Genomic DNA, 57,671 nt, shown 5'->3' with positions numbered 1-57,671 from the left:
CCTTCGGGGAAGGCCATGGGCAGCAACAGATTGCAATCATCGAAATTGCTGAACGGGGTTGAGCCACCGGCACAGTCGGTCAAGCGCATGTCGTTCATCGCCGTCTCATTCTGCGCTTCATTATGCGCGATGAGCGCGGTTTTAAGCGCATCGGGCATTTCACCATGCATGCGCTCAAAGGCCGCCTGGGCGGAACCCAGCTTGTCGGCATCGCCGCATTCGACCAGCGCCATGCGGCCGCCCATCAGTTCGGGACGGGCCCGGCGGTGATAGTTGAACTTCTCGCGCCGGACGGCCTTGAGGCAGCGGGTTGCCACCTCGGTGACCAGGGACAGGACGTGCGGTCCGCCAAAGGTCGCAAAGGCGGTGCGTCGCGGTGATCCGGCGGTGCTGTCGCGGAAGCCGGGTTCCGGGAAGCCTTTCGAAGCGGGCACACCCATGGCGTCGATGATCAGCACGGCGTTGAGATAGGCCTCATACAGCGCATCGAAATGCACATAGGTTGCCAGATCGCGCGGCGTGGTGATGAACCGGCGTTTTTCCTCGAACAGGTTAGCGCCCCGGAAATCCGCACCGTTCTGAACATCGCGCCAGCTTGGCCAGTCGGTCATGTGATCGAGGCAGGATTTATGAACCGTGGTGCGCTGGTCGATCGACAGGCTGCCATAACGGATGAAACCATCCTGCAAGTCATAGCCGGCGTCTTTGCCGGGGAAGCTGGCCGCGCCGCCGCCAGGACCGGCCAGACCGGTATTGCCGATCAGCATGAACTGCGACAGATAAGGGCCAGCCAACGCACCTTTGGTCGAACCGCGAAACACGGTTTCGGTGGTCAGCGGCGCGGCAAATGCATTGCCGTCATCCTGTGTTCGCGCAAAGCGGCGATTGCGCTCAAAACTATTGAGCCCGCTGGCATCGACATAAGGCGGTGTGGACGAGGTAATACCGGTGCCGCTGAAAAATGGCATGCTGTTCAGCGCATCGACCACTTGGGTGGATGTCAGCTGCGCGTCGCTATCGCCGTCGCAAAGCTGCTTGGCGCTATCGCCTGCACAGATGCTGGTGAACGGGACATCGCGGAGGATCGCCAGGCCATAGACCTCGGCCATTTCCGCGGCTTTTTCTGAAGATCCAACGCGCGGGGCAGGGGCCATACCGACGCTGTCCGCATCGGGTCCCTGCAATTCATAGACATGACCGGCACGCGGGCTTTCCCAACCGCGCCATTGCGGGATCTGGGCATTGACCGTGCATTGAAAGGTTGGTTCGGTGGTTTGAGCGGCGCGATCTGTGGCATCCAGAACGTGGTTTTCAAACAGGTTTGTGTCGTTGCTGTTTATTGCTTCGACAAATGTGCGATAATCGTCGCCAAAAGAGAGTATACCAAATTCGTCATGATGCAGTCCCTTGGTAAAGTTGGTGGGGAATTTGGCGTCTGCATAATCCAGCTCTTCGGCATTGTTACGCGACGCCGCATGGGGCCGGGTGCGGGAAATTTCTGCCGCCTTGTCGCGTAGCTCTCTCGCTTTGCGGGCTCTTTCGGTGCCATTGGGGCAAGGTACACTATGGGGTAGTTTCATTTTTACATCTCCTTGAAAATAAGAAAATGCGACCTGAAGCTGCGTCCAGTTTCTCTGGAGGAGGATCGCTGCTTCTGGGACAGGAGATACAGCTAAGTCATTGCCGCCAATTGGAAAAAATGGACATGCAAGTGTCTGCAAAATAGGCGTTTTTATCCTATTTGAAGGTTAAGTTGATGAGAATATTATGAATATTTTACCAGCACTGTTGCGAGCAATAAAATGCTATCGCCTTGATATTGCAATGAGAATTTATTTACAAGTAAGTGCAATTCGACTGAGAAATATCAGACGAGCCCGAGTTTTGACAGCTCGCCCAGCATTTCAGCAGGCATTTCTTCTGCCCCTTCAGCGCCTTCCCCCAAATCAGGCGGTGCATCTTTTTCTTCGAGATAGCGCCAGCCCTGGTGCGCGCGGCGCGGGATGGTTTGGACAGCGATTAATCTTGGCTCCAGCCGGATCCACTGGCGGCCTTCACCATTGTCCATGAAGCCGATAATCGGACTGCGGCCGACAATTTTTTTCTGGTGAATCCAATAGAGGGAGCCGCCGACCATTTCGGCATGACGTTTGGGCAGGTAGCGCGTGGTAAGCCGGGCTTCGCCCATCTCTCTATGCGATTCCAGCCATGCTCGTAAGGTGGCGGGACTTTCGCTGCGAAACGCGATTTTCGTCATGTTGAGCGGCATAGAACTTATGTGTGGGGCGCGGCCGGATTAGTCAAGCGGCCTTGGCGTATGATCTGTTTGTTGTGGGTCGCAGGAAACAATTGGCCGCATATATTATTTTATAGTTGCAAATGATTATCAATATCATATTATCACGTTTCGAGTCAGAAAGAGGAGACGTTGATATGGGTATATGGTCGGGCAACCTTAAAAAGCTGATGACGCCGTTACCCGATTTAATGTCCCTTCCAAGCGCAGAGGCGCGGATTATCATGGCTTTGCGTGTCGCGGTCATGAGCCAGAAATGCTATCAGGATGCCCGGCCCTATTTACGCGACAGGTTGGGTAGCCATTTGGCCATGAGCCGCTTTTTGATCCTGGTTGAAGCCGTTGGCTTCGCGTGGCCGGAAAGCTTGACAATTAGCCGCCCCTGTTGTCCGCACACGTTGCCCGATGAGATTTTGCTGCTGCGTATGTTTCGCCATGCGGCTGCGGGTAATCGGCCGGGTTTTGACGCTCTAATCTGCGAGATGATCGACCCCGATAGTCGCAACAGGGTTTATCTTGATATGGCCAATTTCGCCTCGGTTTATGGAGCCCATGCTCTCAAGAGCAAACAGTAATAGAATTTTCAAAGGACAGGCGATATGCTGGTTTGCGCGCTATAGAGAGGTGCGTTCGAACATGAGTACGTCGCTATCTTTAAAGCGGCCAAGGCCCGTCTCTTGATATCCCAGCTTGCTGGCCAGTTTGATTGACGGCTTGTTGTCGGGTCTGATGATGCACACGGTTTTCTTGGGTTTGAACTGCGTTTCTAACCAAATATGCGCTGCTGTCATCGCTTCAAAGGCATATCCCTTATTTTGACCCGCTGTGGACAATACCCAGGCCGCCTCGTGAAAAGGATCAAAATTCGCGCCCAAGCCCCGATGAAAATTACTGAAACCGGCATCGCCGATAAATTGACCGGTTTCTTTTTCAATGACCGCAAATATGCCATAACCTTGAATCTGCCATCGCCCAAAATGGGCCAGGAACCGCAGCCATGCCTCGTCGGCCGTGGATGGTCCACGGCCAATATGCCGCATGACCTCTGCGTCTTGTGACATGGCTTTGAAGGCGTCGAAATCATCAACGATGTGGGGGCGGAGTAATAGTCTTTCGGTTTCAATCATATCAGCGGCCTAAAAACCAACCAACCCGCTTGCGACCGCCAAGCCGAGGAAAGCCAAAAACCCCATCGTATCCGTAATCATTGTAACGAATACAGAAGAAGCCAGTGCCGGATCCTGTTTCAGGCGCTCAAGCATGACGGGGACAAATATCCCGGCAAACCCAGCCACTACAATGTTGATCAGCATGGCCAATGCGATCACGCCGCCCAGTATCGGATTGGCAAAGACAAGGGCGGTACCAATTCCGATCAATATGGCGATGGTCCCACCGTTGAGGATCGCGATGCGGAATTCGCGCACAATGATCCGGCGGGTGTTGGATCGCGTCAGTTCGTTCATTGCGAGTGCGCGCACGGAAACGGCCATGGTCTGCGTACCGGCATTACCGCCGATGGACGCCACAATCGGCATGAGGACGGCGAGCGCGACCATCTGTTCAATAGCCGCGCCGAATATCGAGATCACGAAGCTCGCGACCATTGCGGTTGCCAGATTGGCGATCAGCCATCTGACTCGTGCTTTGTAACTATCCCGGATTGGCTCGTTAATATCACCTTCGCCAGCACCAGAGAGTAGCAGCACATCCTCACTGGCCTCGTCTTCCACAATGTGGAGAATGTCATCTACCGTGATCATGCCGATCAGGCGACCGTCTTCATTGACGACGGCAGCGGAAATCAGGTTATATTTCTGGAAACGCAGCGCCACTTCTTCCTGATCCATGTCAACAGGGATCAAGGTCTGTTCCCGCTTCATGATATCGGCAACCGCAATGTCGCGCGGGACCCGTAAGATCCAGCTCAGCTGGCAGGTGCCAACAGGCTTATGCGAGGGATCAACGACATAAACTTCCCAGAATTCAGTAGTGAGATCGCCATGTTCGCGCAAATAATCGATTAACTGCCCGACATTCATATGCTCTGGTACGGCAACCAGATCGCGTTGCATGATCCGGCCTGCGGATTCTTCCGCGTAGGTCAGAGCACTTTCAATCGCCGCCCGATCTTCCGGTTCCAGTTCGGCCAGCACCGCCTGCTGTTCACCTTCGTCAAGATCCTCGATAATGGCAACCGCGTCATCGGTCTCAAGCTGTTCGGTCAGGTCAGCAATCTGACCCGGTTCAAGGACTTCGATCAGGTCTTCGCGAACATGCTCGTTCATCTCGGCGAGCACATCCGCGCTGACCAGATCACCGAGCACACCGGCTAGCGGCGCCCGTTCATCTTCGTCGATCAGCTCGAACAGATCGGCGATATCCGCATTATGCAGCGGGTTAACCAGTTCCTGCGCGAGGTTGTTATCGCCGTCGTCAACGGCTTCCGAAACCAAGCGGACAAATTCATCGGTCAGGCGGTTATCATCATCCAGGCTAGGCGGCGCGAGGTCTTCTGCATCAGGGGCGTCTGTCATCTCGGTCATGGCGATGCTCCCTTATCTCAATATTGGCTTGTCTCAATATTGGGGTGTCTGGTTCGGATGGTTTGTAGTAGCTGTTTTGCCTTAATTGCAATCTTTTGTGACATTTATCGAAAGCAGCGGGTGATTTTTTTGAATCGTCCCCCTATATGCAAAGCCAGATTAATCACGACCCAAAACAGCAAATATAAGGAATAGCCCATGGCGCACGAAAAAATGACCCTCCACCTCGATACTGGCGATGTTGAAATCAAATTGCGTCCTGACCTGGCCCCTGGTCATGTCGAGCGAATTACTGAGCTGGCATCAGAAGGTTTTTACGATGGTGTGGTTTTTCACCGCGTGATTGATGGCTTTATGGCGCAGGGCGGTGATCCAACCGGTACCGGCATGTCCGGCTCCGACAAGCCAGATATTCCGGCAGAATTTAGCCAGGAACCTCACGCACGTGGTGTTTGTTCGATGGCCCGGACAATGGACCCGAACAGCGCGAACAGCCAGTTTTTCATCTGCTTGGACGACGCTGGATTTCTGGATGGCCAATATACCGTTTGGGGTGAAGTGACGAGCGGGATGGATGCTGTCGATGCGCTGCCCAAGGGTGAACCACCAGCAGAGCCTGGTTCGATCAAAAATGTGACACTCGGTTGAACACGGCACGGTCTGCCATGAAGCCTATATTGCTCTCCGGCCTTGCGCTAACCAGCTTATTGCTGGTGTCTTGCGCGGCCGGAGATCAGGCATCCGTTGACGATGCTAAAGACGAGGCGGTAGCCATCGATCCGGCTGCTGCAGACACTGGCCCGCTTGCGGAGATGCAAGGGAGTTGGGCGTCCGATGAAGACCCAAACCGGACCATCACGATAGAAGGTAGCAACTTTCAGGAAGGCTATGCCGGCGACCCGCAATATGCCGTCCCGATTGTCTTTGTCGACAGCTGCAAGACCCAGAACAGGGATAGGCAGGGCAAAGCTTTCATTTTGCACGGCAAAGAAAAACAGGCCTGCTATCTGCTTTATTCCGTGTCAGAAAAAGAACTTAGCTACATTGATGGCACCCGCGGGAGAACATCGCGTTTCACGCGGAAGGAATAGATATTAGAAATACGCCGTGATCAACTTTGCAGTGATAAGTCTATTAAGGGAGTAGGCGGTGATGTTCGACACATGGGATAATACTGTCACCGGCAAAATTGTAACAGTAATGCCTGCTATTGCTTTGATTGGGGTTGGGGTTTTCTTATGGAACACTGATAACGAGCCAATTCCGACGATTGATTTGGGTATATTGGCTGGTTGCTACACATCGCCTGGTGCGCCTAATTGGTCTATTGACGGGTCTGATCTCAAGATCGATCAAGCCAATTTGCCGTTGATGAAAGTAGCTATGAGACATGGCAAGCGCGCGCGAATGGTTCTGTTAGATCATTGGTTAGAGCCAGAGGCGCAAGCTGATGGCACATTTGTTTTAAAGAAGAATCGTGGTCAGAATTGGAAAACGGACTGGAAGATGAATTTGGAAACGTACCCACGTTATCCCGCTCGTGGAGATGTCAAAGGACCAGTCAGGAAAATTTATCTTTTCGGCCTGAAAGAACCTTATTCTAGAACTTTACCCGAGAATTGTAGTAGTCCGTCTTAATGACATCTGACAATCCAAGAATGGAAGCCTGACCATGACCGACAATCTTCCCGAATATACCCCGCCTAAAGTCTGGACCTGGGACTCGGAAAGCGGCGGGCGATTTGCCAATATCAACCGCCCGATTGCAGGGCCTACCCACGACAAGGAACTGCCGGTCGGAAAGCATCCTTTTCAGCTCTATTCGCTCGGCACGCCCAATGGGGTGAAGGTCACGATCATGTTCGAAGAGCTTTTGGAAGCGGGCGTAAGCGCTGCGGAATATGATGCATGGCTGATCAATATTGGCGAAGGCGCGCAATTTGGCAGCGGCTTTGTCGACATTAATCCTAATAGCAAGATCCCGGCGCTTCTGGATCACAGCACAACCCCGCCAACTCGGTTGTTTGAATCGGGTTCCATGCTGATCTACCTGGCTGAGAAGTTCGATATGTTCCTTGCTAAGGACGGTGCGACGCGCGCGGAAACGATCAACTGGTTGATGTGGCAAATGGGCAGCGCGCCTTTCCTTGGCGGCGGTTTTGGGCATTTCTATGCTTATGCGCCTGAAAAATTTGAATATCCGATCAACCGCTATGCGATGGAAGTGAAGCGACAGATGGATGTGCTCGACCGCCATTTGGCCGACAATGAATATTTTGCAGGCGATGACTATAGTATCGCGGATATGGCGATCTTCCCATGGTATGGCGGGTTAGCGCGTGGTGTTCTTTATGAAGCCGGCGAGTTTCTGTCTGTGCAGGATTATAAAAACGTCCAGCGCTGGACCGCGCAAGTGGGTGAACGGGCAGCCGTCAAACGCGGCATGATGGTCAACCGTCCCTATGGCGAGCCCGAAACGCAGCTGCACGAACGCCATGATGCCAGCGATTTCGAAACCAACACTCAGGATAAACGGATCGCGCGCGGCGAAGTCGAAGCGCCGGAATAATGCGGCTGAACAAGCCTCGCATCACACCGCTATCCGATGCGGAAATGGACGATGAACAAAAGGCGATGCTGGGCGAGCGTTTCCAGCAAGGCCCTGTGCTCAACATCTTCCGCACGTTGGCCCACGCACCAAAAGCGTTCAAAGCATTTATGTGGTGGGGCGGCTACATGCTGTCACGCCACAACAGCCTGCCGGAGCGCGAGCGGGAAATCATCATATTGCGGACCGGGTTTAACTGGAAATCCGGCTATGAATGGGCGCAGCATGTCCGCATCGGCAAGGATGCCGGGATAACCGATGAAGAGATTGAACGGATCAAGAAGGGGCCGGATGCGCCGGGTTGGTCGCCTTTGGAAGCGGCGATGTTGCGAGCGACCGATGAGCTGACCAGTGATAGTTTCGTGTCTGATGCCACCTGGTCAGACCTTTCGGAACTGACCGAGAAGCAGCGTATGGATCTGGTCATGACCGTTGGTCAATATACCCAGGTTTCAATGATGTTGAACAGCTATGGCGTTCAGCTCGATGAGGGCTTGGAGCTGGATCCAGATTTAAAAGCTTAGCTCCGACCTCAAGCGGCTATGACTCCGAAGGGTACGACTTTGTTATCTACATCATGGCCGATATCGGCGCTGCCCAAATAGGGAATGTCGTATCGGTCACAAAGACGTAGGACGATTTCTTCCGCTTCTTCGCCAAATGGACGGTTATTTTCTGGCACGTCGCTGACCCGACCCAAACGTAGCCCCGCCAGGCCTTTGTCCGCCAGATACGTGGTGACGTTGAAAAGGGCGCGGTCGAAAGCATAGAGATATTCGGCGATTTCCTCGATCATCAAGACATGACCTTCCATGTCGGGCAGCAACGGCGTTCCGACCATCATCGCCAAAGTCATCAGGTTGAATGCAGCATATTTCTGGCCTGTCTCAATATGCGGTTCCAGCGCTGCTTTATCCTGCCGCACCAGCCAATCTAATCCCCGGTTTACGGCTGCCATGCCGCCATCGCGCCGCATGTCGACCGGCATCGGACCATGAGCTTGTGTACCAATGCCGGCTTTATACAAAGCTCCGAGCAAATTACCGCCATCGCTATAGCCCATATAGTTTTTACCATGCGCCGCTGGAGCCAATTGCGCCAGAATATCATCGGCAATACGCGCTGCGCCATAGCCACCACGCGCAAACCAGACGGCATCAAGGGACGGATCATTGGCTAAAGATACGAAAGCGGATGATCGCAGGTCATCTTTCCCCGCAAAATGCCCTTCTATGGCAAAGCATTGATCATGAAAGACCAGCTCGGCTTCGGGATGGCTTTGGCCGATGAGAGAAATGAGCTGTTCGGCTTCTTCCGGATATAAGGGCGTTGATGGTGCACAAATGCCGATCCTAACCTGTCCCACTATCTTTTCACTCCCCCGATCATATTTTTACGTCAATGCAATTGCCAAAAAGCTGTCGAGGCCATAGCGGGGGATGATGAGTAAAGACAAATCCTATTATTTCTGTGGCATCGGCGGATCAGGCATGTTGCCGCTGGCAATGATTGTCCGGGAAAGCGGCGCAGACGTATCAGGTTCTGACCGGGCATTGGATCAGGGGCGGCTCGCAGCCAAGTTTGAATGGTTGAAAGCCAAAGGCGTCGGCCTGTTTGCGCAAGATGGCAGCGGGCTGACTTCGCGTGATCAGATATTAATCGCATCGGCAGCTATCGAAGATACGGTACCGGATGTTGCCAAGGCCAACAGCCTCGGCTGTGCCCGCATGACCCGCGCGGAATTGCTCGCGGAACAGTTTAATGGCTCGCCGCGCAGTATCGCTATCGGTGGAACCAGCGGTAAATCAACCGTAACTGGCATGATCGGCTGGATACTGACCGAGGCTGGCTTAGATCCGACCATCATGAACGGCGCGGTGATGAAAAATTTTGTCGCGGATGATGCGCCTTTCGCCAGTTCGCGGGTCGGTGATGGTAATATCATGGTCAGTGAGGTGGATGAGAGCGATGGTTCTATCGCTTTGTTTGACCCTGAAATAGCCGTGCTCAACAATGTCAGTCTGGATCACAAAAGCCTTGAGGAATTGCGCCAGCTATTTGGGGATTTCGCCAGCAAGGCGAAGCGCTGTGTCTGGAACAGGGATGATGCCGAGACCATTGCCTTGATCGAAGGCCTTGATCTGAATGATACGATCAGCTTTGGCTTTTCCGAAGGGGCAGACTTTCGAGCCACAGAAATAGAAGAAGCACCGATCAGTAGCCGCTTTACCTTGTCTGCTGAGGGGAATGATTTTCCAGTCACCATGCAAGTGCCAGGTCGTCACAATATTGCCAACGCGCTAGCCGCCATTGCGGCAGCATCAGCAGCAGGTGTGCCAGTTACAACCAGTGTCGCGGCTATCGCCACTTTTGGCGGCCTGGCCCGGCGGTTTGATGTTGTCGGAACGGAGAATGACATTAGCGTCATCGATGATTTCGGACACAACCCGGATAAGATCGCTGCAACCCTGAAAACGATGAAAGCGTTTCCAGGTCGTATCATCGCTTTTTTTCAGCCCCACGGTTTTGGACCGATCCATAAAATGGGCGCGGAACTGGCGGAGGTTTTTGCCGCACTATTGGACGAGAATGACCGCGTGATCCTGTGTGATCCGGTTTATTTCGGCGGTACTGTTGATCGCAGTATTGGCAGCCAGTCTATCACCGATGCCGTGAAGGCAGCCGGGGGAAATGCTCAACATATAGCGGATCGTGAGGATTGCGGCCGGCATATTGTCGATATAGCGCAGTCGGGCGATCGCATTGTGATAATGGGTGCGCGCGATGATACGCTGAGTTTATTTGCGTCAGATATATTAGCGAGACTGTCCACCAAGCGATAAGATGAACGCTAAACGCAAATCAGGCCCTGAAATAGGGCCTGATCTTGAGTGGTTCTCGCGGGTGTTAAAGCGAAATCAGCTTTCACTTCTGTCAGGGGCTTGTTGGATTATCGTCGTCGTCATCATCATTTATTACCGTCAGCGTAATAAAACCTACAGCAATGGCGCCTGCCAGAACGCCTATAATAGTGTCGCTACCACCGCCCAGATTATTTGTTTGTTCCTGAGTAGCAGAAACGCGTTCTGCGCTTGCACTTGTTACGGGAGCGACCGCTTGTGACTGTGCCATAGCCGGTGCTACTGAAAGGGATAGAGCTGATAAAGCAGCCAAAGTCTTGAAACGCATGCATTTTCTCCAATATTTTTATCATGGGTACTTATAGTACGAAAAAATCATATTATAGTTCCCTAATATTTATTTTTACGGCGATAATTGCCGAATATACACGTGACGACATTCCTATTCTATCACAAAATCCGAACAATGTCATGGAAGTCCGACAGCTCAGCCGGCACGCTTTGTCGTTTAAAGCCCTGCTTTTACGACCCAGTCATGAAAAATCCGAACAGCACGGTTTTTCTTGTCGCGTTTACGGCAGACGAACCAATAGGAATAAGGGCTGTCAATATCATAATCGAACAGTCTGGCGAGGCGCGGATCATTTGCGTCTGAGAAATGGCCGCCATGCATGATAGCTACGCCCAGTCCTTGCGCGGCTGCTTCGAGCATCAATGGACCGCTATTCATTTGGTCTACGCTGGCTGGATCCAAGTCCGGCAGGCCCACTGCTTCTTTCCAGCGATCAAAGGCCTTGGCCATATCACTATGGATCAGGATATTGTGACCTTGCAAATCATCCGGTGTCTTGATCGCATTGGGTCCATTGACAAGGTCTGTTGCGGCAATGGCATAAACCTTGTTGCTATCAAGCTTTACCGAATAGAGATTGGGGTCAACATGATCGGCAATGATGATCGCGGCATCAATGACATCACCCAACATATTTTCAGCATGGGTAGACGTATCTACATCAATATGCAGTTTGGGATAAAGTTTTCTCAGTTCCGGCAAGCGTGGTACGAGACGCGTTGCTCCAAATAGTGGCAGAACACCAAGGCGCAGTCGCAAATCGCTACCGCTTACGGTCATTTGGTCAACCGCTTCACCGATAGTTTCCATGGCTGGACCCACTGCGTCCAAAAGCGTCTGACCGTCATCGTTCAATATCATCGATTGATTGCGCCGCTCGAACAGCGGTTTGCCGATATGATCTTCAAGCGATTTGATTCGGCGGCTAAGAGCCGGGGCAGATAGCGCCAATTCGGCGGCGGCAGCTTTAGAAGAGCCGAGTCGGGCGACACGGATGAAGGCTTCCAAGGCGCGTAGGGGAGGGAGACGTCGCATGGTGGGCGCAATATCGGAGGTAATTGAGAATTGTGCAACGCAAAACTGCACTAAATCTGAATAGATCGGCTAAATAACCGCGTTAGTTGAACAAATGGATTGCGCATAATGCAACCGGGAATGTTCTTTTCGCACTTGCAACATAATCGATTCTCGCCCAAATAGAACTCGCCTTTCAGGCATCCTCTCCTAAAAACTTTTATAGGCCAGTCCTTCGGGATTGGCCTTTTTTTTGCCCGAAATCCGGCTCTCCTTATCTTCCTTGGAAAATTCGGGGTCGCATAATGGCGGACGCCTCCCTATCTTGTTGGAAACAATAAAGCGGCAGGAGTTTATCCCCCCAATGTCTGATCCCAAATCCGATGATAAAAAACCCAAATCCAATTCCAAAATGATAAAATTGCAAGTCGCGAATGCCCGGCCAGAAGATAGTGGCCGTGGACTTGCTCGCTTGTCACGGGACAATCTCGGCAAATTGGGTTTGATGGAGGGCGATGTTGTAGAGATATGTGGGAAGCAGGCAACACCTGCGCGTGCCGTATTGCCTTATCCAGAAGACGAAGGGCTTGATTTTGTCCGACTTGACGGTTTGCAGCGCGCCAATGCCGGTGTCGGTTCCGGCGATTTTGTCGAAATTCGCAAGGTTGAATCCAAAGCGGCGAAGAAAGTCGTCTTTGCACCAGCTCAGAAAGACTTGCGCTTGCATGGCAGCGGCGCGGGTCTGAAACGCAGCTTCATGGGGCGTCCCTTAAATGCGGGCGATTTTGTTGCGACCCACGGGCAACAGCAGGTGGACCGCAATGACATGCCGCCACAGCTGCAGCAGATGCTAGCAGCACCGGCTTTTTCATTAACCCAAATCCGTTTGATGGTGGTCTCGACGGCGCCGAAAGGCTTTGTCCATATCGACGAGAATACTGAAGTTGAACTTCGCCCCGAATATGAAGAGTCAACTGAGCATCGCCGGGCAGATGTGACTTATGATGACATTGGTGGTCTGCATGAAACCATTGATCAGTTGCGTGAAATGGTTGAGCTGCCTTTGCGTTACCCACAATTATTTACCCGCTTGGGCGTTGATCCGCCGCGCGGGGTGTTACTCCATGGTCCTCCAGGTACCGGCAAGACGCGGTTGGCGCGGGCGGTGGCCAATGAAAGTGATGCGGAATTCTTTCTGATCAATGGGCCCGAAATTATGGGATCCGCTTACGGAGAGTCCGAGAAAAAGCTGCGGGAAGTGTTTGAAGCGGCAACCAAGGCCGCACCGTCCATCCTTTTTATCGATGAGATCGATTCCATCGCACCCAAGCGTGGTGAGGTTCAGGGGGAGACTGAGAAGCGGCTCGTAGCGCAATTGCTGACCTTGATGGACGGGCTGGAATCGCGCCTCAATCTGGTCGTGATCGCGGCCACCAACCGCCCCGAGGCGATTGATGAGGCGCTGCGCCGTCCGGGCCGCTTTGACCGCGAAATCATTGTCGGTGTGCCCGACTTGCGTGGCCGCAAGGAAATATTGGGAATCCATACCCGCGGCATGCCTTTGGAACCAGCGGTCGATTTAACCGAGTTGGCGCGAACAACCTATGGCTTTGTCGGCGCTGATCTGGCGGCCTTGACGCGCGAGGCCGCGATTGAAGCGGTTCGCCGGATCATGCCAAAGCTTGATCTGGAATCGGAAACCGTACCGCCCGAAGTACTGGAAGAATTGGTGGTGCGCCGCGATGATTTTGTCGAGGCGCTCAAACGCGTGCAACCGTCCGCGATGCGTGAGGTGATGGTGCAGGCGCCCGATGTGCGCTGGGAAGATATTGGCGGGCTGGATGACGCGCAAATGCGTTTGAAAGAGGGCATTGAGCTACCAATGAAAAGCCCTGAGGCGTTCGCCAAATTGGGTATCCGTCCAGCGAAGGGCTTTCTGCTCTATGGACCGCCAGGTACGGGCAAGACTTTGCTCGCCAAAGCCGTTGCGCGGGAAGCGGAAGCCAATTTCATTGCTACCAAATCCAGCGATTTACTGTCCAAATGGTATGGCGAGAGCGAGCAACAAATTGCACGGCTCTTTGCGCGGGCGCGGCAGGTCGCGCCTACGGTCTTGTTCATCGACGAGATTGACAGTCTGGTCCCGGCGCGTGGTCGCGGTGTGGGCGAACCGCAAGTGACTGAGCGCGTGGTGAATACGATCCTTGCCGAGATGGATGGGCTGGAAGAAATGCAGTCGGTCATATTGATCGGGGCCACCAACCGCCCCGGTCTGGTCGATCCGGCCTTGTTGCGACCTGGCCGTTTTGATGAGCTTGTCTATGTGCCGGTTCCGGAAAAAGACGGTCGCCGCCGCATACTCGCTATTCACACGTCCAAAATGCCGATCGCCAAGGATGTCGACCTTGACGATATCGCGGAACGGGCGGAACGCTATTCCGGCGCTGATCTGGAAGATCTGGTGCGCCGCGCCGGGCTCTATGCCTTGCGCGAACATGGCGGACTGGTCGAGACGGTGTCGATGAAGCATTTCGAGAAAGCGTTGAAAGAAAGCCGTGCCTCGGTGACGCCAGAGATGGAGGAAGAATATTCCAAAATGGAGGCTAAGCTGAAACAAAATGCAATGCGGGCCGAACCAATTGGTTTCGTTTCTCCCGGAATGTTGACGCCGGTGAACGACAGCAAGCATGAATTCTAACGGTCTAAACTGGCTGCCTCATCTAACTTCAAGGTTTTGAGGCCCCAGCCGAAGATGAACAGACACATAGTCACGGCGATCCAGAACGGTAGCGCGCTGACATAGGTGTAGAGCAATACGCCCAATGCCGGTGAGGCGATGAACGCCATGCCGTTGACCGACGCGACTATACCCGCGACCCCGTTTTGTTCGGACCGGTCCACGGCTAGCGAGGCTCCTGCGGTAAAGCCGGGGCGGAACAAACCAAAGCCGAGGGAACTGACCGCAAAGCCAATGATGATGCCATAAAGATCACCCGATACGCCGATGATGAGACAGCCGATAGCGGCAAGCAACATGCCCCATAATACGGAAGACCGCGGCCCCATTTGTAGCAAAGGTATTAAGCCCCATTGCGCGAGCAAGGTCGCCGCAGCACCAGACATCAGAACAATTCCCGTCATCTCGATGGCCGTCTCTGGATCATTTCTCAAACCCAGCCGGTCGAGCACCAGAAAGCCGATCACGCCCAATATCACGGCATGGGCGTTACCGCCCATGATCCCGGTAATCAGCCATGGTTTTATCCGTTTGTCGCCCCAACGCAGCCGCGGCGGCAGGCTGTCTTCGGATGGCTTTCCAACTGGCCGGTCTTCATGGCCGTCATCTTTCAGGCTGCCGGCGGACGGCGCGGCACTATAGGGTTCTGAAGTCACAACACCGCGCGCTTCAAATCCCGGATCGTCATTAGGCAGTTTGAGCGCTAGCGCGATCATCACCGCGATCCCGATAATCGCAAACGCGAACATCGGGCTGGACAGCCCAAGCACTGGCAAGATCAACAATGGTGCAATTGCCGGACCGACAATTGTTCCCAGCCCAAAGGATGACGAGATAAGTGACAGTGCTTTGGTCCGATCCGCACGCGGCGTACGAGCAGCAACATAGGCCTGAACCGCTGGCGGTGCAGCAGAGCCCAAACCGCCATAAAGGCTTCTGAATATGGCAAATAATATGAAGGTCCACAGCGCGCTATACCAGCCGAGCAGCCCCAGAAAGAGCGCCAGACCGGCTAAGGCCATGGATGCCGTAAAGCCAATCATCCCTAGTCGCATCAACGCTTTGCGTCCGCGATGGTCTGACATACGGGCCCATTTGGGCGCGGTGTAAACCCATAGCAATGCTGACCAGCTAAACGCTGCGCTGACCCAGAAATCAGGTATTTTAAGCTGCGTGCCAATGGTCGGTAAAATAGATTGCATCGCCGTGTTGCCAGAGGCTGTTACAAGCATGACCGCAAACAATACGGTCATGCGGGTGCTGTCGATAGGCTTTTGCTTCTTGGCGGCAATATGCGGTGCGGGAGAATCAGCCATGCGAAACCCTATGGCACGCTATTTTTTCCAATCCCAGATTTTTCACTATCCTTGGTTTTTTGCCAAGAATAACTACGTTCTATTTTTGCCACGTGGAGTGTGTAGCTTTCATACCATTTGCCGCGGCCTTGCTCGCGGATGGCAGAGTGAACCGGATGATCCCGCCAGGCCTTTGCGGCTTCGTCATCTTTCCAATAGCTGACCGTAATCCCCAGCCCGTCTTCTGAGCGGCTGCTATCCTGTCCAAGATATCCAGATTGCTGCGCGGCCAGATTGCTCATGATTTCTGCTGCGGCCGTATAAGCTTCATCATCGGTCCGCGTGCGCTGAGCGCAAAAGATAACGGCAATATTGCCTGAGGGATGCAAGTCCATATCGCTCTTTTAAACCTCTCATCGCCCCGGACAAGCGCGAAGATGTTTGAATATGACACTGCTATGGCTTAATAAGACAGTAGAATAAGACTAGGAGATTTTGATTGACCAACAGCATTGCAAAAGCGCCATTATGGGGCCGAATCAAGCTACGCGCGGCTCGGGCATTTGGTGCGTGGGGTGTGTTCTTCAAAGGCTTTTTGAAGCATCCAGTGATGGTCGGCTCGATTATTCCTTCGTCGGCCACAACTGTCAAAAAGATGCTGGAGCCGGTAAAATGGGATGAATGCAATCTGTTCGTTGAATATGGTCCGGGCATCGGCACATTTTGTCGGCCGGTGCTTGAACGCATGAAGCCTGATGCGACCTTGATCGTCATCGATCTCAACCCCGACTTTATCGACTATCTCAGCAAAAGCATCCGTGACAGCCGCTTTTATCCCATTCATGGCTCGGCCGCCGATGTGCAGCAGATTATCAGCGATCTGGGCCATGAAAAAGCTGATTATATCCTGTCTGGTCTGCCATTTTCCACCTTACCCAATCAGCTAGGACCAAAAATAGCAAAGGAAACCCACGAAGCGCTGCGTCCCGGCGGTGCTTTTCTGGTTTATCAATTTGTCAAACGCGCGCGCGATTTCATGACGCCGCATTTTGATCGCATCGATAATGGCTATTCTGTTTGGAACATATTGCCTTGTCACCTGTTCTGGGGCTGGAAAAAGAAATAAGCTTGGTTTCCTATCGCGTTGTTGTTGGTCGACACTAGTCGGTCGTTTGTCGAAGATCAGACAGGGCTTGCGCGACAAGTCCGCATGCTCATAGTAGTTTCCATATATACAATATATTGAAGAGGATTTCCGGATGTCACGTTTTTCCCGTACGATCGCCATTGCGCTTACCTCCACCGCCCTCAGCTTTGCGGCCCCGGCTCTTGCCGATGACCATAAAATGGCCAAACCCGCACCAGTCAGCGAACTGGTCGATGCCGTCGATATTCCCTATGAGCGCTTCACTCTTGATAATGGTTTGAAAGTGTTGGTGCATACGGACCGCAAGGCGCCGATTGTTGCCGTGTCGATCTGGTATGGTGTTGGATCTGCGAACGAACCCAAAGGTAAGACCGGCTATGCCCATTTGTTCGAACATATCATGTTCAACGGGTCGGAAAACGCACCGGGCGATTATTTTGAGCCGCTGCGTCAGATCGGTGCGACCGATTTAAACGGTACCACTTGGCTCGACCGGACCAATTATTTCCAGACCGTGCCGAAATCCGCCTTGGAAGTCGCGCTGTTCCTGGAAAGTGATCGCATGGGCTATTTGCTCGGCGCGGTCACACAGGAAAAGCTGGATAATCAGATTGGCGTTGTGTCCAATGAAAAGCGTCAGGGTGATAACCAGCCTTATGGTCTGGTGAGTTATCGCCAGACGGAATTGCTGTTTCCGGGAGAAGGCCATCCTTATGGCCATAGCACCATCGGGTCGCTCGAAGATTTGGAAGCCGCTTCGCTGGATGATATGAAGCAGTGGTTTATTGATCATTATGGCCCGAACAATGCCATTTTGGTGTTGGCCGGTGATATTGATGCCGCGGCCGCCAAGCCGCTCGTTGAGAAATGGTTTGGCGCCATTCCCAAAGGCAAACCCATCCCAGAGCTAAATCCGGAGTTGCCGACTTTGGATGCGCCGGTATTCGACGTGATGAAAGATAAGGTCGCGACGACCCGTATCTATCGCAACTGGGTGGTGCCGGGGCTCAACGATCCGGATTACACACCGCTGGACGTAGGCATGGCGGTGCTCGGCGGTCTGGCAAGTTCGCGGCTCGATAATATCATGGTGCGTGAAGAGAAAAATGCGGTCGCGGTTTCCGCCTTTGTGCTGCCTTTCGTTCATGGCAGCCTGGTGCAAATTCAGGCGGATGTGAAGCCGGGTGAAGATGCGGATGTGGTGGCCAAACGGCTAGACGATATTATCGCTGACTATATTCAAAACGGCCCTACCGAAGACGAGGTACAGCGGGTGGCTACCCGTGATGCTGCGTCCCGGATCGCTGGACTTGAACAGGTCGGCGGGTTTAGCGGGAAAGCCACTGCGCTGGCCAAGGGTGAGCTTTATTCTGATGATCCTGAATATTATAAAAAGGAACTGGCACGGCTGGCTTCTGCAACGCCGGAATCAGTGACAGCGGCGATGAAGAAATGGCTGACGCGGCCGGTTGTCGGTATTCGCGTTGTGCCCGGTGAGCGCGAAGCCTATGAGGAAGTGAAATCCGGCAAAGGCGCGCGCACTGGCTCGCTTACCAGCCCGGCTTTTTATATGCAAGATGGCGACGAAGCAACGCAGGCGCAGCCGGTTGATCGGTCCTCTCTTCCTCCCGTCGGCGAAGTCCCCAATGTTGATTTTCCGGACGTTGAGACATCAACTTTGTCCAACGGGATTAAAGTCTATTTCGCGCGCCGGGATGCTGTACCAATGACACGTGTCACTTTGTCATTCGATGCAGGCGCTGCGGCCGACCCGGCTGACAAAATTGGCCTCCATAATTTTGTCACATCGATGATGGAGGAAGGAACAACCAGCCTGACCTCGGTACAAATAGCCGAGCAGCAAGAGCGTCTCGGTGCGAATGTCAGCGTTGGTGGCGGACGGGACCGTACAAGTGTCGACTTGAGCGCGGTCAATCCCAATCTTGATGCATCGCTCGACCTCATGGCAGACATCGTCAAAAATCCGGCTTTCAAGACAGATGACATTGAACGTATTCGGGTCCAACAGCTCACTGCGATCGACCGCGAAGAGAGCAACCCGCGCAGCGTGGCGACCAATGCGCTGCCGCCGCTCCTGTTCGGAGATGCCCATCCTTATGGCCGCGGCCTTTCGGGCAATGGTACCAAGCAATCCGTTGGCGCTATTACCCGCAATGATCTGGTCAACTTCCATCAAAGCTGGATGCGTCCGGAGAATGCGACCATTTTTGCCGTCGGCCAGATTGATCAGCAGGCGCTGCTGGAAAAGCTGGAAATGCGATTTGGTAAATGGGGCGGGAAGGGTACGGCAGCACCAGCCAAAAATTTCGATGCCGCTATTCCGGAAGCGCAGGGTAAAATCGTTGTTATTCACCGTGCCAACTCACCGCAGTCCATGATCCTGGCGGGACAGGTGCTTCCGTTCAAAGGAACGGACGATCTGTTGACGCTTAACGCTGCCAACGAGGTTTTGGGCGGCAATTTCCTGTCACGGATCAATATGGACCTGCGCGAAACCAAAGGCTGGAGCTACGGTACCCGCAACAGCATTTTGCGCGGTGAGCATGATGTCCCCTATATCATGCGCGCGCCCGTCCAAACCAACCAGACCGGCCCTGCGGTTGCTGCGATTATGAGCCAGGTAAAAGGCTTTCTCGGCGACAATGGCGTGACTCAGGCCGAACTGGAACGCACGGTCAACGGCAATGTCCGCCAATTGCCAGGGCAGTTTGAGCAATCGAGCCGGGTATTGGGTCAAATGCAGGGAGATGTCATGTTCAAGCGACCCTCCAACTATGCTGAGATGGTGGCCGATCGCTATAAGGCGCTGACTGCGGATGATCTCAACAAGGCGATGGCCGGCGCGATTGATCCCGATAAGTTTACATGGGTTATTGTTGGCGATGCCGACAAGATCAAGACGCAGCTGGAGGCGCTTGATATGCCAATCGAATATCGCGGCTATGAAGCTGGTAACACCGATGTTAGTAAAGCAGGCAGTTCAGATGATTCGGCAGTCGGCCAAGATTGATCGCTGTTTCAGAGCTTTGATTTAAAAGGAGAAGAATATGTCTATCGATGGTTCATATGATTGCGTAACCAAATCCCCCATGGGCGACCAGCAGTCGGTCGTGACTATTGTCACTGATGGCGACACATTCACTGGCACAAATGAAGGTGCCATGGGTTCCATGGAATTGGAAAATGGCAAGATTGACGGCAATGAGCTGACCTGGGTTATGAACATGACCGTACCCATGCCGATGAAACTGGAAGGCAAGGCAACCGTAGTTGACGGCGTTCTGACCGGTTCGGTTAATGCTGGTGCTTTTGGTGAAATGGCGATGAGCGGCACCAAGAAATAAGGCTGATAGCCAGACACAAAAAAGGCCGCTACCCATTTCGGGTTAGCGGCCTTTTCTATGCGATTTGGTTCTATGCGATCTGGCGTTTATTGAACGACGATGCTCACAGCACGGCGGTTTTGCGCCCAAGCCGCTTCATTGGAGCCCAGAGCATCGGGGCGTTCCTTGCCATAGCTTACCGTGGTCATCCGGGTCGGGCTAACACCTAGTGAAGCAAGGTAATTTTTGGCTGCATTGGCACGGCGCTCGCCAAGAGCAAGGTTATAATCGCGCGTGCCGCGTTCATCGGCATGGCCTTCAACCGTGATCCGTGCATTGGGATGCTGAGCCAGCCATTGGGCTTGGCTTTGAAGGACCACCTGGTCTTGCGCATCCACATTGTAACGATCAGTATCAAATAATATGCGGTCTGACATCGTGTTGGCCAGGAAATCGCCTTGTGAGCCGGGTGCATAACCCGGGCCAGTTGCTGGTGGCGGTGCGACCGGATCGCTCGTCCCAGCCGGTGCTGGCGGTAGTTCTTCTGGTGCTTTTTTTGCGCAGCCTGCGAGGATCAAGCTGGAGGTAATCAGGAGGGGGGTCGCATATTTTAACATATTTTTGCTCCTAGTCTAATTTGCCCTTGAAGGCAGTTATAACCTTTTTTCAGTTACTTGTCTCACATTACTTGGACTTTTTGTACGATTTTTATGGTAGCAAAGGTCCCCATGCAGGGTCAGATCCATTTACGGGTGTGGGCAATTGGCGCTCATTCCGGCCGGTTAAATCAACCTGCCAAATGCCGGTCTTGCCGCTGCCGCGTGTGGTCCGGAAAAACTGGATGATCCGGCCATTGGGTGCCCATGTCGGGGCCTCGTCCTGCCAGCTATTGGTCAGCAGACGTTGCCCGCCGCCGCTGGGTGTCATCACGCCAACCCGGAAATTACCGGCGATTTTGGTGAACGCGATGAGATCACCACGCGGGCTCCATTCCGGCGTTGCAAAGCGTCCGCCGCCAAAACTGATGCGCCGTTCATTGCCGCCGTCGGCGCTCATCACATAGAGCTGCTGGCTGCCGGAACGATCACTTTCAAATACGATCCGGCTGCCATCGGGCGAAAAGCTGCCGCCAATGTCGATACCGGGAGAGAATGTCAGCCGCTTGGGTTCACCGCCCTGTGCTGAAACTTTGTAGATATCAGTGTTGCCAGCAATCGCCATGGAATAGAGAATCGTCTTGCCATCAGGGGACCAGCGCGGTGCAAAAGTAGGATTCGTGCTCTGGGTAATCAGCGTTTGACGACCGGTCCCGATTTCATAGACATAGATGCGCGGATTTCCGTCGAGAAAACTGAGATAGACGATCCGTTTATAATCGGGCGAAAAGCGCGGGGTGAGGGCGGTGGCCTGGCCGTTGGTGATGAACCGGTGATTGGCGCCATCGCTATCCATGATCGCCAGCCTTTTGCGGCGGTTATCCTTCGGGCCGGTCTCGGCAATATAGGCAATCCGGCTGTCAAAAAACGGGGATTCCCCGGTCAGGCGCGAATAGATGCTGTCGGCACATTTATGCGCCGCGCGGCGCCAGTCGCCGGGATCAACCACGAAACCTTGCCGCGTCAGCTCGGTTTCCAGTGCCACATCATAGAGATAACATCCGACCGTAAGCTTGCCATCGCCATTGGAGCGGACGAAGCCCTGGATCAGGGCGGACGCGCTGGTACCGGTCCAGTACGGAAATTGCGGCGCGGTGACCTCACTAAAACTGATGCCGCGAACTTGATTGCGGCTGAGCGGCTTGAACAGGCCGCTGGAGCGTAAATTGCTGACGATCACATCGCTGATTTTATTGCCAAGTTCAGCAGTCGTGCCGGCAGGCGTTTCCGTGCTTTGCGGGGTCGGTAGGCCGGGAACGGCGATGGTCAATTCATCCGCGCCAACATTGTCCACATCGACCGTTAACTGGGCGTGGGCCGGCATTGTCAGGCCGGCCAATACAGCAAAGGTAACAAGCCATGATTTCATACGCTTAGGGGCTGCTATAGCCATAATATTCTCCTATGTGCCGAGCCTATATGCCCTGATAGAGGACGGGTTCGATGACCTGCCACTCACTATAATATTTCTCGGGAAATGTGGTGTAAGGCGCGGCCAGCCTGACGGCGGCAATGGCGCGTTCCTTGTGAATGTCGGCTTGGGACCGGTTGCTGGCAGTGATACCGGTGGTGGTTGCGCTGGGCGTACCAACAATATTGCCGTTGCGGTCCAGTCGGGCGGTAACCTTTGTGCGCAGCTTTTCCGCATCAGCGCCAGTGGGCGGTTTCCATTGGCGTTTAAGCTGCCGATATAATTCCTGCTGCAAAGATGCAACCGCGCTGGCCGATGCCTTTTCGCCAGTGACATTCTGGTTCCGGCTGACCGACGATTGGTCGGTCACACCTTTCAGGAAATCCTTACCAAGACGCGATCCTTTGGGTTTTGGCTTGGGCTTATCTTTGGGCTTGGGTTTGGGCTTCGTAGCGGGCTTTTGGCGTTGCGGGGTAGGCTTTACATCGGGTGCTGATGTCAGTTCCATCGGCTCTGGTTTGCTTAAATCCGTAGGATCTGGATCGCCCAGTTCTGGAGCAACGCTGGTGGCGGGCGGGACCAAGGCGGGATTGGGCGAGGCGCTCTCCAGACCTACCTCGTCGGCAATCATAACCTCTATGGATTTGGGCTTATACGCCTCATCCGGCTGAGACAGCAGGCTGAGCGAAAGTACGCCGAACAGGACAATATGTCCGCCAGCCGCGACGCCTAAGCCAATTTTTTCAGCTCTCTCCATAACAGCCTGTGATTTCTAATTTCACTCAGATGAACCTGTTGTGACTAATGATACCCGGTTCAGGCCGGCCCGGTTGAGCTCTCCCATAACCCCCATGATAAGCCCGTAGTCCAGCGTTTTATCGCCGCGCAGCATGATCTGGCGGGGGTCGTCTACGGTCTGACTGGCGGCGATTTCGTTTAATCGCGTGGCCAAGGCATTTCGGCTCATTTCTTCGTCATCGAGGTAAATGCGGCCCTCCTGATCTATAGAAATCTGCACCGGCTCCTGATCCTGATCCAGCGCATTGGCGCGGCTTTCCGGCAGGTCAACGGGTACGCCAGTGACCAATAGAGGCGCGGTAATCATGAAGATGATGAGCAGCACCAGCATGACATCGACAAAGGGAGTGACGTTAATCTCTGACATCGGCGCACGGCCGCGATTGCGGCGGCCGTTACCGGGAGCAAGGTTCATGGCCATCGCTTATTTCCCCAATTCCAGCTCGCGGCTCAATGTCGCATGGAAACCGTCGGCAAAGCGGCCCATGCGGGCTTCGAGCTTGTTTAGGCGATGAGAGAAGCGGTTATAGGCGATAACGGCGGGAATGGCCGCGAACAGGCCAATGGCTGTGGCAAAAAGCGCTTCGGCAATACCAGGGGCAACCACGGCCAGGGAACTATTCTGTTCTGCAGCAATGGCGGAAAAACTGCGCATAATGCCCCAGACCGTACCGAACAGACCGACAAAGGGCGCCACGCTGCCAACGGTGGCGAGAAAATTCAGCCGATCGGCCAGCTTGTCCACTTCATGGGCAATCGTGGCATTCATCGCGGTCGCAAGGCGTTGCCGCGTGCCATCCCGGTCAATCGGCCCGCGTGCGGTGGACCGCCGCCATTCGCGCATACCAGAGGCGAGCACCTTGGCCATGGGCAGACCGGATTTGCCGTGATTGTCATAAAATTTGTCCACGTCATCAGTTTTAGAGAATGACTGTTCAAATCTTTCTGATTTTTTTCCGATACGGCCTATATTCATCGCAAAACTGACAATGATGGTCCATGTCCAGACACTGGCGAGCAGCAAGCCGATCATCACCGACTTGACGATGATATCCGCTTGCAGAAACAAGGCAAAAGGCGAAAATTCACCAGATACGGCTTGGATGGAAAGACTGTCTAGCAAAGATATATCCTTTTATTTCGGTTTGTTATCATCCGCGATGACAGCCGCGAAGGCTTCCGTCCACGCTTCTGGTTGCCGTCGTGGCCGCCCGGCGGGCGTAAGGAAGGCTGCCTGAACGCTGGCTGACGCGATTTTCTCGTCTCCGCGCATGATGATTTGTTCGATTTCTACGCTCGCTTTACGCAATTTGGTGACGCTACTGATGACCAATAGATTATCCTGAAATTTGGCGGGCGCAATATATTTAATGTGCAAATCGACCACCGCGTAAGCCCCGTCATTAGCCTCGAACGCGGCGCGTTGATCCATGCCAAGCTGATGGAGCATATCCGACCGCGCCCGCTCCATGAATTTCAGGTAGCTGGCATGATAGACAATGCCGGAAAAATCGGTGTCTTCATAATAGACCCGACACGCGAAATAGTGATGGTGATCCCGAAACTCGCCCTCATGGGGCATGATATCGGTGGGTAGATTGCTGATGGCGTCCATCTTCGGGACATTAGTCAGCTGATTCCAGCGGGGAAAGCGCTAATGATTCCGTTCAGCGTAAAATTGAGTCTTTTTGGCGGTTAACTGCCGGAAATCATTTCCAATCCTCTTCCGACATGGTTTTTCCGGTTTCCACCATGCTCTTGAGATTGCTGAGCACGGCTGGCCAGCCGTCGCGGACGCCTTTATCCATGTCGGAGCCCGGTTCCAGCTCGCTATGGGTGACGGTCATTTTGGTATCGGTCCCCAGTCCGGACAAGCTCATACTGACCCGCAAAAGACAAAAATGCGGTACTCTGCTTTCCTACATGCTTTGAAAACGCTATGCTTATGGCGGCTCTTTCTTAAATTTAAATATCCGCAAACCGGCGACTTTCCGCCCTTTTTGGGGGAAAAGGAAATCCTGCATTAGGGGGTGTGACCCTGTGTGACCCTATTTTGAGATTATACGTGCGAATACTATCTGCTGCGCTCACCCTGAGCTTGTCGAAGGGTGTTTGGTGCTGCGGTCGTGATGTCCTTCAGGATGCTTTGACAAGCTCAGCATGAGCGCAAGATGAAGCGTTCCCGTGGCCCACACGGGAAGTTTTTAGCGCGCGCAGGCCACACATAGCGCTGCGGCGGGATCAATTTCCAAACGCTTGTAAGCAATGGGTTCTCCGCATTCGGCGCACCAGCCATATTCATCTTCGTCCATGCGTTTGAGTGCGATATCGATTCGCGCCAGATCATTGGCCCGCCGTCGCGCCTCAGCCTGGGCCATTTCCTGTTGCTGCATCGCGTCCATCCGCGACAGGCGACCAACGCTTTGCTGGTCTAGCTCTACAGTATCGCTCCAACCCGCAGCGTCTTCCTCCAGCGCTTTGAGCTCCGCCTGTCGGTCGAGCATAATGGTCTTCAAGGCCGCGATCTGACTTTTGGAAAGATCGTCAGCCATCGCAGCCTATTCGGTCTGCGGGGCAAGCAAATCCAGCGCTGCGGCTGTCATCGCTTCGGTACCCAATGTCACGGACTCTCTCGGTGCGACCTTAAAAAAGGGTGAGTGATGCGATGGGACCGGCTTCCCGCCAGCTTCCTCTGCATCAAAATCAGCCTGCGGTGTCCCACCGACGTTGAAATAGACGCCAGGCACACCGGTATTGGGGGAGACGAAATAGGCAAAATCTTCACCGCCCATGCCTTGGCGCGGTTTATTGTCAAACACATCCGCCCCGAAACGGTCCGTAAAGACAGATTGAATACGCTTTGTCAGGGCTGCGTCATTGTAAACGGCCGGAGTAGATTCATGCGACACCTTCACTTCCGGTAGCTTATCTTCCGGCATGTCATTCATTCTGCCGACATTGGTGGCCACCCGTTTGATACCGGAGAGTAGTTTCTGGCGCGTTTCATCATCGTCGGAGCGGACGGTCAATTGCAGGACAGCGCGATCGGAAATGATGTTATGCTTGAAGCCGCTATGAAAGGATCCGACCGTTATAACCGCCGGTTTCAGCGGCGCTATTTCGCGGCTGACGATGGTCTGGAGGCCCATGATTATTTGCGCGCCCATGACAATCGGGTCTTTGCCGCGATGGGGTGAGGCACCGTGCGCGCCGACACCATGAACGATGATGTCGACCGTATCGACCGACGAATAGCTAATCCCTTCGCTCAGCGCCAGCTTACCGGTGGGCGTGTCCGCGCTGACATGAAAGGCCATGGCAAAATCGGGCTTTGGAAAGCGGCTGTAAAGGCCGTCATCCATCATCATTTTGGCTCCGCCAATCCGTTCTTCAGCCGGTTGGGCAACCAGCACTATCGTACCGCTCCACTGGTCTTTCATCGCCGACAGGCGGCGCGCGGTTCCGATGAGCGAGGTGATATGCACGTCATGGCCGCAAGCATGCATCACCGGCTTTTCCTCGCCATCAATGCTGACCTGCGTGACGGTGGACATGTAATCCAGCCCGCTATCCTCAACGAGAGGCAGGCCATCCATATCGGCGCGCAGCATCAGGGTCGGGCCGTCGCCATTTTTCATGACGGCGACGACGCCGGTGCCGCCCACTTTTTCCGTGACGTCCCATCCGACTGCTCGCCATTCCTTGGCAATGATGCCAGCAGTACGGGTTTCCTTATAGGACAGTTCGGGGTTTTTGTGAAAATCGATAAACAGCGCTTCCAGCTTGGCGTCATAGTCCGCCGCGACGGCCTGTGCGAGATCGTTCGATTGGGCTGCTGCCGGCGCACCAGAGATGAGCGCGCCGCCTGCTGCCAAAGCCAGAATCAGATGTTTCAAGATTATTCTCCCCGTGGAATTTTCCTCCTTATGCAGGCCCGACACGAAAAGCGCAAAGCTTGTTGCCTTCCGGATCCCGAAAATAGGCTGCATAAAAAGCTTGTGGTCCTTCGTCACCGCGAACGCCGGGCGCGCCTTCGTCGCTCCCGCCCAGTTCGATGGCTTTATTATAAAAGCTGTCAATCTGCGATCGTTGCTCGAAGGGAATGGCGATCATATTGCCATTGCCTGGCACAGCGGCCTCGCCATTATAAGGCTGGGTGATGGCAAGAGAGGGCGCGCCCATCTCGGCGCCATAGAGCGTGAAGCCACCCTCTTCGAGTTCCATCAATCGTTTTCCTCCGATTTCGCCGAGCAGCGCGTCATAATATGCCTGCGCTTTCTCAATATCGTTGACGCCTAGTGTGACATAACCAATCATGATCAACCTCCCATGTTCATTTTGCAGACGCAAAGCTTGTTGCCATCAAGATCGCGGAAATAGGCTCCGTAAAAGACATCCGGCGCGCGCCATCCCGGCTCGCCTTCATCGGCTGCACCGAGTTCCAGCGCCTTGGCATGGAGCGCGTCAATCTGGTCGGTATCGTCAAAGGACAGAGCCACCATCGTGCCGTTACCGAAGCAGGCGTCATTGCCATCATAAGGATTGGTAATGCAGATCATCGGTTGTCCCGGCTTCTTGCCGTAAAATTGCCCGCCTAAAGGTGTTTGAAATAGCTTTTTGACATCCGTGCCTTCAAAAAGCTTGTCGTAAAATTCAACGGCTTTGTCTTTGTCATTGGTGCCGAGCATGGTGTAGGCGATCATCTGTGTCTCTCCTGATTGGGAACCGATTGAGGGTTTGTTGATTCGGTTTCGGAGTGAAACCTATCACTCACAGAAATAGATGCAATGACCTGACGGATCATTTTCTGGAACCTGCGTTCGGTAAAAAGCGGTGCCTTGATTAGTAACGGGATTGACCCAGAGGCCGGATTTCAATGCATAGGCCTCGCCGCTATGGCCAAAGCGCATTTGGTTGTCGCCGAACGGATCATCCTTGCAGGATTGTGGGCGATCCGGTGCGGCGAGAATGTGGACTGCTAGGCCGTAAGCGCAGAAATAGCCGTCTTCGCTATCGCCGTTGGTACCATCATATAGCCATATCGGGCTAGTCATTGTGGCGATGCTGGAGTTACTCAGGAAGGTACCGTCATTGCGCAGAAACATTTGACCGATCTTGGCAAGATCACGGGCGGAAATACGCAGGCCGCCTTGCGGACTGAATATCGACCCGGTTTTGCCAAGTTGATAAGCTTTCAAGTCACAACTGCCATCGCTGGCGGGAACAACAGAGCAGTCCTCGCGCCTGCCACGCAAGTCATCGCGGACGACGTCGCCATTGGCGCGATAAAGGGTAACGGCTGCTGCGACCTTTTGATCGCTGCACAAGGTCCAGTTGAAGCAAGCATCGAGGTCTAGCGGATCAAAGACTTGTGTCTTCATGATCCGGTCAAAACGATCTCCGGTTGCTGCTTCCATCACCGCAGCAACTATGGGAAAATTGAGGTTGGCATAGGCGAAATATGTGCCTGGCGCGTGATGGGTGTCCCATGCTTGCTGGCTTCGTAATTCGGTTTCCAGGCGGGCATCCATCGGCAGTGCATAATTAATGCCGTCACGCAGGCCAGATTGATGGGATAGCAACAGACGCAAGGTGATCGGCACAGCGGGATGGTCCGGATGCCGGAGCGACCAACCAAGATAGTCGGACACGTCTGTGTCGAGGTCCAGTATTCCCTGTTCAACCAGGCGCATTGCAGCCAAGCTTACAAACAGTTTGGAAATTGAGGCAATCCGGACCGGATCATCCGGCATCAAGGCGCGGCCGGTGTTGCGATTGGACAGGCCCTGAATCGCTATGGTTGCTTTATCATCAGCGTCAAATTCGATCATGACAGCTGCTGGCGGATTTTTGACCTGTGCCGGCAATTCGGTGGCAAAAAACGCTGCAACTGCAATAAAAACGGAGCAAAAGCACCAAGCCTTTGCTCCGTTTTGTAGATAGCGCGAAAGCACTGGATCAACCCGCTGGGCAGCTACCAATGCGCTTGCCGTTATTCTTTGCGGTAATATTCATTTCCATGCCGCCAGCGCCGCCGTCCATGGTCATCGTCATTTCATAGCTGCTGGGGCCATATTGACCGGTCATTGCCATGTTCATGTTGCCGGGAGCACCAACATTGGAGCACGACATTTCAGAATCAATCGCGCCGCCGCTCATATCAAATTTCTTGATCTTGCAGTCGGTCTGTTCCTGAGCTGCAAAAAACTCGGCACCTGGATTTTTGGCTTGCTCTTCAGTGATACATGTCTTGGTTACGGTTTTCTGTCCCTTCATCCCGTCGATCATTCCGGCAGGTGCGCCTTCTGGCAGACCTTCGATTTTTACATCAACGATTTCAACGGTGTTTTCCCATTCGCCCGGCTCTAGAGTGACTTCATTCATGACCTTTGCGACTTCATCAGCGCTGATATTGCCATCGCCATCAGCGTCAGCATTGTTACTCGAACAGCCCGCCATTAATGCTACGGCGGCAACCGATAAAACTATCTTCTTCACTTGGATTTCCCTCGTTTGTTTACTAAACTAACGACTGCCTTAACCCGATTGATCAATATTGTAAATTTGCGAAGTGTAACGTCTTAGCATTAGCAATATTTGGGGATGACAATGGACCCGTTTTGTTCCATATCCACGTTATGGCAAAGCTGGTTATCAGAGAAGGTTTGGCGGAACCGCAAACCGATGAGAATTTCGTTCCTCATAAACCGGTTAGACCCGATAAATCTGAAGGCGGTAAAGCCTTTGAATTGATCAGTGATTTTGAACCGTCTGGCGATCAGCCTGAAGCGATCAAAGAGCTGGTGGAAGGGATTCGCGAAGACGAACTGGATCAAGTGCTCCTTGGTGTTACTGGCTCGGGCAAGACTTTCACGATGGCTAAGATTATCGAGAAAACCCAGCGTCCTGCGCTGATATTGGCGCCGAACAAGATACTCGCCGCACAATTATATGGCGAGTTTAAGAGCTTCTTTCCCAACAATGCAGTCGAATATTTCGTCAGCTATTATGACTATTATCAGCCCGAAGCCTATGTCGCACGGTCCGATACCTATATCGAAAAGGAAAGCTCGGTAAACGAAGCAATTGACCGGATGCGGCATAGTGCGACCAGGTCGCTGCTCGAACGGGATGATGTGATAATCGTCGCGTCGGTTTCCTGTCTGTACGGTATCGGTTCGGTCGAAACATATTCAGCGATGATCTTTGATCTCAAAAAAGAGCAAGCTGTGGATCAGCGGGATATCATCCGCAAACTGGTGTCCCTGCAATATAAACGCAACGATCAGGCTTTTGCGCGCGGTAATTTTCGGGTTCGCGGCGATAATTTGGAAATTTTCCCTTCGCATTATGAAGATATGGCGTGGCGCATCTCCTTCTTTGGTGACGAGATTGAGGAGATTGTCGAATTTGATCCGCTGACGGGAAAGAAGGGTGCGAGCCTCAACCGCGTGCGAATCTTTGCTAATTCCCACTATGTGACGCCCGGCCCAACGATGAAGCAGGCGATGGAAGCGATCAAGCTGGAGCTTGGTGTGCGCCTCAAAGAGCTTGAGGCAGAAGGTAAGTTGCTGGAGCATCAGCGGCTCGAGCAACGAACGAATTTCGATCTCGAGATGATCGCGGCGACTGGCAGTTGTGCCGGTATCGAAAACTATTCCCGCTTTCTCACAGGGCGCCTGCCGGGCGAGCCGCCGCCGACGCTGTTTGAATATCTGCCAGACAATGCCTTGCTGTTCGTTGATGAGAGTCACCAGACGGTGCCGCAAATCGGTGCGATGTCCAAGGGCGATCATCGGCGCAAGATCACGCTGGCGGAATATGGTTTCCGGCTACCGAGCTGTATCGACAACCGCCCGCTGCGTTTTAATGAATGGGACGCGATGCGGCCGCAGACGGTTAGCGTGTCAGCAACACCGGGCAAATGGGAGATGGAACAGACCAGCGGTGTATTTGCCGAACAGGTCATTCGTCCCACCGGGCTGATTGATCCACCGGTGGAGATTAAACCAGTTGAGGATCAGGTCGATGATCTGATCAACGAGTGCAAAAAGGTCGCTCAACAGGGATATCGTACGCTCGTTACGACGCTGACCAAACGCATGGCTGAAGACCTGACCGAGTTTATGCATGAGGCGGGTCTGAAGGTCCGTTACATGCATAGCGATGTCGAAACGCTGGAGCGGATTGAGTTGATCCGGGATTTGCGACTCGGCGTTTATGATGTGCTGGTTGGCATAAACCTGCTGCGCGAAGGGCTCGATATTCCAGAGTGCGGGCTTGTGGCGATACTGGATGCCGACAAGGAGGGTTTTCTGCGCTCAGAAACATCGCTCATCCAAACTATTGGCCGCGCGGCGCGTAATGTAGAGGGCAGGGTAATCCTCTATGCCGATCGGATAACCGGATCGATGGAACGCGCGCTCAACGAAACTGGACGGCGGCGCGAGAAACAGGAGGCTTACAACAAGCTGCACGGGATCACACCGACAACGATCAAGAAAAATATCGGTGATATTGTTGCACATGTGGCGAGCAAAGATCAGGTCACGGTGCCGATTGATGACGATACCGAGCATCTCGTCGGCCATAATCTGCGCAGCCATATCGAAAGCCTTGAAAAACGCATGCGCGATGCGGCGGCCGATCTGGAATTTGAGGAAGCCGGACGACTTCGTGATGAAATTCGCAAACTGGAAGCCGACGAATTGGGGCTACCCGCAGACCTTCAGCTGGCCAAGCCAAAGGGCAGGGCAACCGAAGGTAAGCCAGGTACGCGCAAGATGCGCTATGGTAAAACGCAGCGAAAATTCTGATCCAGGTCAAAGCGATACGGTAATTGATGATGGGCCAGCATTCTCGACCAACAACATTCTTGGATAGACCAACGACTAGCATCCAGCTTGATCCCCAAAGAGGCAAGGTTCATGCTGCGGTGATAACGATCTGGGGAGGGACACATGCAATCGAAATTTTTAATGGCCTTGGCGAGCACTGCTCTGATACTAAGCGTGGCGACTTTTGACAGCAATCAAACTGCAGCCGCTGCGCAAGAAGGAACAGCACAAAACGCGCCCAATTTGAACGCTGCTGTTGCCGCGCCTGGCCGGATCGAAGCTGATGTGAATTTAGATGCCAGCCGTAAGCCAGTTGATGTTTTGGGTTTCATGGGTCTGGAAACTGGCGATGCGGTGCTGGATATCTTTGCCGGCGGCGGATATTATAGCGAAGTCATGGGCGCTGCGGTTGGACCAACAGGATCTGTCGTCGCCGTAAACCCTCCGCAATTTGTATCCAGCGATGCGGCGAAGACGAAATGGACCGGAATTGCCACCCGCCAGCCTGGTGTTTCTCTCATGCCATCGCAGCTGGGTGATTACACACCGGAACCGGACAGCTTTGATTTTGCCATGATGCATCTCATCTATCACGATCTATATTGGGAAAGCGAAAAATTCAAAATACCGCAGATGGACCCCGCCGCTTTTTTGACCAAGCTTTATGCGGGTATGAAGCCGGGCGGAATCGTCGCGGTCATAGATCATGTTGGTAGCGCCGGGGATACGAGAGCTATAGTGGAGAAAACCCACCGAATCGATCCAGTGACCGTGAAGACCGATTTTGAAAAAGCCGGTTTTGTGCTGGAGAGTGAAAGCGATATGTTCGCCAACCCGGAAGATGATTTGGACAAGAATGTTTTCGATCCGTCGGTGCGCGGCAAGACTAATCGCTTCATGATAAAGTTTCGCAAGCCCGCCTAAGCGTTTGTCGACGACTTGTGACAAGAGGCGAATCACATCTCTAGAACAGCGTTGGGACGAAGCGATTCGCCCAGGTTTTTGTGCAGCGCAGCATTTTTGTGATTTCATGATCGACTGTTGTGGATTAAATTACATAAAATTGTAATATAATTCCAACAGTTTACGGATAGTTACAATAGTTTACAAGACGGTTCATCCTCTGTTGGGTTATAGAGTCGTACATAAGTTGCGTAGTTACGAGCTGACACGAAGATTGAAATATCGGCCACAATGATGAGCCGCGGTCAGCATCTCGGTTTTGGACAGAGAGGTTCTTATGGAGCTTGTTGTGAACAATGACGAACAGATGAGAGCGGACAATATAGTTGCGTCGGCAAGGTCCGGTCGTGCAAATGCTGCTGATTTTGACACTGCGGAACTGAGGGCTGGCCCAACTTTGGGGCAGGGACTGTACCTGATTGTATCAGGGCCAGCACCAAAACAAGGGGCAAATATAAGATTGCTGCCGGTATTGGGTGATACTCTACCCGAATATCAGCAGATAGAAATAGCGTGGGAAGCGCGTGCGGCAAATGACCATGATGTTCAGGTGGATATGACCAGATCCGGCGGGGCCGAACGTTATGAGAAATCAATGCCGCTATCTGGCCTGTCGGGTACAAAGGGCATTGAACTGGTTGGCGCCAATGGCACCAAGAAGTTTAACCTGACAGGTCAATAGTTTGGCCGGCGGCGGCTTAGGGTCGCTTGTCGTCGGAACAAAGGCGGGGGACAGATTTGTGTTGCGTATTAAATCTGTCTCCCGATCCTTTGACATAGAATAAGCAACGTTGCTTATAGTTTAGGTCCGGCAATCCGTTTACGGGGGCTTTCAGGGGGTTTGCAAGCCGCCGGACTTTAGGGAAGTAGGGCTGGCGCGCCGGTTGTGTATCGCGCGACGGCTCTACTTTTTCTATTATGCACTGAATGAGCTATTAGCTCGCATATTTAACCGAGCAACCATAGGGGCGCGACTGCGCCACGCTGACGCTTTTGCCGGCCTTCAGTTCACCCAGAGCCGCCGTTACGTGATTACGCGCGCTTTTGATATCCGCTTTATTTGCGGTCGGTTTGTCATCAATCCCGCCTTGGTAAACCAGCTTTCCGGCACCATCGACAATATACATATGCGGGGTTGTTTTTGCAGCATAGGCTTTGCCAACCACCCCTTTGACATCAAGCAGGTAGTGATCCGCATTCATGCCCTGATCCTTAGACAGCTTTTGCGCCGCTGGGCCTTTCATATAGCCTTGCTTTCCTTGCGCACCGCTGTTGATAGTGAGCCAGACGGCACCTTGTTTGCGGGCCGCTGCCTGGGTTGCCTGCATATTGCCGCTATCATAATGTTTGACGACAAAGGGACAGCCGGGATTGTGCCATTCCATAACCACGGTCTTGCCGCGAAAATCCGAGAGCTGAACGGTTTTTCCATACATGTCTGTCAGTTTGAAATCTTGCGCAATTGCCCCGTTTTTCTGTGCAGCTGCAAGGGGTGTGGCTGCGCTCATTGCCGCTACCGCAGCGATTGATATCATAGCGAACTTGTAAAACATGGGGTTCTCCTTTTTGATTCCATCAACGCTTGAGAGCCTATATCAAGTTACCAGATCGGTCAGTGTGCTGATAGTCAATATCTGCGGCAATATAACAGGTTCCTCACCCGGCGCATAATATAGATAGAGCGGCACACCGGCGCGGCCATGCTTTTCCAGGAACTTGCTAATTTCTGGATCGGGACGGGTCCAGTCTCCCATCAAAACCGCAACATTGGCATTCGCAAAAGCATCCGCAGTTTCCTGACGCTGCACGGCTGCGGCTTCATTGGCTTTGCAGGTAATGCACCAGTCAGCAGTGAAATAGGCAAAAACCGGTCGATTGGAGGCGCGCAGCTCCGATAATCGGGTTTCACTAAAGGCTTCACTGGGTAGGGTTGTAGAAGAAGCGCTTGCAACTTTCTGCTCATTCATCGCTTCCGCATTTGGCAGGAATAGTACACCACCGAAAATCGCTGCGATAAGTGCACTCGTCGCCCATGTACCGCGCGATAGGCCTTTCATCTGACCACCGCCGAACCACCATAAAATCAATGTGACAAGCAACAAAAAGATCAAAGATAGCCCCAGTGCATCCGTCCCAATTTGGCGTCCCAGCAACCAGATTAAGCCGATCGCGGTAAGAAACATTGGAATTGCCATGGCCTTGCGGAAACTATCCAGCCATGCACCCGGTTTGGGTAACCGGCTGCGGATCGCCGGTACGAACGCGATCAGCAAGAAAGGCAAGGCTAATCCAACGCCTAGCCCAGCAAAAATTATCAAGGCGGCAATGGGCGGTAATATGATGGTGGCCCCAAGCGCTGCAGCCATGAAGGGGCCAGTGCAAGGGGTAGCGACAAAAGCAGCGAGCGCGCCGGTCCAGAACGACCCCGCTGGTCCGTCTTTTTGAGCGAGCCTGTTGCCGAAATTGACATTGGGGAGCTCGAACAGACCAGCCAGGTTGAAACCTATTGCGGTCACCAAAGCGAGCAGTAAGAAGATGATCCGCGGATCTTGCAATTGAAAAGCCCAGCCCACCGCTGCCCCACTGGCACGCAAGCCCAACAACAAAGCGCCTAAAGCTGTCGCCACGACTACGACGCCGGCTGTGTAAGCCAGCGCATCACGCCGCACGACCGTTTCATCGCCGCCGGCTTTGGCCAAGCTGATAGCCTTCAGGCTAAGGATTGGGAAAACACAAGGCATTAGATTGAGCAACAAACCGCCAACGATCGCTCCGCCAAGAGCAATAAACAGCAAGGACGCTTTAGACTGGTCGCCACCACCAGTAAAATTTCCGCTGTCAGCGCCTCCGCTCAGAGGAACGCCAGACATTTCTACTTCTCCACCCGACGCGTCTAAAGAAAACCCCATGTTTGAAGCAATTTTCAGGACGCCGGAAATGTTTTGCAATGCATCGCCGCGCGCTGCTGTTTCGATGATCAGGCTATCACCATCACGGTTGACTTTTTGCGGGGCGCCATAGTCGACAATGCCGTCTTCCTTGATAAAGAAATAGGGTGCCTCAACATCGACATCTGCCGGGAGAGGGATGGAAAGGCGGAACAGGTCATCCTTGACCATGAAAGTTGCAGTGCTGCCGAGCGGGCGTGGCAAGGCTTCACGATAAGCGTTAAAAGCGTTGTTAGGTGAAACCCCCACATCTTTGTCGACCACTTGCAGATTGATAAACAGTTCATCTTGTTCGGGCACACAGACTTCATCGGTACAGGCGAGCCATTCGGATTTCACCGAGATTGGCAGAGGTCCGGGTTTGACTTGATCGGAAACTGCCAGATTAACAAGGACGGCATAATCACCCTTGTAAATATAGTTCATGATACCGGAAATCAGCAACGTATCGGGCACGGGATATTGTGCATCACCAGCTGTCACACCGTCTGGTAATTTCCAGTCAAAGCTCATGCCAATCCCCGCATCGCCAGGATTTTCCCAATAGCCGTGCCAAGTGGGTTTGGGGTTCATGACAAAGGCGAGGGTGACACTTTGTCCTGGCTGCACCTGCTGCGATTCCGCAACCAAGGTGGCTGGTACGTTGAGTTCGCGCCTATCGAGTCCGGTTTGTGCAACAGCGGGGCTTACGGCCGTTAACAGCGCAAAAATTATGGCAGCAAGCATAGTTGCAAACATAGTCCGGGCGTTTGCTCTAATTGTCCTCAACGAGGTATTCAATGTCATAAAAACTCACCACTTTATCTTTAATGCTGTTACTCTATCGACGGCTGTCTTGCCACAGCCGCTTTATACCATGGGGATTATTCGTGCGCGTCATCAAATATGTTACAAGTTTTATAGCTTTTATTGCAATTTCCGGCGCCGCCAATGCCGAACATCACAGTCAAACGCAATCTGGCAAACCGAAACTGGTGATCGCAATATCGGTCGACCAGTTTTCCTCTGATCTGTTCAGCGAATATCGCAGCAGCTTTACCGGTGGCCTGAAGCGTTTGGCAAGCGGTGCGGTTTTTCCATCGGGCTATCAGGGACATGCAGCAACTGAAACCTGTCCGGGGCATGCGACGATTATGACGGGCGTTCATCCCGGACGCGCTGGCATTATCGCTAATAACTGGATTGATCTGGGCGTAAAGCGCGAAGACAAAACAATCTATTGTGCTGAAGACCCCAGGATTGAGGGCACCAGCTTTGGCAGCATTACCGCCGCGACGCAGGGCGACTATGTGGCTTCTGCTTGGCATTTGCTCGTGCCCACTTTGGGGGAGAGATTGAAGACACTATCACCTGGCTCCAGAAACATGGCAGTATCGGGCAAAGATCGGGCGGCCTTGATGATGGGCGGAAACGCGCCTGACATGATATTCTGGTGGAAGGGCGAAGGTTTTAAAACCAAAAAAGATGGCTTGATGCTGCCCGCACTGCCGAAATTTAACACCGAGCTGAAGGCGATGCTTGCCAAGCCGCGCGCGCCTATTGCTGTGCCTGCCCATTGCGAGGCCCGCAATCGCGCGATCCCGCTTGGTGGTGATAGCGCTGTGGGCACTTACCAGTTTCAGCGCCCAAAAAATGGGGCATCTATCTTTCGTGCATCTCCTGATTTTGATGCTGCCGTTTTAGCGCTGGCCGAAAAAATGGTGAAGAACGAGCGGTTGGGGGCGTTTGAATTTACGGATATCCTGAATATCGGACTTTCCGCTACGGATTATGTCGGTCATGCCTTTGGCACCGGCGGCGTTGAAATGTGCATCAATCTTTCGGAACTGGATAGAAATCTCGGTTCGTTTTTCGATAAGCTCGACGAGATGGGGCGCGACTACATGGTTGTACTGACCGCGGACCATGGTGGCCATGATTTGCCAGAACGTTTGAAACAGCAAGGTGTTCCGGAAGCGCAGCGGATTGATGACGATGTCAACGCCGATGGCCTCAATGAAGTTTTTTATGAAAACGATGAACTACGGAAATATGGTCAGATTATTTATGCGGACAGTCCATTTGGTGATTATTACGTCAGCCAGGCTTTGCCGGCACCCCTGCGTGCTGAGGTGAAGGCCGAGGCCATGGCTATCATGGCACGCAATCGCCAGGTGGAACTGGTTCTAGACGGTGCAGATTTAGCGAAAATGCCGATGCCATCTGGTCCAGTCGAAGAATGGAGTTTGACCGAACGCGCCCGGGCGTCTTTCCACCCTGACCGATCTGGCGATTTCATTGTACTACTGAAAAAAGGGGTCACTCCGATTGACAGGCCGATGCGCGGTTACGTGTCGACCCACGGCAGCCCATGGGATTATGACCGGCGCGTGCCAATTCTATTCTGGCGCAAAGGCATGACACATTTTGAGCAACCGCTTTCGGTTCAAACCGTTGATATCGCTCCGACCCTGGCATCAATCATCGGTCTAGATATTCCGGACGACGAACTTGATGGGCGCTGTTTGGACATTGATGGCGGTCCGGGCGATAATTGCCGATAATATAAGCTGCTAAACCTATCGCTTTTCGTAACGGGTTAGTCCCCGGCTCAATCGGTTATTCGCAATCCGCATCTTGTCGCCGCTCCAGTCAGCGACAAACCAGGTGTTGCGCTGAACGCCCTTAGCCAGCGACGCGCTGTTGGAGTGGATGTTAAGACCCGCAGAACTGTTTTTCTTGCCCTCTGCGGCAACAGCGACGAAAGCACTCCAGTTTTCCTTATTCTGGCCCTGAACAAAAACATTGCCGCTAATGACACCGGATGCGCCCGCCGGTAGGTCGATCATATAATTGGTCGCGCGCCCTTGGGTGTCGTCAAAGCTGCTGTTGGTGACGGTGATACGTGGTGCCCGGCTTTTGACATAATGGCCGCCATTGCCTTTTTCAAACCGGCTGTTGGTAACACTAAGCGAGCCATAATCACCGATATAGATGCTGTGGGCGCAAGATAGACCCCGGTCACATCGGCCTAGCCGTTGGAAGGTCGAACGGTCGATAACAATGCTACCACTTGCATCATCGGCGGTCAGCAGACCCTGCTCGCTGTTACGGAACAATGCATTGACGATGGTCAGGTTACCGCGCTCCAAACGGATACCGGCGCCGTTGCCATCCGGTACACGCTGGTTTTGAAAGACGATGCCGTCAACTAATGCCGCTTGGCCGCGCAGTACCAAAGATGCTTTGCCTTCGCAAATTCCGCCATCAAATATTGTCCGTCCGGCAACCGCTGCCCGATACGTGATCTGACCCTCCGTCTGAACGGCACAATCGCCATAAGCGCCAGGAGCGATGACGATGGTTCCGCGCCGTGCGCCGATGGCTTCGACCGCGTCTGACAATCTGTAAAAACCCTGCCCGTTTTCTGCCACCGTAAAGGGGGCAGCATCTTGCGCCACTGCTGCGGTGCTGTTGGCGACTGCCAAAAAGGTTCCAATGAGGATCGGGACCGAAAGTTTCACGTCTGAAGCTCCTGAAAAGCGGGGACAATGTATGATTGTCGCATAAGCTGCTTGTCGTCCCGACACAATATCCGACACGAGTCTGTCCCAAATGAACCCAATTTTGTTACCAGAAGTTAAATCGTGCCGTTTCTGGGATGGCATGGGCTGAAATGTAAAAAATTGCCTAGCTTGTGATCAACGCTGGAAATATGGTGATTTATAGGTTAACACTGTTGTATAGATTCATATAAATTGCGGCAAGACAGTCGTGAAAATGACGATGGGAAAACTCTATGCGTAAATATTTGATGGCTGCCGTTGCAGCGGGAAGCTTTGCTATCGCAGGATCGGCAAATGCCGCTGTTGTTTTTGGTGAGCTTACCGGTGGTAACGCACTGAGTAATGGTGGAGTTTTTGAACAGCTCAATCCTGCTCCGGGTTTTTCGGTTGGTAATAATAACCAGCAGTCTAACAACCTCTTTGCGTTTGATGAAGTGCAAAGCGTGACGCTCACCGCTGCTGTGGGCGGATTGACTGCGGGCACTGTTGTGAATAGCCACTATGTGTTTTTTGATCCGCGCCGGACTCGTAGGGCAATTGGCTATGTTGATTTTGATTCTGAAGTTTTGGCTGTACTGACAACACAAGCTGATCTCACCGATACAGACATGCTGTTGGGCAACGCCAACGTAAATTATTTGAGCCCAAATCTGCGCGGACTTGAAAGCAGCGACATTGCGACATTCGCTGGCAACCGGCTGGATTTGAATTTCAGAGCGTCTTCGCCTGGCGATTTTGTCCGCGTTTTGACGGTTGCTACGGCTGTTCCGGAACCTGCATCCTGGGCGATGATGATCGGTGGCTTCGGGTTGGTCGGAGGCGCGATGCGTCGCCGCCGCAAAGCCACGACGAAAGTGAGCTACGCTTAAACTTTCACCTGTTTAACGATATAAAAGCCGGTCTCGAAAGAGGCCGGCTTTATTCGTTGAGATTAGGCCGCAACCACTGACGTGCCTGATCGAGTGAGATATCACGCCGCTCGGCATAATCGTCTACCTGATCCTCACCTATGCGCGCGACGCCGAAATAATCGGCTTGTGGATGACCGAAGTAAAAGCCGGATACTGCGGCCGTGGGCGTCATCGCAAAGCTGCTGGTTAGCTCCAGACCGGTATGGGTCGTCGCATCCAGCATATCGAACAGGATCGGTTTCAGGCTGTGGTCCGGACAGGCGGGATAGCCGGGGGCAGGGCGGATGCCCTGATATTGTTCCTTGATCAGCGCCTTGTTGTCCAGGCTTTCATCCGGCGCATAGCCCCACAAGTCTTTGCGCACATGTTCGTGCATCCGCTCAGCAAAAGCCTCGGCCAATCGGTCGGCCAGAGCTTTGATCAATATGCTGTTATAGTCGTCCTTGTCTGCCTCAAACCGCGCGACATGTTCATCAATCCCGTGCCCGGCCGTCACTGCAAAGCCGCCCATCCAGTCATCCGATGTGTCGATAAAATCGGCGAGGCAATTGTTTGATTTTCCTGCTCGCTTGCTGACTTGCTGACGCAGCATCGGCAGGGCGATTTCTTCGTTTTCCGGTGACACCAAGATATCGTCACCTTCGCGCCGCGCCCGCCATAGTCCAGCCACACCTTTGGCGGTCAGCCATTTTTCTGCGATGATTGTGTCGAGCATTGCCTGCGCGTCTTTATAAAGATCGCTGGCGCTTTCCCCGACCACTTCATCGGTCAGGATTGCAGGATAGGTACCGGCCAGTTCCCAGGCGCGGAAAAACGGCGTCCAGTCAATATAATCACGTAGCTCGGCGAGATCCCACTCTTCATAGACATGCAGACCGGGTTTTTTTGGGGCAGGCGCTTTCTGACTCATGTCGATTTTCGCGCCATTGGCACGGGCTTCATCCAGCGACGCCAGTTTCTTTGCGGTTTTGCCAGCACGGGCGATGCGCACCTGCTCATAATCTTCGCGCGTGCTGGCGATAAAGGGCTCGGCCTGCGTGTCGCTGACCAATTGCGAGGCGACACCGACCGCGCGGCTGGCGTCCAGTACATAGACGGTCGGACCGGAATAGGCCGGTTCAATCCGCAGCGCCGTGTGGGTTTTGGATGTTGTGGCACCACCGATGAGCAGAGGCATCGTCATTTTGGCGCGTTCCATTTCTTCGGAAACGGTGACCATTTCGTCGAGCGACGGGGTGATCAGACCGGAAAGGCCAATCATGTCCGCGTCATTTTCATTGGCGGCTTTCAAGATGTCCGTCCAGGGCACCATCACGCCCAGATCAATCACTTCAAAGCCGTTACATTGCAGCACGACGCCGACGATATTCTTGCCAATATCATGCACGTCGCCCTTGACGGTGGCCATGATGATCTTGCCCTTGCCCTTGGCACCTTCTTCTTTCTCTGCCTCGATATAGGGGAAGAGATGGGCAACGGCCTTTTTCATCACGCGGGCGGATTTTACCACCTGCGGCAGGAACATTTTTCCCGAACCAAACAGGTCACCAACAACGTTCATGCCGTCCATCAGGGGACCCTCAATGACCTCAATGGGCCGCCCACCGGCATCCTTGACCGAAACGCGCATTTCTTCGGTATCTTCGATAATATGAGCATCAATGCCTTTGACCAGCGCATGTTCCAGCCGTTTGACGACATCATAGCCGCGCCATTCGGCAGCGGCTTTTTCCGCCGCCTTGTCGGTACCGCGAAATTTTTCGGCCAGCGTGATCAGCCGGTCGGTTGCATCGCCGCCATCCTTGGGTTCGCGGTCGAGAATGACATCCTCGCAATGCTCGCGTAGGACGGGGTCGATATCGTCATAGATATCCAGCTGTCCGGCATTGACGATGGCCATATCGAGCCCGGCAGGAATGGCGTGATAGAGAAAGACGCTGTGCATCGCCCGGCGCACCGGTTCGTTGCCGCGAAAGCTGAAAGACAGGTTGGATAGGCCGCCGGAAAAATGCACATGCGGGCAGCGCGCCTTAATTTCGGCCACCGCTTCAATGAAGTCCAATCCGTAGCGGCGATGCTCATCTATCCCGGTTGCCACGGCGAACACATTGGGATCGAAAATAATATCCTCGGGCGGAAAGCCGATGCCGGTGAGCAATTTATAGGCGCGTTCGCAAATTTCGACCTTGCGCTGCTTGGTATCCGCTTGCCCGGTTTCATCAAAAGCCATGACGACAACGGCGGAGCCATAGGCCATGCATTTGCGGGCATGGGCGAGAAACTCCTCTTCACCCTCCTTCATCGAGATGGAATTGACGATCGGTTTGCCCGACACGCATTTCAGGCCCGCTTCGATGACCGACCATTTGGAGCTATCGATCATCACCGGCACGCGGGCAATATCGGGCTCCGCCGCGATCAGCTTGAGGAAGGTTGTCATCGCGTGTTCGGCGTCGAGCAGGCCTTCGTCCATGTTCACGTCGATAATTTGCGCGCCATTTTCGACCTGTTGCCGCGCGACTTCTACGGCGGCTTCATAGTCATCGTTGAGGATGAGCTTTTTGAACCGCGCGGAACCGGTGACATTGGTGCGTTCGCCAATATTGACGAATTGCGCGGAAGAGGGGGGTGTGGTCATTTTTTCCTTCTCCCTCTCTCCTTCAGGGGAGAGGGCCGGGGAGAGGGGGAGTCCTCTCAAATTGAAAACTAAATATTTAGAAAGAGACTGCCCCTCTCCCTAACCCTCTCCCCTGAAGGGGGGAGGGGACTAAGCGGCCATCGTGAATGGTTCAAGGCCGGACAAACGGGTCTGGACCGCTGGCGAAGCCGCAGCGCGTGGTTTGGCGCTCTCGACCGCTTCGGCAATGGCGGCGATATGCTCGGGCGTCGTACCGCAGCAGCCGCCAACAATATTGACCAGGCCGTCATCAAGCCACTCGCCAATCAGCGCAGCGGTTTGATCCGGCAATTCGTCATATTCGCCCAATTCATTGGGCAGACCGGCATTGGGATAGGCCATGATCAGCGTATCGGCTTCTTTCGACAGCATTGCGAGATGCGGGCGCAGTTGGTCAGCGCCAAAGGAGCAGTTGAGGCCGATGGTCAGCGGTTTCAGATGGCGCACCGCGTGCCAGAACGCCTCCACCGTGTGGCCTGACAGGTTGCGGCCGGAGAGATCCGTGAGCGTCATGGAGATCATCAGGGGCACGTCGCGATCACAAGCCTCGGCGGCTTCCTGTGCGGCCATCCCGGCACATTTGGCGTTGAGGGTATCGAAAATCGTCTCGATCAACAGAAAATCAACGCCGCCTGCGATCAGGGCATCGCATTGCTCGCGGTACACGCCTTTGAGATAGTCAAAATCAATCTCGCGAAAGCCGGGGTCGTTGACATCAGGCGAAAGCGACAGCGTCTTGTTGGTCGGGCCGATGGAGCCAGCCACAAAGCGTTTCTTGCCATCTTTGGCCTCAGCCTTGTTACAGGCTTGGCGCGCGATTTCGGCGGATTTGATGTTGATGTCTTTGACCAGATGTTCGCAGCCATAATCGGCCTGGCTGATCTCGGTCGAGCTGAACGTATTGGTTTCGACAATATCCGCGCCCGCTTCCAGATAGGCGGTGTGAATGCCCTCAATAATATCCGGCCGCGTCAGGCTGAGCAGGTCATTATTGCCTTTCTGGTCATCGTTCAGTTCCAGCGTGCCGCGATAATCGCGTTCGCCGAGGCCGTGATTCTGGATAGCCGTGCCATAGCCGCCATCAAAGACCAAGATGCGTTCTGCCGCTATCGCGCGGAGCTGTTCGCCGGGACCGGTCATGCTGCTTTCTCCCGCACTGCGCCTGTCGGGCGTTTGCCGAGCAGATGACAGATCGCGTAACTGAGCTCTGCGCGGTTGAGTGTGTAGAAATGGAACTGGCGGACGCCGCCGGCATAGAGCTTACGGCATAATTCCGCCGCAACGGTGGCTGCAATCAGCTGGCGGGCAGAGGGATGGTCATCAAGCCCTTCAAACAGGTCATTCATCCACGCCGGGATCTCGGCACCGCACATACCCGCAAACTTCCGCGTTTGGGCAACATTCGATACTGGCAGGATACCGGGCACCAGTTCGGCATCGATCCCAGCCGCTGTGGCTGCGTCGCGGAACCGGAAAAAAGCCTCGGCGGTAAAGAAAAACTGCGTAATTGCGCGGCTTGCACCGGCATCCAACTTGCGCTTGAGATTGTCGAGATCGCTCTGCGGACAATTGGCCTCCGGATGCGTCTCCGGATAGGCCGCCACCGATATCTCAAAAGGGGCTATATCCTTCAACCCTTTAACAAGTTCCGCGGCACTCTTGTAACCTTCCGGATGCGGTTCAAACGCCTGACCTTCCGCTGGCGGGTCTCCACGCAGGGCAACAATATGGCGCACGCCGGCTTCCCAATAGGACTGCGCGACATCCGCGATCTCCGCCTTGCTTGCCCCGACACAGGTCAAATGGGCAGCGGCTGGAATATGGGTTTCCTTGGCAATGCGCGCGACAGTGGCATGGGTCCGCTCGCGGGTTGATCCACCGGCACCATAAGTAACGGATACAAAGCGTGGATCAAGGGGTTCCAGCGTAACGACACTGTCCCACAGGGTTTGTTCCATTTTCTCCGACTTCGGCGGAAAAAATTCAAAGGAAACATCAGCATCACCGCTGAGCCCGGCAAATAGGGGCACATCCAGTGCGCGCTTTGCTTCTTCAAGTTCGCCTAAGCCTAAAGGTCTGGATGTTTGGGTCATATTGAAGCTCTTTTTTGCGGTATATTCGTTGCTGAAGCAGTACTGCTTTCGGAATGAATTTGAGGTAGGCCGGATTTACGCCCAACCCATATTTTGACTGTAAGTTTACCGCCATCCAGCGTTCGGCTTTGTATCATATCTATCTGCGAAGCGGCGAACCAACGTTTCATACTATCGTCAGAAAAACCAAGCCGAGCATGCGCATGAGCCGTTCGCAATTCTTCGCGATCATGAGGAGCGAAGTCCGTTATCATCACCGTTCCGCTATTGCGGACGACTCTTGATACTTCAGTTAGAACCGCTTCGGGATGCTGGGCGTAATGGAGAACCTGATGAAGTAGAACACTGTCTACTTGTCCATCTTCAATGGGCAGTTTGTTAAAATCACCCAGCTTCAATTCGGTCTTTCGCGCTAATGCCGCCTGATCCGTCTTGTCTGATTCATTGCCCAAAAGCTTTGCACGGGCCAATCGTAACATTTCTGGGCTTTTATCCAGCGCCGTCACTTTTGCGGAATTTGGTCCGAAAAGCTCAACCATCCGGCCAGTTCCTGTTCCGATATCTAGCATATGTCCAAGATTGACGTCTTTGAGCAGCGCCAGCATTGCCTGTTCAACGTCATCTTCCGGAATATGGAGAGAACGGATGGCATCCCATTCCTCAGCGTGGTCCTCGAAATAACGCTCGGCCATCTCAGCTCGCGCTTTCCGGACGAGAGCTAATTGCGCTTGGTCATCAACCGCTTGTTCGGAAGATATCACATTGTCGGAACGGAAAAGGCGGCGCAAGGTATCAAGTTCGGGCGCTTGCCCGGGACGCAGAAAAACCCAGCTGCCTTCTTTTCGGCGTTCTGCGAGGCCCGCTTCGTCCAAAATTCGGATATGGCGGGAGATACGAGGTTGGCTTTGGTTCAAAATCTGCGCCAGCTCGCCAACGGCAAGCTCCATGTTAAGGAGCAGAAGCATGATTCGAACTCGCGTAGGATCAGCCAGTGCTCTAAATATGGTGAGGACATCATTCATCGAAGAAAGCATATAAAGAATTCTTTATATGCAGTCAATCCATTAGATTTGCTTGCTTTGAATATCCGTTTTTAAAATTATTACAAAAAAAAGTCTCAATGGATCATGGAGTAAGAATGTTCGCCATTGCCATCCCTTTTCCATAGAGCTAAGGCACGTCCCCGTGAGCAGTTTGAGGGAGTTTATCGGCTGTTCGCTTGGTTTTTATGAGGAAAAAGTAGAGGGTTTACCCAATGAAAAAAGTTACAACATCTATCGTTCTTGCTGGTGCACTTGGCTTGGCTGCTTGTTCCGGCGCTGCTGAAAATGCAGAAGCTGGTGCAGAAGAGGCTGTAGAAGGTACTGAAGCAACAGCTGAAGAAGCTGCTGACGACGCGATGACTGCTGCTGAAGGCTCTGCAGACGCCATGGGCGAAGCTGCTGCTGAAGCAACTGAAGAAGCTGGCGAAGCGGCTGAAGCTGCTGGTGATGCCGCCGCAGAAGCTGCTGGTGATGCTGCCGAGGCTGCTGGTGATGCTGCCGATGCTGCAAAACGTGCAGTTGAATAAGCACTTTTGACATATTTCGGAAAAGGGCTGCCTTATTGGCGGCCCTTTTTTTGTCCGACAGAATTGATTCTGTTACTGAGCCGTTAGTATTTCAATTTTAATGAAAGGCGTCAAAACATGACGAAGCGACATGGTGTCTACTTAGGTTTGTTTGCATTGGCAGCTTGCGGACCTGCTCAGAATGATCCCGGGCCTGGTGGAGTCACGGTTGGTGAGGCACAGGCATTGGACGAGGCCGCTGAAATGCTAGACGATCGCTATGCATCGCCTGAATTTAGCTCAGACGAAAAACGCATGGTTCAACCGGTGCAAGAGCCTTGATTCCAACAGCATCATTTATCTGATTTGCTTTATCGACGGTGATAGCGTCCTACAGCGCGTGTAACAGACTGCATTAGCCGCATACGTTCCGGGATCGAGGCGGTTGTGTCGCCTAACATAACCGCGACCGCATATCGGCTTCCATCGGGCGCGGTCATTATACCGACATCATTATAACCGGTTGATACGGCTCCCAATATCTGTCCAGTACCGGTTTTATGCAAAAAATCCCAACCTGCCGGAACGCCAGCTTTCAGACGGTTTGGTCCGCTTCGAGTCCGTTTCAGGATGGATTGAAGCAATTGGGTAGAGTTTTCAGATAGCAGCTCGCCGCGAGCTAGCTGGTCAAGAGCACCAACGATGGCACCTGGACTAGCGCCATCGATTGGATCAGCAAGATAAGCCGCCAATGCCTTTCGGCGCGTTTCAATCGGTAAATTTGCACGCGCGGTGTAAAACTTCCGTCCTACAGAGAGATTCTGGCTCCATTTCAACCCTGCAATCTGACTCTGCATCAATCGTTCGCCAGGACCGAATTTTATCTTGCCAAGACCTTTGCGGCGGATAAAATCATTGACGGCATCGGGCCCGCCAGCATGACGCAAAAGCACATCATTCGCTGTATTGTCGCTGTAGGCGAGAGCTCTTTCGAGCAGTGTATATACGCTTTTGACTACAGCGCCCTCGCGTTTTACCTCCGCCGCAAGGGGTTGATAAAAAAGCGTAAGATCATCTGGGCCGATCTGGATGGCGTCAGAGAGCGATACACGTCCCTGGTCGACCTTGTCCAGCAGGGCCATGGCAACCCAAAGTTTTGATACGCTTTGTTGAGGAAAGTCTTGGTCCGCGCGATGACCTATGCTCCAGCCGCTGTCGATACTTTTAATAGCAATGCCGGTTTTGCCCGGAAAACTGCGCCATAAATCGGCAACTTCTCGTTCCAGCGCCGGATCAGGCCGATTCTGAGACCGTGTATCCGTTTTTTGCGGCGGCGGGTTTTCGTAGCGCGGCCGCGGAGTTTCTCTCTGTTCGTTGGAAACGACTGATCGCCCTTGAGACGGCGCAACGCAAGCGGTCAAAACGCTTACGCAAAAGACAATGATTACAAAGCGTACATATGCCATAAACTAACTACCGATCCCTGTTGAGATATTGTCGGTCAGAAAGAGCTGTCCGGAATATCAACTACAAACTACGGCTTTACGTACACGATTTTGCCTGAACAGAGCCAAAACCGATGTTTGCGACGAACGATTCTGGGCGTGCGACGAAATGCATTCGTTATTTTTTAACACCGAAGTTGAAGCGGCGGGTTACCGTGTAATCGAGTACATTCACGACGAAATAGGAAAGGGTCCAACGCAATCGATTGAGCAGTCCTTTGCGTGCCTTGTGCAATTCCTTGGAAATAGGGAGGCTGGCTTGGCACATATCATCGACAATAGCGCGTGCATGGTTGGCAAAAGCTTTGTCTTCGATCCGCACCATCATTTCGACATTGATGAACAGACTGCGGAGGTCGAAATTCGCGGACCCTATGTAGACAGCATCATCAATAATAACCAATTTCATATGCAGTCGCTTGCGTTGGTACTCGTAAATACAAGTACTGCGTTTGAGCAAATATCCGTAAAGCAGACGGCTTGCTCCAATAGTAGCGGCATTATCAGTCTTGCCCGCCAGAATAAGCCGGTTCTTGCCGCCGCGCTTTGACAAACGGGCAATGCGTCGCAGCAACCCTTGCCCGGGTGAGAAATAAGCGCTGACTAGGTCAAGCTGCTCCCCTTTTTCTAGGTCACCCTTGATCGACCATGCCCAACGGCTGAGGCGATTGCTGGGGCCGCCAAGTAACCAGCGAAAATTACCATTGCCGGCCTCCCATCGCCGCACCATTTTTTGCAGAGAGCGGATATTCCCGTTGTTATTGCAAACCCAATCGGACAGCTGTTCATAATATGCCTCAAGTTTGCGCACTTCTGGTCCATGAATAACAACGCCCAAGTCCGTCCAGCTGGTTTCATTATTCTCGCTATCTTGATCTTGGGAATGCTGATCAAAATATTGATTGGCGATGTTGAAACCGCCGATCATTGCGCAATCATGGTCTGAAATGATGAATTTCTGATGATTGCGGACAAAATAGCTCGTGGAAAACCGCGGACTGAAAATCGCGAAATGTCCGCCTGCTTGCTCGAAGTTATCAAAAAAGCCTTTTGGTGCACCGTTTGACCCGAAGCTATCGACCATCAGTTCTACCCTGACGCCACGCCGACAAGCTTCGATCAGCTTGCGTAGCACCAATCGCCCAACATCATCACCTTCGAACATATAGAAAAAAAGTTTCAAGGAGTGGCGAGCCTGCTCAATCAAAGTGAGCAGTGCTTCCAGACGGTCGTTTGGAAGATGAACCAACTTGAGTTTATTCCCGCCAATATCGAACCAGTCGTTTTCGATAGTATTTTGATCATCGGCATCAGTCGAAACGGTTTGAGAAGCAGGAATGATCATAGATCAGACGTATAGATTATTCGCCCTGAACCGACAATTGAATAACAGCAAAGCTGATCAGCAAGACCATCAGATTTATTGACAAAACCAAGCACTTTCCTTAGGTGCAAACCATCTTTCATAAATTACAGAGAATCAGGAGCGCCTTATGGCTCGCGTTACGGTTGAAGATTGCGTTGATAAAGTCACCAATCGGTTTGATTTGGTCCTATTTGCAGCGCAGCGTGCACGCGAAATCTCGGGCGGTGCTGAACTGACGATTGATCGCGATCGTGATAAAAACCCGGTTGTTTCGCTACGTGAGATTGCTGAAGAAACGATCAAGCCAAAAGATCTCGAAGAAAGTCTCGTCCAATCACTACAGAAAGTGCAGATTGATGATGATGATACGCCGGATGAAATTGGTTCGATCAGCCAATCTGCCGAAGCGCTTCGTTTGACGGCTGCCGCTCCGCCACGCAGCGCAGGCGTATCAGGTGATTACGGACGGCGTTAATACGCTAAGTTTTAGTCTGATTTAAAAACCGGGCGGCGCTCTTCCATTGAGTTGCCGCCTGTTTTTATTTCAGCATTCTTACTGCGCATAAATGGGATGATCAAACTCCAGATCAGATTGGCGGGCTTGTTATCCTGATATTCGGACAAGCCAATCGTCATTCCATTATGCCCCTTTTCCGGCTGGGCAATGTAGGTTCCGAACATCCGGTCCCAGATGGTCAGGAAAAAGCTGTAATTGCTGTTCGCTTCCCTTTCGATGATCGAATGGTGTACCCGGTGCATATCGGGCGTCACGATAAAGAGACGCAGCAGCCGATCGAATCCGAGCGGCAAGCGGATATTCGCGTGATTGAACATGGAAGCAGCATTGAGCAAGACTTCAAACAGGAATACAGCAAAGGCTGCCGGCCCGATCAGCACAATGAAGAGCAGCTTATAGGCCATGGAAAAGACGGCCTCTCCAGGGTGAAAGCGCGCGCCGCTGGTGACATCAAGATCGCGGTCTGCATGATGGACTTTGTGAAAACGCCACAGGATCGGGATCCTATGGAATGCGATATGTTGTGCATAGATCAGCATGTCGAGCAGCAGGAAGGCGATAATGACCTCAATCCATAATGGCAGATCTACCAAGGCCAACAGCCCCCACCCGCGACCTGCCGCGTAATTGGCCATCGCAACGGCCAATATCGGTATGATCAGGCGTAATGCTAGAGTGTCAACAATGACCAACGATATATTGGTGAACCAGCGCCCGCCTTTGGCCAAGACACGTTGTTTGCGCGGGATCGCCAACTCCAGCAGTGCCATGACCAGAAATATGCCTGCGAAGGTGCCCAACCTAACTATGGTCTCATATTGTTCGAGAAAAGACATGTGCTTTTGTCGCAGCTAAGTGGCAAAGGCGCAAGGATACTGTGGATTTTGTCCAAAGTTCACACAATTCACACGAAGATACATGGCAAACCACCTCGGCCCTCAACAAGGATATTTCTTTTTCATAAACCCGTGAAAAGCGGTCTTCACTTCCATATTCTGCCTGGCCACTGGAATGGTTTTGAGATGTGCGAGAAATTCCTTGCCGTTGAGTTTCCCTTTGCCTTTTGGCGGCGGGCAGCTAGCCGGTGTTTTGCCCGCGGCGCGTGCAGCCTCGATATCGGCACGATAGCCATTGGTAACTTTATCCATTTCAGCCATGACCGGCTTCCGGTGCTTTGAGAACATCGCTCCCATACCGGCATTCATAAGTTTGTCAGCTTTTGGCAAAAATTCTGAGACTGTCATCGCGGAAGCTGGAAAGGACGCAAATAGTAAAAGGGCGCTGGTGACAATTGGGATTGATGGCTTCACTAAAAAAGGCCTCCTTCAATTTTGAAAGAGGCCTTTTGTCTTTATTTATCTGAATATTAGGTGAACTATGCACCTAGCACAGTAACGGTCTAGGCACCCTGCGGCTTAGGATCGCCAAACGGGCCTTTCCGTTTTTTTCCTGCCTTCGGAATTGATGTACCAATGGTTGGAACCGAAGACGGTTTGACCACGTCGCCATCAGGACGCTCGAATTTGCCATCCTCGACCAGCGAGTCAATTTCATCGCCAGACAGGGTTTCATATTCAAGCAACGCATTGGCTAGCAAGTGCAGCTGATCTTCATGCTTGGTCAGAACATCCTTTGCCCGTTCATAGCCCGCATCGACCAGACCGCGAATTTCGCTGTCAATTTTTTTGGCAGTCTCATCGGACATATGGACGCGCTGTGACTGTGAATAACCGAGGAAGGTTTCGCCTTGCTCTTCTTCATATTGAAGCGGACCCATTTCGTCCGACATGCCCCATTGCGTGACCATGTCGCGGGCCAGTTTGGTCGCATATTGAATGTCACCCGACGCGCCGGAAGAGACCTTGTCATAGCCGAAAATGATTTCTTCTGCGACACGGCCACCCATGGACACGGCCATATTGGCATGCATCTTGTCACGGTGATAGCTGTAGCTGTCCCGTTCCGGCAGGCGCATGACCATACCAAGCGCACGGCCGCGCGGAATGATCGTCGCCTTGTGGATCGGATCAGAGGCAGGCTCATGTACCGCCACAATCGCGTGACCGGCTTCATGATAGGCGGTCATCTTCTTCTCGTCTTCCGTCATTACCATGGACTTCCGTTCGGTACCCATCATGACCTTGTCTTTGGCGGTCTCAAACTCATCCATAGCCACCAGACGCTTGCCGCGGCGAGCAGCCATAAGAGCAGCTTCGTTAACTAGATTTGCAAGATCTGCGCCGGAGAAACCGGGTGTACCACGTGCAATTGTGCGTGCGTTGACATCGGGTGCCAGCGGCACTTTCTTCATGTGCACTTCGAGGATCTTCTCACGGCCCTCAATATCGGGACGGGGAACCACAACCTGACGGTCAAAGCGGCCCGGACGCAGCAGCGCAGGATCCAGAACGTCAGGACGGTTGGTTGCAGCGATGATGATAATGCCTTCATTGGCCTCAAAACCATCCATTTCAACCAGAAGCTGGTTCAATGTCTGTTCACGCTCGTCATTGCCATTGCCCAAACCGGCCCCACGATGGCGGCCAACCGCATCAATCTCATCAATGAAGACGATACATGGTGCACTTTTCTTGGCCTGCTCAAACATGTCGCGGACGCGGCTAGCGCCGACGCCGACAAACATTTCCACAAAGTCGGAACCGGAAATGGTAAAAAACGGTACACCCGCTTCGCCTGCAATGGCACGCGCCAAAAGGGTTTTACCGGTACCGGGTGAACCCACCAGCAATGCGCCCTTGGGGATCTGACCACCAAGCTTGGAAAAGCGGCTGGGATTTTTCAGAAACTCAACAATTTCCTCAAGCTCTTCACGCGCTTCATCAATGCCGGCAACATCTTCAAAAGTAACTTTACCTTGCTTTTCGGTCAGCATTTTGGCTTTGGACTTGCCGAAGCCCATCGCACCGGAACCGCTGCCTTTTTGCATTTGACGCAGTACGAAAAACGCGATGCCCAGAATGAGCAGGAAGGGCAGGGATTGGATCAGCAGATATTGCCAGATGCTCGGGCTTTCTTCCGCCTGGCCGCTATATTCGACACCTTTTTCGTCGAGCAATTTGACCAAGCTTGGATCATTGCCGACCGGTGTGGTTGCAAATTTGTCGCCATTAGTTAGCTCGCCAGTGATTTTGTCGGGAGCAATGGCTACTTTCTCGACGCTGCCCTCAGCAACTTTCGCGCGGAAAGAAGAATAGCTGATCGCTTCGCCTGAATCAGCGCCAGCACCTGCACCAAACATGGAAACAGTCAGCAACAGCGCGACAATCACGCCTGCCCAGATGAGCATACTTTTCATCCACGGATTTTCCTTGGGATCCTGTTCGTCATTCATGATGCTTTACGTCCTTGTTGGTTTCGCCGGCTTTTTTCCGTCGAATCTATTCCTATAAAGATAGGGGTTTTGCCCGGGATGACAATATGAGCGGCAATGTTTTTACCGATCAGTCTGATCGTGTATCGGGATTTGCCATCAATACCTTGAAATATTTAGCTATTGTTCCGTTTTGGAGCAAGAGCGAAGGTCCAGGTTAATCCGCCTTTGCATAATATATTACCCATGGTGAGGGTTTTACCTTGTTTTAGATCTCTTATCAGCGGTTCAAGCTGACTGCCACGCGGAGATAATGCAGGGTCGCAGATATGCAGGCATCTCAACAGTAACCGCCGAATAATTTCATGCGGAAAATCGTGATTGTCGAGCCGGCAGCCATCTGCGGTTTGTATTATATGGCTCGCTGCAAGCTCCTCAACCATCCAGTGAACCGCCGCGCGTGCATCATCGAGTGCCGCCGCGCTTTGGCTGGCTAGGCTCACATCAAAGCCGGACAGTTGTGACAAGGCTTCCCTTACTCTGACGCGATCAAAATTTTGGTCTCTATTGGATGGATCATCAATGGCCTTAACACCCTGCGTGCTGACGAACTGAACCAGCATATCCTTTGAGAAAGGAAGGAGTGGACGAATGATATGACCCCGTTTCGCACGGATCGCGGACATGCCGTCAATGCCGCTGCCGCGCAATATGCGCATAATCAAGGTCTCCAGTTGATCATCAGCATGATGGGCAGTGGCAAGCCATTTAATATTCTGAGTTTCCATCCAGCCATTGAGTAACGAATAGCGTGCCTTGCGCGCTTCTGCCTGAATGCTTCCCCGAATGGGGGTGGACGGTTTTAAAATATGATGTGGAATTCCTCGTTCTGCACATATCTTGGCGACAAATTCGCATTCGTCTTTGGCTGCAGGGCGCAGTCCGTGGTTGACGCTGGCAGCCATTATCCGACCGGAGAAACTCCCATGGGCTAACAGTAATAGTGCAAGACTATCGGGCCCGCCAGAGACTGCCAAACCCAATATGGCATTGCTATCTTCAAAGTCTGGAACAAGCGTAGTCACCGCCTCGCGAAAGCGGTCAATAAGCGCATCACCCGTCATGGGGTCGGTTGATCGGGAGTTATAATTAGCTGCAATCCGCCGCTGCCTTTCCGCTAGCGACGCGCGCGCTTAGGCGGCCAGACGCGGCACCGGGATAAACTTCCTGTAATTCAGAAAGCACGCGACAGGCATCAGCCTTTTTGTTGAGTTGGACTAAGGCAGTGCTCAGAAAATAAAGACTATCAGGTGCCCGCTCGCCACGAGGCAGTTCCTGATAATTTTCGTATAGTGCCACAGATGCCAATGCCGGTTTGCCGTCATCCAAATAGGCACGGCCGAGAAGGTTTTTAGCAAAGCTGGCGCGGCGATGGTTTGGATGATCGGCAGCAGCTTTTTTCAACTGTGTCTGGGCTTCGGGATAATATTTTGCCTCCCACAGCCGGTAGCCATAAATGTAAGCGTCTTCACCGGCATCACCAGTGTCTGGCATCACAATCGACGCAACACCAGAGACACGTTCGGGATCTGCTGTCGCTTGCGTGCTGTCGGCGCCGGGGACGCTGGAGGGTGTCGTTGAAAATGTACCAGGGTCAGTGCTAACCGGTGGAACTTCAGTCGCTGCCAACTTATCTTCGATTTGTTTCAACCGAAACCCATTTTCCTCTACCTGACCGGTAAGTGAGGCAAGGCTGCGTTCTAACGTGTCTACCCGGGCGATCAGATCTGATACGGCCGAGCTGGTTGTTGACTGAGTTGTTGGCGTGTCAGTATCCGGGGTGATCTCGGGTTCAAAGAAGCGCGATGAACCGCCCGGGAAAACCTTGCGCTGCACAGCCCTCATCTCTTGTTCAAGACGGTCCACGCGTTTGTCGACATTTCTATCTTGCGCGCTTACCGGGGTGGCGATCAGCAGGCTGACAAACATACTGGTACAAAGAGTCGATAATAGTACGGATTTCATAAGCAGCCTCCAAAAATTTGGATTGTGTTAACCATAAATTGCAGGGCAAAGTAAACCGATTTACGTCGGGTCACGAAGCACCAGATATGCAGATGATCCGTTTACTGGTTTACCGTTTGATCGGTAATGGACTGACCGTTGATGTCAGAGGTTAATCCGCCCGGATCAGCCCGCGCTAATAATGCCGCCGCGCTAATCCCGACATCTTTGATGGTACGGTCTGCCGTGCCAAGCGGTGGAACAACCTCGCCATCTATCGTAACAGTGAGCGCATCTGGGCGACCTGTAAGGATTTGTGGGCCATTTGCATCTGCAGGAACCGAGTATTGTTCTCCGGCGGCCATTTCTTTTTCAAATAATCGCTCGCCATCTTCATCATATATTTTTAGCCAAACGGTCTCGGTAGCGGTCAATATGACGGTGCCTGTCGCAGATGGTGTTGGCCCAACAGGTTCGATGGTTCCATCCAAAATACCATCAGTTTCGCCATTATCGCCAACAAATTCAGCGTCCCCACTGCTCTCCATAAAATCACCGGGTTCGAGAAACATTGTCCGCCATACCAGAAAACCGACAAGCAATGTTGCCGCCAAACCAGCTGCGGTCCATGCCAGATACTTGGGTGGAATATTGCTAGAATTGGCAGGCGAATATCCACTGGTTTCCGGCTCGTAGGCGCTGTGCCCCTGATCATCCATCTCCTCGCGTAACTGGCTGCCGATGGTCACTTCGCTAAGACCAACAGTGCGAGCGTAGGATTTGGCAAAGCCGATTGCATAAGTCCGTCCTGGCAGCGCGGCAAAATCGCCCGACTCAATTGATTCCAGATGGCGCTGAGGAATTCGGGTTGTTTTAGCTATATCTGCGACGCTAAGGTTTTTTTGTTCGCGCGCATGGCGTAGCATATCACCCGCGCTGTGCAGGTTCAGTTCTGCATTTTCACTATCTGCTTCTTCTGCGTCAATTTCTTCGGCCATCATACTCTCCTTCGGCCGGTTCGCGGTGCGACCCCGTTAATACTGTGAATAGGAAGAAGCCACTAGAGCAATGAAAAGTCAATGATTATCACAATTGTAGCCAAGGTGCTTCTGCGATGAACCAATGATAATCGCGCGGCCCGGGAAGTACCGATACAACTTGTTACAGATCCTCTATCAATCGAGATCGATATGCTGCTGCTTCGCCCATTGCCGTAGCGCCGTTCGGGGATCACTCGGCGGGTCCGACAAAAGAGTTTGAAGGTGGTTTTTTACGGCGGTCAAATCGAGTGAGCGAACCATGGCCTTGATCGGGCCAACAGATGCTGGTGTAATAGACAAGCGCTTGATGCCAAGTCCCAATAGCGCCAACGCATCCAATGGCCGTCCGCCCATTTCACCGCATACACTCAGCTCAATGCCCAAATCATCGGCCTGCCGGGAAACCCGGCCAATGAAGCGCAATATTGCGGGGCTGAGCCAATCAAATCGTTCAGCCAATTTCGGATTGCTACGGTCGGCAGCAAACAGAAACTGAGTAAGATCATTGGTACCAATGGATAGAAAGTCGAGCCGAGAGGCCATTTGATCCAGGCATTCCGCTAAGGCTGGGACTTCGAGCATCGCGCCATATCGGATAGAAAGCGGCACTTGCTTTTTGCGGCTACGCAGAAATTCCAGCTGTTTCTCGAACACCGCTTTTGCTTCATCGAACTCCCACGGTTCAGCGATCATCGGGAACATGACGTTCAACTTTCGCCCGGCCGCAGCTTCAATTAACGAGCGGGCCTGTACTTTCATGAGAGCATCGCGCTCGAGGCCGATGCGCAATGCGCGCCAGCCCATGGCAGGGTTTTCTTCCTTCACTTCGCTAGCCTGAAAATAGGGCAGGGGTTTATCACCACCAATATCGACGGTACGAAAAATAACTGGTTTATCGCCAGCGGCATCCAAGACATCGCGGTAGAAGCGCAATTGTCCTGAGCGACCGGGCATCTTGGCGGCGACCAGAAACTGGAACTCCGTGCGGAACAGTCCAATGCCATCAGCGCCAGTTAAATTCAGCATCCCCATGTCGTCGCGTAAGCCGGCATTGATGTTCAATGTGATCCGCGTGCCATCTTTAGTAACCGGTTCTTTGTCTTTCAGTTCGGTATAAGCAGCCCGTTTTTTCTGGGTGAGTTCGATCTGCGTCTCAAACGCATCTTCCATCGACGGACTGGGACGAACAAAAAGCGCATTGTCGTCAACGTTGAGCAGCAAATGGTCGTTTTCACGCACTATCTGACGGACATTTTTTACCTGCCCCAATATTGGGATGTCCATGGCGCGTGCAATGATCGTTACATGCGCGGTCAGCGA

The 57,671-nt window shown here is 53.0% G+C and carries 57 protein-coding genes (2 of these 57 only partly in view); 19 read left to right on the top strand and 38 right to left on the bottom strand.

The genetic code is table 11. The annotated features are described in order from the left end of the window. Positions 1-1,580 carry the 5' portion of a phosphatase PAP2 family protein gene (locus J4G78_RS05710; protein WP_207989245.1) on the bottom strand. Its footprint begins 532 nt before the window's first position, so the window shows 1,580 of its 2,112 coding nt (coding positions 1-1,580); its start codon is at positions 1,578-1,580; its stop codon lies beyond the left edge, outside the window. Positions 1,581-1,867: 287 nt separating this feature from the next. Next, a complete protein-coding gene (locus tag J4G78_RS05705) occupies positions 1,868-2,269 on the bottom strand; it encodes a DUF1489 family protein (protein WP_207989243.1) in 402 nt (133 codons plus the stop codon). Positions 2,270-2,433: 164 nt separating this feature from the next. On the opposite strand from J4G78_RS05705, the gene J4G78_RS05700 reads away from it, so the two are divergent. Continuing rightward, positions 2,434-2,871: a hypothetical protein gene (locus J4G78_RS05700; RefSeq protein ID WP_207989241.1), complete on the top strand. Its 438-nt coding sequence runs from the start codon at positions 2,434-2,436 to the stop codon at positions 2,869-2,871. A gap of 39 nt (positions 2,872-2,910) precedes the next feature. On the opposite strand, the gene J4G78_RS05695 is transcribed toward J4G78_RS05700, so the two are convergent. Both J4G78_RS05695 and mgtE read right to left on the bottom strand, forming a co-directional pair. After that, positions 2,911-3,423 carry a GNAT family N-acetyltransferase gene (locus J4G78_RS05695; protein ID WP_207989239.1) on the bottom strand — a complete coding sequence of 171 codons (513 nt, stop codon included), beginning with the start codon at positions 3,421-3,423 and terminating at the stop codon, positions 2,911-2,913. 9 nt (positions 3,424-3,432) lie between these two features. After that, complete coding sequence (mgtE, locus tag J4G78_RS05690) at positions 3,433-4,842, bottom strand: magnesium transporter (protein ID WP_207989237.1); 1,410 nt, start codon at positions 4,840-4,842, stop codon at positions 3,433-3,435. A gap of 198 nt (positions 4,843-5,040) precedes the next feature. Between mgtE and J4G78_RS05685 the strand changes: the two genes are divergently transcribed. The 5 genes from J4G78_RS05685 to J4G78_RS05665 all read left to right on the top strand — a co-directional run bounded on the left by J4G78_RS05685 (position 5,041) and on the right by J4G78_RS05665 (position 7,974). Further along, positions 5,041-5,490, top strand: coding sequence for a peptidylprolyl isomerase (locus tag J4G78_RS05685; RefSeq protein ID WP_207989236.1), 450 nt, complete (start codon positions 5,041-5,043; stop codon positions 5,488-5,490). A gap of 17 nt (positions 5,491-5,507) precedes the next feature. Further along, positions 5,508-5,933, top strand: a complete 426-nt coding sequence (locus tag J4G78_RS05680) for a hypothetical protein (RefSeq protein WP_207989235.1) — start codon at positions 5,508-5,510, stop codon at positions 5,931-5,933. A 61-nt stretch (positions 5,934-5,994) separates the two neighbouring features. Next, positions 5,995-6,480 (top strand): hypothetical protein, encoded by a 486-nt coding sequence (locus tag J4G78_RS05675; protein ID WP_207989234.1) that lies wholly within the window; start codon positions 5,995-5,997, stop codon positions 6,478-6,480. 34 nt (positions 6,481-6,514) lie between these two features. Beyond that, positions 6,515-7,411 carry a glutathione-dependent disulfide-bond oxidoreductase gene (gene yghU / locus J4G78_RS05670; protein WP_207989233.1) on the top strand — a complete coding sequence of 299 codons (897 nt, stop codon included), beginning with the start codon at positions 6,515-6,517 and terminating at the stop codon, positions 7,409-7,411. Further along, positions 7,411-7,974: a carboxymuconolactone decarboxylase family protein gene (locus J4G78_RS05665; RefSeq protein ID WP_207989232.1), complete on the top strand. Its 564-nt coding sequence runs from the start codon at positions 7,411-7,413 to the stop codon at positions 7,972-7,974. Before yghU ends, J4G78_RS05665 begins: the two co-directional genes overlap by 1 nt. An 8-nt stretch (positions 7,975-7,982) precedes the next feature. On the opposite strand, the gene J4G78_RS05660 is transcribed toward J4G78_RS05665, so the two are convergent. Then, positions 7,983-8,816: an LD-carboxypeptidase gene (locus J4G78_RS05660; protein ID WP_207989231.1), complete on the bottom strand. Its 834-nt coding sequence runs from the start codon at positions 8,814-8,816 to the stop codon at positions 7,983-7,985. A 76-nt stretch (positions 8,817-8,892) separates the two neighbouring features. Between J4G78_RS05660 and J4G78_RS05655 the strand changes: the two genes are divergently transcribed. Further along, the gene (locus tag J4G78_RS05655; RefSeq protein WP_207989230.1) at positions 8,893-10,293 is read left to right on the top strand and encodes a glutamate ligase domain-containing protein; all 1,401 of its coding nucleotides are present in this window, start codon (positions 8,893-8,895) and stop codon (positions 10,291-10,293) included. Between the two features lie 91 nt (positions 10,294-10,384). On the opposite strand, the gene J4G78_RS05650 is transcribed toward J4G78_RS05655, so the two are convergent. Together J4G78_RS05650 and J4G78_RS05645 are read right to left on the bottom strand one after the other, a co-directional pair. Beyond that, a complete protein-coding gene (locus J4G78_RS05650; protein ID WP_207989229.1) occupies positions 10,385-10,639 on the bottom strand; it encodes a hypothetical protein in 255 nt (84 codons plus the stop codon). A 180-nt stretch (positions 10,640-10,819) separates the two neighbouring features. After that, a complete protein-coding gene (locus tag J4G78_RS05645) occupies positions 10,820-11,698 on the bottom strand; it encodes a LysR substrate-binding domain-containing protein (protein ID WP_207989226.1) in 879 nt (292 codons plus the stop codon). A 343-nt stretch (positions 11,699-12,041) separates the two neighbouring features. Here J4G78_RS05645 and J4G78_RS05640 point away from each other — a divergent pair, with 343 nt between their 5' ends. Continuing rightward, on the top strand, positions 12,042-14,375 hold the full coding sequence (locus tag J4G78_RS05640) for a CDC48 family AAA ATPase (RefSeq protein ID WP_445669908.1): 2,334 nt from the start codon (positions 12,042-12,044) through the stop codon (positions 14,373-14,375). Here the strand turns inward: J4G78_RS05640 and J4G78_RS05635 are convergent. Together J4G78_RS05635 and J4G78_RS05630 are read right to left on the bottom strand one after the other, a co-directional pair. After that, the gene (locus J4G78_RS05635; RefSeq protein ID WP_243457240.1) at positions 14,372-15,730 is read right to left on the bottom strand and encodes an MFS transporter; all 1,359 of its coding nucleotides are present in this window, start codon (positions 15,728-15,730) and stop codon (positions 14,372-14,374) included. The genes J4G78_RS05640 and J4G78_RS05635 overlap by 4 nt on opposite strands. 8 nt (positions 15,731-15,738) lie before the next feature. Then, positions 15,739-16,104 (bottom strand): antibiotic biosynthesis monooxygenase family protein, encoded by a 366-nt coding sequence (locus J4G78_RS05630; RefSeq protein ID WP_207989225.1) that lies wholly within the window; start codon positions 16,102-16,104, stop codon positions 15,739-15,741. A gap of 104 nt (positions 16,105-16,208) precedes the next feature. Between J4G78_RS05630 and J4G78_RS05625 the strand changes: the two genes are divergently transcribed. From J4G78_RS05625 to J4G78_RS05615, 3 genes are all read left to right on the top strand, one after another. Then, positions 16,209-16,835, top strand: coding sequence for a class I SAM-dependent methyltransferase (locus J4G78_RS05625; protein ID WP_207989224.1), 627 nt, complete (start codon positions 16,209-16,211; stop codon positions 16,833-16,835). Between the two features lie 133 nt (positions 16,836-16,968). Continuing rightward, positions 16,969-19,887, top strand: a complete 2,919-nt coding sequence (locus J4G78_RS05620) for a M16 family metallopeptidase (RefSeq protein WP_207989223.1) — start codon at positions 16,969-16,971, stop codon at positions 19,885-19,887. Between the two features lie 37 nt (positions 19,888-19,924). Continuing rightward, positions 19,925-20,221 carry a hypothetical protein gene (locus tag J4G78_RS05615; RefSeq protein WP_207989222.1) on the top strand — a complete coding sequence of 99 codons (297 nt, stop codon included), beginning with the start codon at positions 19,925-19,927 and terminating at the stop codon, positions 20,219-20,221. Between the two features lie 86 nt (positions 20,222-20,307). On the opposite strand, the gene pal is transcribed toward J4G78_RS05615, so the two are convergent. The 13 genes from pal to J4G78_RS05550 form a co-directional block, all read right to left on the bottom strand. Beyond that, positions 20,308-20,817 (bottom strand): peptidoglycan-associated lipoprotein Pal, encoded by a 510-nt coding sequence (pal, locus tag J4G78_RS05610; protein ID WP_207989221.1) that lies wholly within the window; start codon positions 20,815-20,817, stop codon positions 20,308-20,310. A gap of 91 nt (positions 20,818-20,908) precedes the next feature. Next, entirely contained in the window at positions 20,909-22,249 is a 1,341-nt protein-coding gene (tolB, locus tag J4G78_RS05605) for a Tol-Pal system beta propeller repeat protein TolB (protein WP_375140354.1), read from the bottom strand. 22 nt (positions 22,250-22,271) lie between these two features. Further along, positions 22,272-23,024, bottom strand: coding sequence for a cell envelope integrity protein TolA (gene tolA / locus J4G78_RS05600; RefSeq protein WP_207989219.1), 753 nt, complete (start codon positions 23,022-23,024; stop codon positions 22,272-22,274). Positions 23,025-23,045: 21 nt separating this feature from the next. Then, entirely contained in the window at positions 23,046-23,486 is a 441-nt protein-coding gene (gene tolR, locus J4G78_RS05595) for a protein TolR (RefSeq protein WP_207989216.1), read from the bottom strand. A 3-nt stretch (positions 23,487-23,489) separates the two neighbouring features. Beyond that, positions 23,490-24,188: a protein TolQ gene (gene tolQ / locus J4G78_RS05590; RefSeq protein ID WP_207989214.1), complete on the bottom strand. Its 699-nt coding sequence runs from the start codon at positions 24,186-24,188 to the stop codon at positions 23,490-23,492. A gap of 12 nt (positions 24,189-24,200) precedes the next feature. Continuing rightward, positions 24,201-24,680: a YbgC/FadM family acyl-CoA thioesterase gene (locus J4G78_RS05585; protein ID WP_310737251.1), complete on the bottom strand. Its 480-nt coding sequence runs from the start codon at positions 24,678-24,680 to the stop codon at positions 24,201-24,203. A 94-nt stretch (positions 24,681-24,774) separates the two neighbouring features. Further along, a complete protein-coding gene (locus J4G78_RS05580) occupies positions 24,775-24,945 on the bottom strand; it encodes an SRPBCC domain-containing protein (protein ID WP_207989212.1) in 171 nt (56 codons plus the stop codon). A gap of 324 nt (positions 24,946-25,269) precedes the next feature. Further along, a complete protein-coding gene (locus J4G78_RS05575) occupies positions 25,270-25,617 on the bottom strand; it encodes a TraR/DksA family transcriptional regulator (protein WP_243457239.1) in 348 nt (115 codons plus the stop codon). A gap of 6 nt (positions 25,618-25,623) precedes the next feature. Continuing rightward, positions 25,624-26,961 (bottom strand): amidohydrolase, encoded by a 1,338-nt coding sequence (locus J4G78_RS05570; protein ID WP_243457238.1) that lies wholly within the window; start codon positions 26,959-26,961, stop codon positions 25,624-25,626. 28 nt (positions 26,962-26,989) lie between these two features. Further along, positions 26,990-27,382, bottom strand: a complete 393-nt coding sequence (locus J4G78_RS05565) for a VOC family protein (RefSeq protein WP_207989208.1) — start codon at positions 27,380-27,382, stop codon at positions 26,990-26,992. A 2-nt stretch (positions 27,383-27,384) separates the two neighbouring features. Further along, complete coding sequence (locus J4G78_RS05560) at positions 27,385-27,768, bottom strand: VOC family protein (protein ID WP_207989206.1); 384 nt, start codon at positions 27,766-27,768, stop codon at positions 27,385-27,387. Positions 27,769-27,831: 63 nt separating this feature from the next. Next, positions 27,832-28,896: a serine hydrolase domain-containing protein gene (locus J4G78_RS05555; RefSeq protein WP_207989204.1), complete on the bottom strand. Its 1,065-nt coding sequence runs from the start codon at positions 28,894-28,896 to the stop codon at positions 27,832-27,834. Between the two features lie 127 nt (positions 28,897-29,023). Continuing rightward, positions 29,024-29,563 carry a DUF3617 domain-containing protein gene (locus J4G78_RS05550; RefSeq protein WP_207989202.1) on the bottom strand — a complete coding sequence of 180 codons (540 nt, stop codon included), beginning with the start codon at positions 29,561-29,563 and terminating at the stop codon, positions 29,024-29,026. A gap of 140 nt (positions 29,564-29,703) precedes the next feature. On the opposite strand from J4G78_RS05550, the gene uvrB reads away from it, so the two are divergent. The 3 genes from uvrB to J4G78_RS05535 all read left to right on the top strand — a co-directional run bounded on the left by uvrB (position 29,704) and on the right by J4G78_RS05535 (position 33,547). Continuing rightward, positions 29,704-31,881, top strand: coding sequence for an excinuclease ABC subunit UvrB (uvrB, locus tag J4G78_RS05545; protein WP_207990443.1), 2,178 nt, complete (start codon positions 29,704-29,706; stop codon positions 31,879-31,881). A 144-nt stretch (positions 31,882-32,025) separates the two neighbouring features. Beyond that, a complete protein-coding gene (locus J4G78_RS05540) occupies positions 32,026-32,826 on the top strand; it encodes a class I SAM-dependent methyltransferase (RefSeq protein ID WP_207989200.1) in 801 nt (266 codons plus the stop codon). Positions 32,827-33,154: 328 nt separating this feature from the next. Continuing rightward, entirely contained in the window at positions 33,155-33,547 is a 393-nt protein-coding gene (locus tag J4G78_RS05535; protein WP_207989198.1) for a hypothetical protein, read from the top strand. A 253-nt stretch (positions 33,548-33,800) separates the two neighbouring features. Here the strand turns inward: J4G78_RS05535 and J4G78_RS05530 are convergent, their stop codons facing one another. Next, positions 33,801-34,418, bottom strand: a complete 618-nt coding sequence (locus J4G78_RS05530; protein WP_243457237.1) for a redoxin domain-containing protein — start codon at positions 34,416-34,418, stop codon at positions 33,801-33,803. Positions 34,419-34,460: 42 nt separating this feature from the next. After that, entirely contained in the window at positions 34,461-36,551 is a 2,091-nt protein-coding gene (locus J4G78_RS05525) for a protein-disulfide reductase DsbD family protein (RefSeq protein ID WP_207989196.1), read from the bottom strand. A 131-nt stretch (positions 36,552-36,682) separates the two neighbouring features. Between J4G78_RS05525 and J4G78_RS05520 the strand changes: the two genes are divergently transcribed. After that, on the top strand, positions 36,683-38,356 hold the full coding sequence (locus J4G78_RS05520; RefSeq protein WP_243457236.1) for an alkaline phosphatase family protein: 1,674 nt from the start codon (positions 36,683-36,685) through the stop codon (positions 38,354-38,356). A gap of 15 nt (positions 38,357-38,371) precedes the next feature. On the opposite strand, the gene J4G78_RS05515 is transcribed toward J4G78_RS05520, so the two are convergent. Next, a complete protein-coding gene (locus J4G78_RS05515; protein WP_207989192.1) occupies positions 38,372-39,316 on the bottom strand; it encodes a right-handed parallel beta-helix repeat-containing protein in 945 nt (314 codons plus the stop codon). Between the two features lie 275 nt (positions 39,317-39,591). Here J4G78_RS05515 and J4G78_RS05510 point away from each other — a divergent pair, with 275 nt between their 5' ends. After that, positions 39,592-40,227 (top strand): PEPxxWA-CTERM sorting domain-containing protein, encoded by a 636-nt coding sequence (locus tag J4G78_RS05510; protein ID WP_207989190.1) that lies wholly within the window; start codon positions 39,592-39,594, stop codon positions 40,225-40,227. A gap of 49 nt (positions 40,228-40,276) precedes the next feature. Here J4G78_RS05510 and metH read toward each other — a convergent pair whose 3' ends face one another. The 4 genes from metH to J4G78_RS05490 form a co-directional block, all read right to left on the bottom strand. Then, complete coding sequence (metH, locus tag J4G78_RS05505; protein ID WP_207989188.1) at positions 40,277-42,907, bottom strand: methionine synthase; 2,631 nt, start codon at positions 42,905-42,907, stop codon at positions 40,277-40,279. Positions 42,908-43,036: 129 nt separating this feature from the next. Beyond that, positions 43,037-44,086: a homocysteine S-methyltransferase family protein gene (locus J4G78_RS05500; RefSeq protein WP_207989186.1), complete on the bottom strand. Its 1,050-nt coding sequence runs from the start codon at positions 44,084-44,086 to the stop codon at positions 43,037-43,039. Then, entirely contained in the window at positions 44,083-45,039 is a 957-nt protein-coding gene (gene metF, locus J4G78_RS05495; protein ID WP_207989183.1) for a methylenetetrahydrofolate reductase, read from the bottom strand. Before metF ends, J4G78_RS05500 begins: the two co-directional genes overlap by 4 nt. Further along, positions 45,036-46,061 (bottom strand): ArsR/SmtB family transcription factor, encoded by a 1,026-nt coding sequence (locus J4G78_RS05490; protein WP_207990439.1) that lies wholly within the window; start codon positions 46,059-46,061, stop codon positions 45,036-45,038. The genes metF and J4G78_RS05490 overlap by 4 nt, the downstream gene beginning before the upstream one ends. A 233-nt stretch (positions 46,062-46,294) precedes the next feature. On the opposite strand from J4G78_RS05490, the gene J4G78_RS05485 reads away from it, so the two are divergent. Both J4G78_RS05485 and J4G78_RS05480 read left to right on the top strand, forming a co-directional pair. Next, positions 46,295-46,609 carry a hypothetical protein gene (locus J4G78_RS05485; RefSeq protein WP_207989181.1) on the top strand — a complete coding sequence of 105 codons (315 nt, stop codon included), beginning with the start codon at positions 46,295-46,297 and terminating at the stop codon, positions 46,607-46,609. A gap of 117 nt (positions 46,610-46,726) precedes the next feature. Then, positions 46,727-46,930: a hypothetical protein gene (locus J4G78_RS05480; protein WP_207990875.1), complete on the top strand. Its 204-nt coding sequence runs from the start codon at positions 46,727-46,729 to the stop codon at positions 46,928-46,930. A gap of 29 nt (positions 46,931-46,959) precedes the next feature. Here the strand turns inward: J4G78_RS05480 and bla are convergent, their stop codons facing one another. Together bla and J4G78_RS05470 are read right to left on the bottom strand one after the other, a co-directional pair. Next, positions 46,960-48,054 carry a class A beta-lactamase gene (gene bla, locus J4G78_RS05475; RefSeq protein ID WP_207989180.1) on the bottom strand — a complete coding sequence of 365 codons (1,095 nt, stop codon included), beginning with the start codon at positions 48,052-48,054 and terminating at the stop codon, positions 46,960-46,962. Positions 48,055-48,211: 157 nt separating this feature from the next. After that, the gene (locus tag J4G78_RS05470; RefSeq protein ID WP_207989178.1) at positions 48,212-49,438 is read right to left on the bottom strand and encodes a phospholipase D-like domain-containing protein; all 1,227 of its coding nucleotides are present in this window, start codon (positions 49,436-49,438) and stop codon (positions 48,212-48,214) included. Positions 49,439-49,586: 148 nt separating this feature from the next. Here J4G78_RS05470 and rpoZ point away from each other — a divergent pair, with 148 nt between their 5' ends. Continuing rightward, on the top strand, positions 49,587-49,934 hold the full coding sequence (gene rpoZ / locus J4G78_RS05465; protein WP_207989176.1) for a DNA-directed RNA polymerase subunit omega: 348 nt from the start codon (positions 49,587-49,589) through the stop codon (positions 49,932-49,934). An 11-nt stretch (positions 49,935-49,945) separates the two neighbouring features. Here the strand turns inward: rpoZ and J4G78_RS05460 are convergent, their stop codons facing one another. From J4G78_RS05460 to ptsP, 7 genes are all read right to left on the bottom strand, one after another. Next, the gene (locus J4G78_RS05460; protein WP_207989174.1) at positions 49,946-50,812 is read right to left on the bottom strand and encodes a sterol desaturase family protein; all 867 of its coding nucleotides are present in this window, start codon (positions 50,810-50,812) and stop codon (positions 49,946-49,948) included. Between the two features lie 102 nt (positions 50,813-50,914). Further along, positions 50,915-51,133, bottom strand: a complete 219-nt coding sequence (locus tag J4G78_RS05455) for a hypothetical protein (protein WP_207989172.1) — start codon at positions 51,131-51,133, stop codon at positions 50,915-50,917. Between the two features lie 242 nt (positions 51,134-51,375). Further along, on the bottom strand, positions 51,376-53,328 hold the full coding sequence (gene ftsH, locus J4G78_RS05450) for an ATP-dependent zinc metalloprotease FtsH (protein WP_207989170.1): 1,953 nt from the start codon (positions 53,326-53,328) through the stop codon (positions 51,376-51,378). A gap of 155 nt (positions 53,329-53,483) precedes the next feature. Further along, positions 53,484-54,431, bottom strand: coding sequence for a tRNA lysidine(34) synthetase TilS (gene tilS / locus J4G78_RS05445; RefSeq protein ID WP_207989168.1), 948 nt, complete (start codon positions 54,429-54,431; stop codon positions 53,484-53,486). A gap of 25 nt (positions 54,432-54,456) precedes the next feature. Further along, the gene (locus tag J4G78_RS05440; protein WP_243457235.1) at positions 54,457-55,332 is read right to left on the bottom strand and encodes a tol-pal system YbgF family protein; all 876 of its coding nucleotides are present in this window, start codon (positions 55,330-55,332) and stop codon (positions 54,457-54,459) included. Between the two features lie 101 nt (positions 55,333-55,433). Beyond that, positions 55,434-56,309: a helix-turn-helix domain-containing protein gene (locus tag J4G78_RS05435; protein WP_207989166.1), complete on the bottom strand. Its 876-nt coding sequence runs from the start codon at positions 56,307-56,309 to the stop codon at positions 55,434-55,436. Between the two features lie 177 nt (positions 56,310-56,486). After that, positions 56,487-57,671, bottom strand: partial view of a phosphoenolpyruvate--protein phosphotransferase gene (gene ptsP, locus J4G78_RS05430; RefSeq protein WP_243457234.1) — the 3' portion only. The gene runs 1,098 nt beyond the window's last position; only the last 1,185 of its 2,283 coding nucleotides appear in the window; its start codon lies off the right edge, out of view — the gene reads right to left on this strand; it ends in the stop codon at positions 56,487-56,489.

It is taken from the genome of Parasphingorhabdus cellanae, assembly GCF_017498565.1.
Lineage (GTDB): Bacteria > Pseudomonadota > Alphaproteobacteria > Sphingomonadales > Sphingomonadaceae > Parasphingorhabdus > Parasphingorhabdus cellanae.
Note: the sequence above shows the minus strand (reverse complement) of the source record. Positions and strands in the feature narration are given on the sequence as shown.

Bases quoted from the DNA above. Each gene is read 5' to 3' on its own strand.
- J4G78_RS05540 (WP_207989200.1), top strand. From the start codon at position 32,026: ATGCAATCGAAATTTTTAATGGCCTTGGCGAGCACTGCTCTGATACTA.
- J4G78_RS05630 (WP_207989225.1), bottom strand. From the start codon at position 16,104: ATGGACTTGCATCCCTCAGGCAATATTGCCGTTATCTTTTGCGCTCAG.
- J4G78_RS05635 (WP_243457240.1), bottom strand. From the start codon at position 15,730: ATGGCTGATTCTCCCGCACCGCATATTGCCGCCAAGAAGCAAAAGCCT.
- J4G78_RS05585 (WP_310737251.1), bottom strand. From the start codon at position 24,680: ATGGACGCCATCAGCAATCTACCCACCGATATCATGCCCCATGAGGGC.
- tilS (WP_207989168.1), bottom strand. From the start codon at position 54,431: ATGACGGGTGATGCGCTTATTGACCGCTTTCGCGAGGCGGTGACTACG.
- J4G78_RS05640 (WP_445669908.1), top strand. From the start codon at position 12,042: ATGTCTGATCCCAAATCCGATGATAAAAAACCCAAATCCAATTCCAAA.
- J4G78_RS05580 (WP_207989212.1), bottom strand. From the start codon at position 24,945: ATGAGCTTGTCCGGACTGGGGACCGATACCAAAATGACCGTCACCCAT.
- J4G78_RS05665 (WP_207989232.1), top strand. From the start codon at position 7,411: ATGCGGCTGAACAAGCCTCGCATCACACCGCTATCCGATGCGGAAATG.
- J4G78_RS05485 (WP_207989181.1), top strand. From the start codon at position 46,295: ATGAAAAAAGTTACAACATCTATCGTTCTTGCTGGTGCACTTGGCTTG.
- J4G78_RS05620 (WP_207989223.1), top strand. From the start codon at position 16,969: ATGTCACGTTTTTCCCGTACGATCGCCATTGCGCTTACCTCCACCGCC.
- rpoZ (WP_207989176.1), top strand. From the start codon at position 49,587: ATGGCTCGCGTTACGGTTGAAGATTGCGTTGATAAAGTCACCAATCGG.
- J4G78_RS05650 (WP_207989229.1), bottom strand. From the start codon at position 10,639: ATGCGTTTCAAGACTTTGGCTGCTTTATCAGCTCTATCCCTTTCAGTA.
- J4G78_RS05700 (WP_207989241.1), top strand. From the start codon at position 2,434: ATGGGTATATGGTCGGGCAACCTTAAAAAGCTGATGACGCCGTTACCC.
- J4G78_RS05455 (WP_207989172.1), bottom strand. From the start codon at position 51,133: ATGGCTGAAATGGATAAAGTTACCAATGGCTATCGTGCCGATATCGAG.
- J4G78_RS05680 (WP_207989235.1), top strand. From the start codon at position 5,508: ATGAAGCCTATATTGCTCTCCGGCCTTGCGCTAACCAGCTTATTGCTG.
- J4G78_RS05460 (WP_207989174.1), bottom strand. From the start codon at position 50,812: ATGTCTTTTCTCGAACAATATGAGACCATAGTTAGGTTGGGCACCTTC.
- tolR (WP_207989216.1), bottom strand. From the start codon at position 23,486: ATGGCCATGAACCTTGCTCCCGGTAACGGCCGCCGCAATCGCGGCCGT.
- metH (WP_207989188.1), bottom strand. From the start codon at position 42,907: ATGACCACACCCCCCTCTTCCGCGCAATTCGTCAATATTGGCGAACGC.
- J4G78_RS05655 (WP_207989230.1), top strand. From the start codon at position 8,893: ATGAGTAAAGACAAATCCTATTATTTCTGTGGCATCGGCGGATCAGGC.
- J4G78_RS05645 (WP_207989226.1), bottom strand. From the start codon at position 11,698: ATGCGACGTCTCCCTCCCCTACGCGCCTTGGAAGCCTTCATCCGTGTC.
- J4G78_RS05500 (WP_207989186.1), bottom strand. From the start codon at position 44,086: ATGACCGGTCCCGGCGAACAGCTCCGCGCGATAGCGGCAGAACGCATC.
- tolB (WP_375140354.1), bottom strand. From the start codon at position 22,249: ATGGCTATAGCAGCCCCTAAGCGTATGAAATCATGGCTTGTTACCTTT.
- J4G78_RS05525 (WP_207989196.1), bottom strand. From the start codon at position 36,551: ATGTTTGCAACTATGCTTGCTGCCATAATTTTTGCGCTGTTAACGGCC.
- J4G78_RS05440 (WP_243457235.1), bottom strand. From the start codon at position 55,332: ATGAAATCCGTACTATTATCGACTCTTTGTACCAGTATGTTTGTCAGC.
- J4G78_RS05565 (WP_207989208.1), bottom strand. From the start codon at position 27,382: ATGATTGGTTATGTCACACTAGGCGTCAACGATATTGAGAAAGCGCAG.
- J4G78_RS05510 (WP_207989190.1), top strand. From the start codon at position 39,592: ATGCGTAAATATTTGATGGCTGCCGTTGCAGCGGGAAGCTTTGCTATC.
- J4G78_RS05480 (WP_207990875.1), top strand. From the start codon at position 46,727: ATGACGAAGCGACATGGTGTCTACTTAGGTTTGTTTGCATTGGCAGCT.
- J4G78_RS05490 (WP_207990439.1), bottom strand. From the start codon at position 46,061: ATGAATGATGTCCTCACCATATTTAGAGCACTGGCTGATCCTACGCGA.
- pal (WP_207989221.1), bottom strand. From the start codon at position 20,817: ATGTTAAAATATGCGACCCCCCTCCTGATTACCTCCAGCTTGATCCTC.
- J4G78_RS05435 (WP_207989166.1), bottom strand. From the start codon at position 56,309: ATGGCCGAAGAAATTGACGCAGAAGAAGCAGATAGTGAAAATGCAGAA.
- bla (WP_207989180.1), bottom strand. From the start codon at position 48,054: ATGGCATATGTACGCTTTGTAATCATTGTCTTTTGCGTAAGCGTTTTG.
- J4G78_RS05530 (WP_243457237.1), bottom strand. From the start codon at position 34,418: ATGTTTTACAAGTTCGCTATGATATCAATCGCTGCGGTAGCGGCAATG.
- J4G78_RS05705 (WP_207989243.1), bottom strand. From the start codon at position 2,269: ATGCCGCTCAACATGACGAAAATCGCGTTTCGCAGCGAAAGTCCCGCC.
- metF (WP_207989183.1), bottom strand. From the start codon at position 45,039: ATGACCCAAACATCCAGACCTTTAGGCTTAGGCGAACTTGAAGAAGCA.
- J4G78_RS05675 (WP_207989234.1), top strand. From the start codon at position 5,995: ATGTTCGACACATGGGATAATACTGTCACCGGCAAAATTGTAACAGTA.
- J4G78_RS05695 (WP_207989239.1), bottom strand. From the start codon at position 3,423: ATGATTGAAACCGAAAGACTATTACTCCGCCCCCACATCGTTGATGAT.
- J4G78_RS05560 (WP_207989206.1), bottom strand. From the start codon at position 27,768: ATGATCGCCTACACCATGCTCGGCACCAATGACAAAGACAAAGCCGTT.
- ftsH (WP_207989170.1), bottom strand. From the start codon at position 53,328: ATGAATGACGAACAGGATCCCAAGGAAAATCCGTGGATGAAAAGTATG.
- J4G78_RS05470 (WP_207989178.1), bottom strand. From the start codon at position 49,438: ATGATCATTCCTGCTTCTCAAACCGTTTCGACTGATGCCGATGATCAA.
- J4G78_RS05615 (WP_207989222.1), top strand. From the start codon at position 19,925: ATGTCTATCGATGGTTCATATGATTGCGTAACCAAATCCCCCATGGGC.
- J4G78_RS05575 (WP_243457239.1), bottom strand. From the start codon at position 25,617: ATGGCTGACGATCTTTCCAAAAGTCAGATCGCGGCCTTGAAGACCATT.
- J4G78_RS05555 (WP_207989204.1), bottom strand. From the start codon at position 28,896: ATGATCGAATTTGACGCTGATGATAAAGCAACCATAGCGATTCAGGGC.
- mgtE (WP_207989237.1), bottom strand. From the start codon at position 4,842: ATGACCGAGATGACAGACGCCCCTGATGCAGAAGACCTCGCGCCGCCT.
- uvrB (WP_207990443.1), top strand. From the start codon at position 29,704: ATGGCAAAGCTGGTTATCAGAGAAGGTTTGGCGGAACCGCAAACCGAT.
- yghU (WP_207989233.1), top strand. From the start codon at position 6,515: ATGACCGACAATCTTCCCGAATATACCCCGCCTAAAGTCTGGACCTGG.
- tolA (WP_207989219.1), bottom strand. From the start codon at position 23,024: ATGGAGAGAGCTGAAAAAATTGGCTTAGGCGTCGCGGCTGGCGGACAT.
- J4G78_RS05685 (WP_207989236.1), top strand. From the start codon at position 5,041: ATGGCGCACGAAAAAATGACCCTCCACCTCGATACTGGCGATGTTGAA.